The 53,895-nt window shown below is 60.9% G+C and carries 53 protein-coding genes and 2 pseudogenes (1 of these 55 only partly in view); 32 read left to right on the top strand and 23 right to left on the bottom strand.

Going from position 1 to position 53,895, the window contains the following annotated elements; all coding sequences use genetic code 11:
- Window positions 1-235 precede the first annotated feature (235 nt).
- Window positions 236-1,657, bottom strand: a complete 1,422-nt coding sequence (locus A9D60_RS10100; RefSeq protein WP_065267461.1) for a phospholipase effector Tle1 domain-containing protein — start codon at window positions 1,655-1,657, stop codon at window positions 236-238.
- A gap of 696 nt (window positions 1,658-2,353) precedes the next feature.
- Here A9D60_RS10100 and A9D60_RS10095 point away from each other — a divergent pair.
- From A9D60_RS10095 to A9D60_RS10070, 6 genes are all read left to right on the top strand, one after another.
- Complete coding sequence (locus tag A9D60_RS10095; protein WP_065267460.1) at window positions 2,354-3,415, top strand: DMT family transporter; 1,062 nt, start codon at window positions 2,354-2,356, stop codon at window positions 3,413-3,415.
- Window positions 3,416-4,178: 763 nt separating this feature from the next.
- The gene (locus A9D60_RS10090; RefSeq protein ID WP_175392934.1) at window positions 4,179-5,462 is read left to right on the top strand and encodes a trypsin-like peptidase domain-containing protein; all 1,284 of its coding nucleotides are present in this window, start codon (window positions 4,179-4,181) and stop codon (window positions 5,460-5,462) included.
- 212 nt (window positions 5,463-5,674) lie between these two features.
- Window positions 5,675-6,997, top strand: coding sequence for a KamA family radical SAM protein (locus tag A9D60_RS10085; RefSeq protein ID WP_254656665.1), 1,323 nt, complete (start codon window positions 5,675-5,677; stop codon window positions 6,995-6,997).
- Window positions 6,991-8,001 carry a D-alanine--D-alanine ligase family protein gene (locus A9D60_RS10080; RefSeq protein ID WP_065267458.1) on the top strand — a complete coding sequence of 337 codons (1,011 nt, stop codon included), beginning with the start codon at window positions 6,991-6,993 and terminating at the stop codon, window positions 7,999-8,001. Before A9D60_RS10085 ends, A9D60_RS10080 begins: the two co-directional genes overlap by 7 nt.
- Window positions 7,998-9,005 (top strand): D-alanine--D-alanine ligase family protein, encoded by a 1,008-nt coding sequence (locus A9D60_RS10075; protein WP_065267457.1) that lies wholly within the window; start codon window positions 7,998-8,000, stop codon window positions 9,003-9,005. The genes A9D60_RS10080 and A9D60_RS10075 overlap by 4 nt, the downstream gene beginning before the upstream one ends.
- Window positions 8,980-11,232 (top strand): GNAT family N-acetyltransferase, encoded by a 2,253-nt coding sequence (locus A9D60_RS10070; RefSeq protein ID WP_065267456.1) that lies wholly within the window; start codon window positions 8,980-8,982, stop codon window positions 11,230-11,232. The genes A9D60_RS10075 and A9D60_RS10070 overlap by 26 nt, the downstream gene beginning before the upstream one ends.
- 33 nt (window positions 11,233-11,265) lie before the next feature.
- Here A9D60_RS10070 and A9D60_RS26560 read toward each other — a convergent pair whose 3' ends face one another.
- The 5 genes from A9D60_RS26560 to A9D60_RS10045 all read right to left on the bottom strand — a co-directional run bounded on the left by A9D60_RS26560 (window position 11,266) and on the right by A9D60_RS10045 (window position 15,292).
- Window positions 11,266-11,406 (bottom strand): hypothetical protein, encoded by a 141-nt coding sequence (locus tag A9D60_RS26560; protein WP_158509287.1) that lies wholly within the window; start codon window positions 11,404-11,406, stop codon window positions 11,266-11,268.
- A gap of 197 nt (window positions 11,407-11,603) precedes the next feature.
- On the bottom strand, window positions 11,604-12,071 hold the full coding sequence (locus tag A9D60_RS10060; RefSeq protein WP_083194148.1) for a CBS domain-containing protein: 468 nt from the start codon (window positions 12,069-12,071) through the stop codon (window positions 11,604-11,606).
- A gap of 64 nt (window positions 12,072-12,135) precedes the next feature.
- Complete coding sequence (locus A9D60_RS10055; RefSeq protein WP_065267453.1) at window positions 12,136-12,384, bottom strand: hypothetical protein; 249 nt, start codon at window positions 12,382-12,384, stop codon at window positions 12,136-12,138.
- A gap of 174 nt (window positions 12,385-12,558) precedes the next feature.
- Window positions 12,559-14,346: an SLC13 family permease gene (locus A9D60_RS10050; RefSeq protein WP_065267452.1), complete on the bottom strand. Its 1,788-nt coding sequence runs from the start codon at window positions 14,344-14,346 to the stop codon at window positions 12,559-12,561.
- A gap of 13 nt (window positions 14,347-14,359) precedes the next feature.
- On the bottom strand, window positions 14,360-15,292 hold the full coding sequence (locus tag A9D60_RS10045; RefSeq protein ID WP_254656664.1) for a calcium/sodium antiporter: 933 nt from the start codon (window positions 15,290-15,292) through the stop codon (window positions 14,360-14,362).
- 675 nt (window positions 15,293-15,967) lie between these two features.
- Between A9D60_RS10045 and A9D60_RS10040 the strand changes: the two genes are divergently transcribed.
- A complete protein-coding gene (locus A9D60_RS10040; protein ID WP_141117885.1) occupies window positions 15,968-16,246 on the top strand; it encodes a hypothetical protein in 279 nt (92 codons plus the stop codon).
- Between the two features lie 87 nt (window positions 16,247-16,333).
- On the opposite strand, the gene lon is transcribed toward A9D60_RS10040, so the two are convergent.
- The 6 genes from lon to A9D60_RS10010 all read right to left on the bottom strand — a co-directional run bounded on the left by lon (window position 16,334) and on the right by A9D60_RS10010 (window position 21,814).
- The gene (gene lon / locus A9D60_RS10035; protein WP_065267450.1) at window positions 16,334-18,727 is read right to left on the bottom strand and encodes an endopeptidase La; all 2,394 of its coding nucleotides are present in this window, start codon (window positions 18,725-18,727) and stop codon (window positions 16,334-16,336) included.
- Window positions 18,724-19,143, bottom strand: coding sequence for an Hsp20/alpha crystallin family protein (locus tag A9D60_RS10030; protein WP_065267449.1), 420 nt, complete (start codon window positions 19,141-19,143; stop codon window positions 18,724-18,726). The genes lon and A9D60_RS10030 overlap by 4 nt, the downstream gene beginning before the upstream one ends.
- Window positions 19,144-19,224: 81 nt before the next feature.
- Window positions 19,225-19,581, bottom strand: coding sequence for an SPW repeat protein (locus tag A9D60_RS10025; RefSeq protein WP_065267448.1), 357 nt, complete (start codon window positions 19,579-19,581; stop codon window positions 19,225-19,227).
- 102 nt (window positions 19,582-19,683) lie between these two features.
- Window positions 19,684-20,028 (bottom strand): hypothetical protein, encoded by a 345-nt coding sequence (locus tag A9D60_RS10020; protein ID WP_141117884.1) that lies wholly within the window; start codon window positions 20,026-20,028, stop codon window positions 19,684-19,686.
- Between the two features lie 180 nt (window positions 20,029-20,208).
- Complete coding sequence (locus tag A9D60_RS10015) at window positions 20,209-21,045, bottom strand: Crp/Fnr family transcriptional regulator (RefSeq protein WP_065267446.1); 837 nt, start codon at window positions 21,043-21,045, stop codon at window positions 20,209-20,211.
- Window positions 21,046-21,307: 262 nt separating this feature from the next.
- The gene (locus tag A9D60_RS10010; protein ID WP_065267445.1) at window positions 21,308-21,814 is read right to left on the bottom strand and encodes an Hsp20/alpha crystallin family protein; all 507 of its coding nucleotides are present in this window, start codon (window positions 21,812-21,814) and stop codon (window positions 21,308-21,310) included.
- Between the two features lie 236 nt (window positions 21,815-22,050).
- Here A9D60_RS10010 and A9D60_RS10005 point away from each other — a divergent pair, with 236 nt between their 5' ends.
- The 3 genes from A9D60_RS10005 to A9D60_RS09995 all read left to right on the top strand — a co-directional run bounded on the left by A9D60_RS10005 (window position 22,051) and on the right by A9D60_RS09995 (window position 23,772).
- Entirely contained in the window at window positions 22,051-22,983 is a 933-nt protein-coding gene (locus A9D60_RS10005; RefSeq protein ID WP_065267444.1) for a DnaJ C-terminal domain-containing protein, read from the top strand.
- 4 nt (window positions 22,984-22,987) lie between these two features.
- Window positions 22,988-23,287, top strand: coding sequence for a chaperone modulator CbpM (locus tag A9D60_RS10000; RefSeq protein ID WP_065267443.1), 300 nt, complete (start codon window positions 22,988-22,990; stop codon window positions 23,285-23,287).
- A gap of 86 nt (window positions 23,288-23,373) precedes the next feature.
- A complete protein-coding gene (locus A9D60_RS09995; protein WP_065267442.1) occupies window positions 23,374-23,772 on the top strand; it encodes a CBS domain-containing protein in 399 nt (132 codons plus the stop codon).
- 20 nt (window positions 23,773-23,792) lie between these two features.
- Here A9D60_RS09995 and A9D60_RS09990 read toward each other — a convergent pair whose 3' ends face one another.
- The 3 genes from A9D60_RS09990 to A9D60_RS09980 all read right to left on the bottom strand — a co-directional run bounded on the left by A9D60_RS09990 (window position 23,793) and on the right by A9D60_RS09980 (window position 27,930).
- The gene (locus A9D60_RS09990; RefSeq protein WP_065267441.1) at window positions 23,793-25,166 is read right to left on the bottom strand and encodes a magnesium transporter; all 1,374 of its coding nucleotides are present in this window, start codon (window positions 25,164-25,166) and stop codon (window positions 23,793-23,795) included.
- Window positions 25,167-25,281: 115 nt separating this feature from the next.
- On the bottom strand, window positions 25,282-26,913 hold the full coding sequence (gene groL, locus A9D60_RS09985; protein ID WP_065267440.1) for a chaperonin GroEL: 1,632 nt from the start codon (window positions 26,911-26,913) through the stop codon (window positions 25,282-25,284).
- A gap of 132 nt (window positions 26,914-27,045) precedes the next feature.
- Window positions 27,046-27,930 carry a LysR family transcriptional regulator gene (locus A9D60_RS09980; protein WP_065267439.1) on the bottom strand — a complete coding sequence of 295 codons (885 nt, stop codon included), beginning with the start codon at window positions 27,928-27,930 and terminating at the stop codon, window positions 27,046-27,048.
- Between the two features lie 159 nt (window positions 27,931-28,089).
- On the opposite strand from A9D60_RS09980, the gene A9D60_RS09975 reads away from it, so the two are divergent.
- The 3 genes from A9D60_RS09975 (at window position 28,090) to A9D60_RS09965 (ending at window position 29,872) form a co-directional block, all read left to right on the top strand.
- Window positions 28,090-28,740, top strand: coding sequence for a BON domain-containing protein (locus A9D60_RS09975; RefSeq protein WP_058288124.1), 651 nt, complete (start codon window positions 28,090-28,092; stop codon window positions 28,738-28,740).
- Window positions 28,741-28,795: 55 nt separating this feature from the next.
- Window positions 28,796-29,125: an SPW repeat domain-containing protein gene (locus A9D60_RS09970; RefSeq protein WP_175392931.1), complete on the top strand. Its 330-nt coding sequence runs from the start codon at window positions 28,796-28,798 to the stop codon at window positions 29,123-29,125.
- A gap of 297 nt (window positions 29,126-29,422) precedes the next feature.
- Window positions 29,423-29,872, top strand: a complete 450-nt coding sequence (locus A9D60_RS09965) for a host attachment protein (RefSeq protein ID WP_065267437.1) — start codon at window positions 29,423-29,425, stop codon at window positions 29,870-29,872.
- 188 nt (window positions 29,873-30,060) lie between these two features.
- Here the strand turns inward: A9D60_RS09965 and A9D60_RS09960 are convergent, their stop codons facing one another.
- On the bottom strand, window positions 30,061-31,623 hold the full coding sequence (locus tag A9D60_RS09960) for a PAS domain-containing sensor histidine kinase (RefSeq protein WP_083194144.1): 1,563 nt from the start codon (window positions 31,621-31,623) through the stop codon (window positions 30,061-30,063).
- A gap of 167 nt (window positions 31,624-31,790) precedes the next feature.
- Here A9D60_RS09960 and A9D60_RS09955 point away from each other — a divergent pair, with 167 nt between their 5' ends.
- The 3 genes from A9D60_RS09955 (at window position 31,791) to A9D60_RS09945 (ending at window position 33,248) form a co-directional block, all read left to right on the top strand.
- The gene (locus A9D60_RS09955) at window positions 31,791-32,168 is read left to right on the top strand and encodes an SPW repeat protein (RefSeq protein WP_065267435.1); all 378 of its coding nucleotides are present in this window, start codon (window positions 31,791-31,793) and stop codon (window positions 32,166-32,168) included.
- 79 nt (window positions 32,169-32,247) lie between these two features.
- Window positions 32,248-32,769 (top strand): universal stress protein, encoded by a 522-nt coding sequence (locus A9D60_RS09950; RefSeq protein ID WP_065267434.1) that lies wholly within the window; start codon window positions 32,248-32,250, stop codon window positions 32,767-32,769.
- 26 nt (window positions 32,770-32,795) lie between these two features.
- Window positions 32,796-33,248 carry a DUF3775 domain-containing protein gene (locus A9D60_RS09945; protein ID WP_058288118.1) on the top strand — a complete coding sequence of 151 codons (453 nt, stop codon included), beginning with the start codon at window positions 32,796-32,798 and terminating at the stop codon, window positions 33,246-33,248.
- 35 nt (window positions 33,249-33,283) lie between these two features.
- On the opposite strand, the gene A9D60_RS09940 is transcribed toward A9D60_RS09945, so the two are convergent.
- Window positions 33,284-33,616, bottom strand: coding sequence for a hypothetical protein (locus A9D60_RS09940; protein ID WP_065267433.1), 333 nt, complete (start codon window positions 33,614-33,616; stop codon window positions 33,284-33,286).
- 234 nt (window positions 33,617-33,850) lie between these two features.
- On the opposite strand from A9D60_RS09940, the gene A9D60_RS09935 reads away from it, so the two are divergent.
- A complete protein-coding gene (locus A9D60_RS09935; RefSeq protein ID WP_141117883.1) occupies window positions 33,851-34,234 on the top strand; it encodes a hypothetical protein in 384 nt (127 codons plus the stop codon).
- Window positions 34,235-34,357: 123 nt separating this feature from the next.
- Entirely contained in the window at window positions 34,358-34,597 is a 240-nt protein-coding gene (locus A9D60_RS09930) for a hypothetical protein (protein ID WP_065267431.1), read from the top strand.
- A gap of 206 nt (window positions 34,598-34,803) precedes the next feature.
- Here the strand turns inward: A9D60_RS09930 and A9D60_RS09925 are convergent, their stop codons facing one another.
- Window positions 34,804-35,124, bottom strand: coding sequence for a type II toxin-antitoxin system MqsA family antitoxin (locus A9D60_RS09925; protein WP_065267430.1), 321 nt, complete (start codon window positions 35,122-35,124; stop codon window positions 34,804-34,806).
- A gap of 298 nt (window positions 35,125-35,422) precedes the next feature.
- Between A9D60_RS09925 and A9D60_RS09920 the strand changes: the two genes are divergently transcribed.
- Window positions 35,423-36,145, top strand: coding sequence for a response regulator transcription factor (locus tag A9D60_RS09920; protein ID WP_065267469.1), 723 nt, complete (start codon window positions 35,423-35,425; stop codon window positions 36,143-36,145).
- A gap of 163 nt (window positions 36,146-36,308) precedes the next feature.
- Here A9D60_RS09920 and A9D60_RS09915 read toward each other — a convergent pair whose 3' ends face one another.
- On the bottom strand, window positions 36,309-36,566 hold the full coding sequence (locus A9D60_RS09915) for a helix-turn-helix domain-containing protein (protein ID WP_065267429.1): 258 nt from the start codon (window positions 36,564-36,566) through the stop codon (window positions 36,309-36,311).
- Window positions 36,567-36,824: 258 nt separating this feature from the next.
- Here A9D60_RS09915 and A9D60_RS09910 point away from each other — a divergent pair, with 258 nt between their 5' ends.
- The 6 genes and pseudogenes from A9D60_RS09910 to A9D60_RS09885 all read left to right on the top strand — a co-directional run.
- Complete coding sequence (locus tag A9D60_RS09910) at window positions 36,825-37,070, top strand: hypothetical protein (RefSeq protein ID WP_065267428.1); 246 nt, start codon at window positions 36,825-36,827, stop codon at window positions 37,068-37,070.
- 156 nt (window positions 37,071-37,226) lie between these two features.
- Entirely contained in the window at window positions 37,227-38,141 is a 915-nt protein-coding gene (locus A9D60_RS09905; protein ID WP_065267427.1) for a hypothetical protein, read from the top strand.
- Window positions 38,142-38,227: 86 nt separating this feature from the next.
- Entirely contained in the window at window positions 38,228-39,739 is a 1,512-nt protein-coding gene (locus A9D60_RS09900; protein ID WP_065267426.1) for an AAA family ATPase, read from the top strand.
- A gap of 359 nt (window positions 39,740-40,098) precedes the next feature.
- Window positions 40,099-41,628: an IS21 family transposase gene (istA, locus tag A9D60_RS09895; protein ID WP_065267425.1), complete on the top strand. Its 1,530-nt coding sequence runs from the start codon at window positions 40,099-40,101 to the stop codon at window positions 41,626-41,628.
- A gap of 12 nt (window positions 41,629-41,640) precedes the next feature.
- A complete protein-coding gene (gene istB, locus A9D60_RS09890; protein WP_065267424.1) occupies window positions 41,641-42,411 on the top strand; it encodes an IS21-like element helper ATPase IstB in 771 nt (256 codons plus the stop codon).
- Between the two features lie 108 nt (window positions 42,412-42,519).
- A pseudogene (locus A9D60_RS09885) lies at window positions 42,520-42,660 on the top strand (ATP-binding protein); the annotation flags it as partial.
- Between the two features lie 61 nt (window positions 42,661-42,721).
- Here A9D60_RS09885 and A9D60_RS25465 read toward each other — a convergent pair.
- The 4 genes and pseudogenes from A9D60_RS25465 to A9D60_RS09865 form a co-directional block, all read right to left on the bottom strand.
- Window positions 42,722-43,012: pseudogene (locus tag A9D60_RS25465) on the bottom strand (DUF4172 domain-containing protein); the annotation flags it as partial.
- A 120-nt stretch (window positions 43,013-43,132) separates the two neighbouring features.
- On the bottom strand, window positions 43,133-43,372 hold the full coding sequence (locus A9D60_RS09875; protein ID WP_065267422.1) for a hypothetical protein: 240 nt from the start codon (window positions 43,370-43,372) through the stop codon (window positions 43,133-43,135).
- 160 nt (window positions 43,373-43,532) lie between these two features.
- On the bottom strand, window positions 43,533-44,165 hold the full coding sequence (locus A9D60_RS09870) for a hypothetical protein (RefSeq protein WP_065267421.1): 633 nt from the start codon (window positions 44,163-44,165) through the stop codon (window positions 43,533-43,535).
- 10 nt (window positions 44,166-44,175) lie between these two features.
- On the bottom strand, window positions 44,176-44,895 hold the full coding sequence (locus tag A9D60_RS09865; RefSeq protein WP_065267420.1) for a nucleotide-binding protein: 720 nt from the start codon (window positions 44,893-44,895) through the stop codon (window positions 44,176-44,178).
- Between the two features lie 522 nt (window positions 44,896-45,417).
- On the opposite strand from A9D60_RS09865, the gene mobC reads away from it, so the two are divergent.
- The 7 genes from mobC to A9D60_RS09830 all read left to right on the top strand — a co-directional run.
- A complete protein-coding gene (gene mobC / locus A9D60_RS09860) occupies window positions 45,418-46,035 on the top strand; it encodes a plasmid mobilization relaxosome protein MobC (RefSeq protein WP_254656662.1) in 618 nt (205 codons plus the stop codon).
- Window positions 46,022-48,370, top strand: a complete 2,349-nt coding sequence (locus tag A9D60_RS09855; RefSeq protein WP_065267418.1) for a relaxase/mobilization nuclease domain-containing protein — start codon at window positions 46,022-46,024, stop codon at window positions 48,368-48,370. Before mobC ends, A9D60_RS09855 begins: the two co-directional genes overlap by 14 nt.
- Window positions 48,363-50,213, top strand: coding sequence for a type IV secretory system conjugative DNA transfer family protein (locus A9D60_RS09850; RefSeq protein WP_065267417.1), 1,851 nt, complete (start codon window positions 48,363-48,365; stop codon window positions 50,211-50,213). Before A9D60_RS09855 ends, A9D60_RS09850 begins: the two co-directional genes overlap by 8 nt.
- Before the next feature lie 364 nt (window positions 50,214-50,577).
- A complete protein-coding gene (locus A9D60_RS09845; RefSeq protein ID WP_065267416.1) occupies window positions 50,578-51,741 on the top strand; it encodes a helix-turn-helix domain-containing protein in 1,164 nt (387 codons plus the stop codon).
- A 146-nt stretch (window positions 51,742-51,887) separates the two neighbouring features.
- Window positions 51,888-52,073: a hypothetical protein gene (locus tag A9D60_RS09840; protein ID WP_254656661.1), complete on the top strand. Its 186-nt coding sequence runs from the start codon at window positions 51,888-51,890 to the stop codon at window positions 52,071-52,073.
- A 99-nt stretch (window positions 52,074-52,172) separates the two neighbouring features.
- Window positions 52,173-52,667: a hypothetical protein gene (locus tag A9D60_RS09835; protein WP_065267414.1), complete on the top strand. Its 495-nt coding sequence runs from the start codon at window positions 52,173-52,175 to the stop codon at window positions 52,665-52,667.
- 243 nt (window positions 52,668-52,910) lie between these two features.
- A protein-coding gene (locus A9D60_RS09830) for an ATP-dependent DNA helicase (RefSeq protein ID WP_065267413.1) crosses the window boundary here: on the top strand, window positions 52,911-53,895 show its start. The gene runs 1,739 nt beyond the window's last position; the window shows 985 of its 2,724 coding nt (coding positions 1-985); it begins with the start codon at window positions 52,911-52,913; its stop codon lies beyond the right edge, outside the window.

Raw genomic sequence — 53,895 nt, 5'->3', positions numbered from 1 at the left:
CTCTTCGCTGAGATGTTCGTCCAACTCGGTGCTCAGCGCACGTTCCGCAAGCGCCTTGGTCAGTTCGGAAAGAATGCCCTCCTTGCCGAAAAGGTCGCCGGGCGAACGCCCTTCCATCAGCCGGTCCAACAGGTCTTTGTCTATGCTCATACGTGGGTCTCCTCAAAAGTGAGCTACCACGCCGGGGCACAAAATTCAGGATAGTCCCGTACTAACGGTTTGACCTCAACCTTTTCTACTCTTCGAAATAGCACTTCAAATCACGCCGCCCTTTCAATTGCACCGGCCGATAAGGCTTGACCTCGCCGCACTGGGCTACAGCCCTGGCTCGCATGCGCTCTTCAACCGAGGGGTGAAGCGGGAAATCGTCGCCAACCTCTCGGATGCCCTTCTTCCAGCCAATGCAAAACGGTCCAATTGCCACCATCGCGTCTTCGCGGTGCTGCAGGCCCAAAGGGTCAGGTGCGCGATTGAGGAAATTTTCGTTGATCCGGATCGACTTAACACATTCCCTTAACTCATCTACCATCCAGTCTAGAGCTATGTCGCTGAGGCGGGACTCGGCCTCGGGATAGCTTCCTCCGATGTCGCTGTGGCAGCCTGGAAACCAGACTTGCTTGAGCCACTTCGGCTCGCGGTCTTTGGTTTCGATCGCTGCCGCCCTGGATGCCCACCCAACTCTAGGAAAGTCACCACGGTCTTCGTCGATTGCCATTGCGTGGCGAGCGTGCTGGACGTCGGGATCCAGCCACTTGTCGTAGTTGCGCTTGTTCCAGGCGGCAAAATGTCCCGTCTTGAGAATTTGCGGCCAATCCGTTGGGCGCCAGAGCTTCAATTCGCGATCGGGATCGTCCGAGAAAAATTTAAAGTTGTCGAGCAGCAATGAGCCGAGCTGCCAGACAATAGCGACGAGGAGAACGCCAAGTGAGATAACCAAGAGCCATGACCACCCAAGCGCTAAGCTGGTGGCAAATGCAGCGCCGACCGCAAAAGCGCCCCCCCACACCAGCGTGCGGACGACGGCGGTCCGCAGTGACGCCACCGTGTCGAAGACCCCGATGAAAGTCGGCTGGACGTTACCTTGATTGTCTTTGCCCTCGAGGGGAAAGCTCGAATACTTCTTGCGAAATCGTCGGCCGAGCTCCTCGCGGTTCACAAAATACGGATTCTGTGTCCGCGGTTTCCCGGCGCCGTGGTTGTAAACGAACTTAACTGCATCCTTGGCGATCTTGCGTAAGCCGGGACCGTGACGCGGAACCGGCGAACCGTCGGGCATCTGCGTTGGGACACCGCACAGGTTCATGACGTTTGCAAGTGCTCTAACCGTGTAGGCCCCCCGTGAGAACCCAAACAGAAGCACTCGGTCGCCGGGCTCGTAATGGGCAATGATCTGCTCGTAGCAATCGATAATGTTGTGATCGATACCGGTGCCGACCGCGCTTTCCAGGATCGGTTTGATACGGCCGAAGAGTCCGCCGCTTTCGCCCGTTCCCAGACCAGGGTCATAGAACGCGACTTGATCCTTTGGGTTAATGGGGGAATCCGGGCCAGGGCGCATGGCCCGATACATCTTGTAGACATTTGAAAGCCGCTGGTCAGGTCTGGCACCACCCATCTGGCCAGTTCCATCCGAGAAGATGCAGATATTCTTACCCATTTGTCGCCCTATCGATGTGTTCCAATTGCAGGCTGTAGTCCCTAAAGCTTGGCAATCTTCCCTGATGGAGGGGAGTGCAGTGATTGCGTTTCATCTGAGTCGGGAAAAATTAGAACATAGTGGAAACACATGTGTCCACCTGATATTGTGGTATGTGGGTGAGGCGTGCCCAATATGTTCGATTATGTGCAGCAAATGGAAGTGTTGCTGACTGCGGTTGATCCCAAGCGGATTAATTCGTCTGCCAGCATGCTGCGTTTTTATCGAGTTAGTGCTTTCCGGTCATTCAGGCATTGAGAAAATTGCGCCAGGCCTCGAACGGCAGGTCTGGTGAATACTGCATGGCAGCGCGGCGCCCCTCGTGATTGGCAGCTTTGGGCCGTCCTCGCCTTGATCAAGGATAACCGTGGGCCGTCCACAACGCTTAGCCGGAACCTAATCGGCTGGATGCTGCGCTGCCTCCGATGACCGTGAAGAGCCCAAGAACGAAGCCTCTCCACGGCATTGGCGCGGGTGGCTTCGTCCAAGGGCCGTGAGGCCACTGTTCACGCCAGGCGGATGCAACACCTCCCTCCGGTTTCCGGTTCACATTACAAGACACAACCAACGCGTTCGCTGGTACTGGCAGTCAGATATTGTCGACATTCAGGTCGCTGCAGTGCAAGACAAACCTATTGGAATTGGCAAACTGCCCTAATGTCAGCCTCACCCGAAATTGGCGCACCACCGCTGCCCCGCACTGCCCAAGGGATTGCCTGTGTGCTTTCCGGGATGGTCCTGTTTGTCGGGCAGGACGTTCTGATGAAGGACATGTTAAGCCATTACCCGGTTTGGATGCTGATATTTGTCCGGTCCATCGTAGCCTTGATCACTCTACTGCCGCTCGTCCTTTGGCTAGGCGCACCGCATCGCATCTTCACCCCTCTCTGGCCGTGGTATCTGGCGCGGGCCATGCTTTTCGCCTCCGGATTCGCGATGTTCTATTCAGCATTTCCCTTCATGGGACTGGCCGAGGTCACTACGCTGTTTTTCTCGGCACCTTTAATGACAGCGGCACTTGCGGCCCTTTTTCTACACGAAAAAATCGGGCTTCACCGTGCAGCAGCACTGCTTGTTGGCTTCACAGGTGTAGTCATTGCAATGAACCCGGCAGGCGACAGTTTTGGCTGGATTGCCATCCTTCCGCTCCTTTGCGCTCTCACTTATGCCATCAGTCAGACGATTGTGCGCAAGATCGGTGAGCAAGATACCTCGCTGACCATCGGTCTTTACACAATCTCATTTTCAGGTGTTCTGATCGTACCGATGGGATACGCGGTGTCGCAGATGATCGTGATCACACCTGAATTAAGCCACCTCCGCATGGGCTGGCCGGTGCCTCAGGCGGAGGGCGTTGCCATGCTCGCTTTGCTGGGGAGTATCGGAACAGTGGCCTACACGCTGGTTTCCCGCGCCTATCAAATCGCTAACGCCAGCGTGATTGCACCTTTTGACTACAGTTATCTGCCTCTGGCTGCGGCCCTCGGATATCTGCTGTGGGGAGAGGTGCCGCCCTACACGACTTTCGCCGGAATGGTTCTGATCGTAGCGAGCGGACTGTATACCGCATACCGGGAACTGCGCGTCAACCGCACCGAGGCCGACAATCCCCCCATCGCTCAGACCGTCTTTACGCCAGGTGCTCCCGCGGTGGTACTGGAGGATGCGCTGGATGCGGAGGCGGTGGAACTTGATGAATCTGAAGAGCAGCTGAACTGATCGACGGGCCGCTGGGGCTCAGGATTACATATCCCAGAAGCGAGTGCGTGCCCACGAGCTGATTGGCAATGGATTCGATGCCTGGTTGCAGTACGTCGATGCCGAATTTGCGAACAGAGCTTATTGTGATGCTTAACCCAGTTTCTTTCAACAAGCGAACATGGTTAAGCAGACAACTAGGAGCAGCCCGATGCCTCTCCGGCGTTCGGCCTTTTGCCGCTCCGGCTGTGTTCTATAACGTTTCACAGCTTAGCGCAGCACGTGACCGGCACTCTGCTGTCGCCCCAAAACCCGCTACATTTGGCAGCTTGTTCTTTTCAGCCTACCAGCCACATTCCGTATTTTGGTCCAAAGAGGGTTCAAGAAGGCAGGTGCCGCCAGGTCCTACGCCTCGAGTAAAGTATTTGCCGGACTGGTTAGGACCTGCAACCCTGCGAAACAAAATCCGCGGCAGCATCTTTTCTTTCCCGGCATCGATGCCATTTAGTAGCATGTCTACTCTGTGTTGCCGCTCTACGGGACTGCGGCAGATGCAGCCGGACCGCTGGACAGACGGAAAGTCTCACGCCGCAGCGTACAACCCACCCCGCGTGATCAGTCTATGCCTATCGAACTTTTCCGAAATGCAGCTCTGCAGATTGCAGCCGCCTGCCTGCTAGCCTGCCCCATTGCCGTCCAGGCGCAATCCGACCCACAGCCTTCCAAATTGGATTCCACCGGTTCCTTTGCGACGATCGTTGAAGAACTGCTGCCTGCCACCGTTATGATTAGGACCTATGGGGGCTATGCCGCAGCCGGCAAGAACACCTCCGGCCACGCTCCGGCACAGGACGACACGACGTCTCCGGAGCCAGGCGGCACCACGGCAAGCGGGTTCATTATCAGTGCGGACGGTCAGATTGTAACTAATGCCCATGTCGTGAATGGTGCAGGTTCCATAACTGTCAGCCTGCTAAACGGCCGTTCCTATGAGGGCAGCCTGATCGGTCTGGATGAGCACACCGATATTGCGCTGCTGGCAATATCAGCAGATGAGCCGCTGCCCTCTCTTGGCTGGGGCGATCCCGGCAGCCTTAAAACCGGACACCGGGTGGTGGTTCTGGGTAACCCCTTCGGCCTTGGCCTGTCTGCGACCGAAGGCATTATCGCCGGGCTGGGCCGCGATCTGCTAACCAGCCCTTATGACCGGTTCATCCAGATCGACGCCTCGGTGGTCAGCGGCGACTCCGGTGGCCCGCTAATTGATACTGGCGGTTATGTGGTGGGCGTCAACACTGCCATGATGTCCTGGTGCGAGGGCTGCACGGGAATGGGATTCGCGGTGCCGGCCGACCTCGCGATGGAGGTCGCCGCCCAGTTGCTGGAAAACGGCCGCGTGCCGCGCGGTTATATTGGCGCCCAGAGCCAGCCGCTTACCCCAGGGCTGGCAGCGCTCACAGATGCGCAGGGGCAGGCAGGCGAGATCATCACCAGGGTTGAGCCCGCCTCTCCGGCCATGGCCGCCGGGCTGCAGCCTGGAGATATCGTGCTGGCGGTGAACGGCACCCCCGTTAACGCCTCCCAACAACTGGTGGAGCTGATTGCCGGACTGCCGGAAGGCAGCGTCGCAGAGCTATCGCTGTGGCGCAACGGCACGCCGTCACAACAGGCGATCAGGATCGCCTCTGCCCCGGCAGGGATGAACATGCAGGAACCGCAGAGCGAGGTGGAACTTTCTCTTTTTGGTCTCGTGCTGGCCGTGGTTCCAGCGGATGACGAAACACGGCGCGAACTGGCGATCCCCGCTGATGAGAAGGGCTGGCTGCTGGTGTGGACCGGTGGCGCGGAACGGCCCGGCAGCCTCGCCCCCGGCGATGTGATCACCCATCTGGACGGAATACCTCTGCCCGATCTGGCTGCTTTCCGCACTGCCGAAGCCAAGCTGGCCTCTAGCCGCAAGGATGCCGTCCTGGCCCGGGTTTGGCGCAACGGATCCGCCCTGTTTGTTCCGGTCTGGAGCAATCCAGTACAGCATTCAGCCAAGTCTGGCGCCTTCACGGAAGAGTGAAAATGCAGCCCTTTCAGCCGCCTCACTTGCGGGATTTCCACACCCGGTCCGCAGACGGCAGCCCTTGGCGGAAAGCCGCCAAAACTCTGTATAAGCGCCTGCAAAACTGCTTGATTTTCGTCTGAAACGGCCACAGGTTTTTCTTGTCCCAGAGCTGCGACAGCAACGACGATTGGCGCGCGACGGCACTCTGGGCGCAAGGAAACCCATGGATGGACCATCCCCTTGCTGCAGGTCCCGGCGTTCAGGAAAGCCAGGACCCTCCAGAGACCGCCGCGGACCACGCCGATCTGCAGTTGCCAGACCACGCTAAGGCCCGCATTTCTCCACCCCTCCTTAAAAACCGCCGGGCACGGCCGCCGAAATTTCCGGCCGGGGAAAGGACAAAAGCTTTCCGCAAGATCTTCTTCCCGAAGGCCGCCGCGGAAGATTGGAACGACTGGCGCTGGCAGATGCGCAACCGCATCCGCAGCCAAGAGGTGCTCAGCCGGATATTTGACCTGAGCGATGAGGAACAGGAGGCACTGGCCCGGCATCAGGGCGGGCTGCCGGTCGGCATCACCCCCTATTACGCCAGTCTGATGGGGCTGGATGATCCGGATGAGCCGCTGCGGCGCACCCATATTCCCGTCAGACATGAATACCTGCAACTCCCGGGAGAGGCAGGTGACCCGCTGGGCGAGGACCACGACACCCCGGTGCCGGGACTGGTCCACCGTTACCCGGACCGGGTGCTGTTTCTGGCCACCGGCACCTGCTCGACCTACTGCCGCTATTGCACACGGTCACGGATGGTGGGCCAGGCGGGCGGTGAATACCAGTTTTCGGTCTCCCAGTGGGACCGGGCGCTGGACTACATCGCTGCGCACCCCCAGGTCCGAGATGTACTGTTGTCCGGCGGCGACCCGCTGACCATCGCTGATGACAAGCTTGATTACCTTCTGGGACGCCTGCGCGCGATCCCGCATGTGGAATTCATCCGGCTTGGCACTAAAATGCCGATCGTCTTGCCGATGCGGGTCACCCGCGAGCTTGTGCGGATGCTAAAACGGCACCACCCGCTGTGGACGTCGATCCATGTCACCCACCCCAACGAGCTGACACCAGAGGCCACAGAGGCCTGCAAGCGGCTGGCGGACGCGGGCATCCCGCTCGGCTCGCAAACCGTACTGCTGAAAGGGATCAATGACAGCGTCGATATCCTCAAGCCGATGTACCAGGCGCTGCTGATGCGGCGGGTCAGGCCCTATTACCTCTACCAGTGCGACCCGATCACCGGCTCTGCCCATTTCCGCACGCCGGTAGCCAAGGGGCTGGAGATCATCGAGGGCCTGCGCGGCCATACCACCGGCTATGCGGTGCCGCAGTTCGTCATCGACGCCCCCGGCGGCGGCGGCAAGATCCCGCTGCTGCCGGATTATGTTGCGGGGCGCGACGGCGGCGACCTGATCCTGCGCAACTTCGAAAACACTCTTTACCGTTACCCCGATCCGGGCGGCAGCCTGGGCTCATCAAAGGGACACCGGCCATGCTAATCGGCCTGACATACGATTTGCGCGACGACCACCGGGGCAGCGGCCTCAGCGTTGAGGCGATGGCCGAGTTCGACAGCCCGGAAACTATTGCCGCCATCGAAACCGCCCTGCGCGCAGCAGGACATCAGACCCAGCGGATCGGCCATGTCCGTATACTGGCGCAGCGGCTGGCGGCAGGCGACCGCTGGGATCTGGTCTTCAATATCGCAGAGGGGCTGCAAGGCCGCGCCCGTGAAGCGCAGGTCCCTGCCCTGCTGGAAGCCTTCGATATTCCCTATACCTTTTCCGACCCGCTGACCCAGGCGCTGGGGCTGGATAAGGCGATGGCCAAGCGGGTTGTGCGCGATGCGGGCATCCCGACAGCCCCCTTTGCGGTGCTGGAGACTCCGGAGGATGACGCCGGTCTGGACCTGCCGTTTCCGGTCTTCCTGAAACCGCTGGTCGAAGGCACCGGCAAAGGCTGCGAACATGCCTCCAAAGCGGCCAATGCGGACCAAGCCGCCGCCGCTGCCCGCTCCCTGCGCCAGCGCTTTTGCCAGCCGGTCCTGGCTGAGAGTTTCCTGCCCGGGCGCGAATTCACCGCCGGCATTCTCGGCAACGGGGCGAAGGCACGGGTGATTGCGGTGATGGAAATCCTGCTGCTCGACTCGGCAGAGGCGGAAATCTACAGCTTCCAGAACAAGGAGCATTGGGAAACCCGCGTCCGCTACCGCCTAGCCGAAGACCTCGAGGCACGCGCCGCTGGCGCCTCCGCGCTGGCCGCCTACCATGCGCTCGGCTGCCGCGACGCGGCACGGATCGATTTGCGCTCCGACGCTGGCAGCACGCCGCATTTTCTGGAGGTGAACACCCTGCCGGGCCTGCACCCCAGCCACTCCGACCTGCCGATCCTGTCGGCCAAGGCGGGGCTTGATTACCAGGGGCTGATCGGCGGCATTCTGGATGCCGCCATCCGCCGCTGCCGCCTGGCGGACAGAACCGAGGCGCTCAGCGCAGCGCTATGAAACCGCTTTCCATCATCGTTCTGCACGGGGCGAGCGGAGACGATCCCGACGAACGTGACACCCGCGATACAGCGGAGGCAATCCGCGCCGCGCTGAGCCGGCAAGGCTTTGACGCCCGGCTCGCGCATGTCTCGGGCCTCCCTGCTACGCTGCCCTGGGCGGTAAAAGACCGCCCAGGGCTGGTTTTCAACATGGTGGAAGCAATTGACCGCGACATGCAGCGCGCGGCTGAGGTGCTGCCGCTGCTGGAAGAAGTGGGTATTCCCTATACCGGCTGCTCCGCGGCAGCGCAGTTGGCTGCCCTCAGCAAGACCGCGCAAAAGAGCCTCATGTCCCGGCACGGCTTGCCGACACCGACCTGGCCGCAATCCGGCCCTGCCCTCGCGAAGCTTGGCCGGGTGATTGTCAAATCCGTCACGGAACATGCCTCGCTGGGAATCGATGCTCAATCAGTTGTGTCCGGCGCTCACGCAACTGAGGAGATTGTCAGCCGCGAAGCCCGTTTTGGCGGCAGGTTCTTTGCAGAGGAATACATCCCCGGGCGCGAATTCAACCTTTCGCTGCTGGAGTGCCGTGAAGGCGTAAAAATGCTGCCCGCCGCCGAAATCCTGTTTCAGGATTTCACCTCCGATGCCCCCCGCATCGTCGATTACGCCGCCAAATGGGATGAAACCGCACACAGTTACCATCACACACCCCGGCGGTTCACCTTTCCGGACAGCGACAATGCTTTGCTGGACCAGCTTGCGGATCTCGCCCGGCGCACCTGGCAGGTCTTTGGTCTCTCCGGCTATGCGCGTGTGGATTTCCGAGTAGATGAGGACGGCCGCCCCTGGATCCTGGAAGTGAATACCAACCCCTGCCTGGCGCCGGATGCCGGTTTCGCCGCCGCCGCTGAACAGGCCGGGATGGGCTATGACGCCCTGATCGCGCATCTCGCAGCGCTCCCCCTCGCCGCAGCTGAAAAGGACCCGCGCCATGTTCCGCATCCGCAAGATTGCTGATGCCCACGCCCCCGCCAGCCAAGCCGCAATCGGCAAGGCTCTGGCGATCTTGCGCGCCCAGTTTCCGGGCAAACGGTCCGCCGATATCGACGCGCTGCCGGAGCACCTGAACAATCCGTTTGCCAAACGGTTCATCCCGTCGCTCTTTGTCGCGGAAAACGGGCGCGGCGACGTGCGCGGTACTGCCCTGCTGCTGTTCGACCCGGAACTCGATTTCGCATTCCTGGACATTCTGGCGGCAACCCCGGTAGAGACCGCAGGCTCCGGCACCGGCGGGGCACTCTATCAGCGGATCCGGCAGGAGGCAGCCGCGCTGGGGGCTGCGGGGCTTTACTTCGAATGCCTGCCCGATAATCCTGAAAGCGTCCACGACAGCGCAGCCCTGGCCCAAAACGCGGCCCGGCTCAAATTCTACGAACGCTACGGTGCCCGTCCCATCACCGGCACCAGCTATGAGCTGCCGCTCTCGCCAGAGGACACCGATATGCCGCATCTGGTGTTTGATGGCTTGGGCCAGTTTGACCTGCCGCAAGCGGAACGACTCAAGGAGATTTTCCGCGCCATCCTGGAACGGAAATACGCGGACCTCTGCCCGCCGGAATACGTCCGGAAAGTAGTGGCCTCTGTCACCTCGGGGGGCTACGGGTTGCGGCCGCCGCGCTATGCCGCCCGCGCGGTCAGCATGCCGCCGCCGACCGGGCTGCAGATTTCGATGGTTATCAACGATCGCCACGACATCCACCATATCCATACCCGCGGCTACGTCGAAAGCCCGGTGCGAATTACCGCCGTCACCGCAGCGCTGGACGCCACCGGTCTGTTCGCCCGCCTGCCGCCGCGGCATTTCCCGGACCGCTGGATCAAGGCGGCGCATGACCCGAAACTGGTGGACTACCTTCGCAGCGCCTGCGCCGAGGCGCCGGAAAAAGGCGCGGTTTACCCCTATGTCTTTCCGGTCCGCAATACGGCCCGCCGTCCGCGCGAACGCACCGTGCTGGCTGGATACTGGTGCATCGACACATTCACCCCGATCAACCGAAATGCCTGGCCTGCCGCCCGCCGCGCTGTCGATTGCACACTCACCGCTGCAGAGGATGTGCTGAACGGCGCCCCTGCCGCCTATGCACTGGTCCGCCCGCCCGGCCACCACGCCGAATACAAGACCTTCGGCGGTTTCTGTTACCTCTCCAACGCCGCTATTGCCGCCAACTTCCTGTCCCGGCACGGGCGGGTCGCGATGCTCGACATTGACTACCACCACGGCAACGGCCAGCAGGATATCTTCTACACCCGCGCCGACGTGCTGACGGTCTCCATCCACGGCGACCCCAGCTTTGCCTACCCTTATTTCACCGGCTTTCGCGATGAAACAGGGCAAGGCAGCGGCGCCGGGTACAACCTCAACCTGCCTCTGGCCGAACAGGCAACGCCTGGAGACTTCCACACCGCGTTGCAAAAGGCTCTGGCGCGGATTGCGGAACATGATCCGGGTTTTCTGGTCCTTTGCCTTGGATTTGACACTGGCCGCGGCGACCCGACCGGCACCTGGAAGCTGAGACCGCAAGACTTCCGCCAGACTGGCGCCTGCATCGGGCGGCAGCCGTTTCCCATTCTTGTGGTTCAGGAAGGCGGCTACCTGGTGCGCACCCTGGGCGACAATGCTGCTGCCTTTTTCAGCGGATTGGCGGAGGGGATTGCGCAGCGCCCGAAACCGGCGGCATCGCCCCGCCCCGCCCCGTCCCCTAAACGCCGCTGGCGCAAAACTCTGCGGGCCGGAGACGTCGCCCGGATCACGCAGCTGGTTGCGGAAACCGGCAAATTCTCCACGGAGGAAATCGAAATCGCTGGCGAGCTGGCGCAGGAGCGGCTCAGCGCCGGATCCGCCTCCGGCTACCACTTCCTGCTGGCCGAATCCGGCACCAGGCTGCAGGGCTACGCTTGCTTCGGCCCGGTTCCGGGCAGCGATCAGAGCTGGGATCTCTACTGGATCGCAGTAGACCCGTCCCATCAGGGCACGGGCCTGGGGCGGCTGCTGATGCAACGGTCCGAGGCCGCAATCCGCCAGGCTAAGGGCCGCAAGGTCTACATCGACACCTCAAGCAGCCCGCCCTATGCGGCGACGCGCCGGTTCTATGAACGGATGGGTTACGTGCTTTGCGCCGAGTTTCCAGATTTCTACCGCGACGGCGACGGCAAATCGGTCTACGAGAAAACCCTGGACCACTGACAGGACGCTGCGCGAGGAGCCTCTTCCAGCGGTTCAGCCGCGGTACCGGCCGCCGCCATAGCGTCCAGGCGTATCGCCGTTTTCCACTTCGTTGGCATCGCAATCCGGCGGCAGGCACCGCCGCTCTGCCGCTTCCTGCTGGAGCGTTTCCGCCGGTTCCCAGCCATCCTCCATCAGGGTTTCCGGACGCGGCGGTGGCGTATCCCCTTGGCGCAACTCAGTACGCGAACCGGTTCGCGGAATCAGGCGCAGAAGCTTCCCCGCCAGAGCATGTGCCGCCTGTCTGGCGGCTGCCAATGTGGTATGGCCTGCCAAAACCATAAGCGTAGTCCTCAGATGCGCCAGCCAGGCGGGCGCGGTTTCGATCCGCTTTAGTTCTGCCGGTGCGGGCGCGGTCTGACCCGCCAGGATGCCCCAGCAACATAGTCCCGAAGTTCAGCTGCCTCCTGTTCCGCGGTCAGCAGCCGGTAGCGGGTGACGTCCAGAATGCTGATCACCGCAACAGGTTCCCCATCCTCAGTAACTGGAATATGGCGCACATGGTGCTTTGACATCAGCCATTCCAGCCGCTGCACGGACTGGCGGGCATCGCAGGAAATGACGGGGTGCGTCATCACGCTCCGCACCCGCAAATGACCGGGCAGCTTCTGGTGGGCCTCAAGATAACGCACGATATCACTGCTGGTCAGAATGCCGGCCATCGACCGCTTGTCCGAGGACACCAGCAGCGCTGAGATAACCTCCTGCGCAAGCAGAGCGATGGCCACATCCATGGGTGAGACTGGAGCAATCCACTGGATATCCGTTTCCAGTTCATCAAGCAGTCTGCGAATTGTCATGGTGATACCCCTTTCCGAAAGGGTTCAGCCGGAACAGGCTGCAGGAACGCCGCCGCACCAGCTGCTACAACTCTGTCACCGGGTCTTCCAGAACTCCGGCAGCGACCGCATCCGCCATTTCCTCGTCATCCACGAAACCGTCCGCATCTGCATCAATTTCCGCAAACAGTTCGCTGGTCACGCCGGAATAGACAGCCTGCAGTTCTTCCAAGGACGCCTTGCCGTCGCCATCTGTATCAATTCCGGCACTCATTGCATTGGCCGAAACTGCCGCCAGGGCCGCGAGAAGAGCGCCTAAAGCTACTCTGCTCATGTGTTTCTCCATCAGAAACCCGGCAACCCGTCATGAGCTGCCTATCGTTGACATGGGAGCGGCAAGCGGTAAAGGCAAGGGACCAAAGTAAACTTTTAAAAAAGCAAATTCAGTTACTTATCCAACCCCGCGCAAACCCGTCCCCTTTCCACATCCCCTAGCTGTCCACCAGACTCAAGCCAGCGGCCACAACAGCGGGATCAAGAGCACGGTAACCGCGCCTGTGACTATGTTCATTGGCACGCCGATACGCAGGAAATCCGCGAACTTGTAGCCGCCTGCTCCATAGACCAGAGTGTTTGTCTGATAACCGATCGGGGTGGCGAAACTGGCGGATGCCGCAAACATCACCGCCACGACAAATGGACGCGGATCCACTCCCAGGGCTGCCGCAAGCCCCGCTGCCAGCGGCGTCATGATCACCGCAATCGCGCTGTTGGTCAGAACTTCGGTCAGCACCGAAGTTACGGCATAGACAATGGCCAACGCCACCCATGGCCCTGCCAAGGCCATCCACGGTTTCAGCGCTCCAACAATCAGCTCGACGGTGCCGCTGCGGTCCAATGCGCGGCCGACAACAAGCATTGAAACAATAAGGATCAGCAGACGACCGTCCACCGCCGAAAACGCCTCGTCCGGCTCGATGCAGCGTGTCAGCATCACCAGTGCCGCTCCAATCAGCGCCAACGCTAGGATCGGCGCCGCATTAAACCCAGCCAGCACCACAACTCCCAGCAGGATCGCCACTGCCAGCGGCGCCTTGCGGTGCCGGAAGGCACGGGCCTTCCGCTGCTCCAGCCTCACTAGGCTTTGCTCCAGAGCTAGCCGCTGAATGTCAGCAAGCGTTCCCTCCACCAGCAACGTGTCCCCTACCCGCAACACGGTGTTTTCCAGACGCCCCCCGGCAGAGGCGCCTTTTCGGTGCAGCGCCAAGGGATAGACCCCAAACCGCCGCCGCCAGCGCAGCCGCCCCAAGGTGCGACCCACGGCCTTTGACCCCGGCCCCACCAGCAGTTCAGCAGTTTGTGACAATCGGGTGCGGCCGCTCTCTATGTCCGGAATCCCGGCTCCCCGCGCGGTTCCTTCGCTGAAGGCCATCAGTGCGCTGTCACGGGCTTTCAGCACCACAATATCTCCGGCCTCCAGCCGTACCGCCGCCAGATCGCGGCGCAGTGACGCATCGCCGCGAACCACGTCTATCACTCGCGTACCGCCCCGTGTCAGCTCCAGCGCCGTAAGCGGTGGCGCGCCAATCAGCGGCGAGCCCGCTGGGATGAAGACATCCACCAGCCAGCTCTTCGCCTCCCGCTCAGCCGTCTGGGCAGTAACCGTTACCCTCTCCGGAAGCAGATGCCGCCCCGCCAGAGTCAGGAACCCGCCCCCCGCCAATGTAACCGCAAGCCCCAGCGGCGCAATCTCGAACAGCCCAAACGGAACCATCCCCAGGCCACGGGCGACCCCGTCCACCAAGAGGTTGGTGGAGGTGCCGATCATAGTGACCGTGCCGCCCAGAATCACAGAATAAGACAAGGGGATCAGCAGCTTGGACGGGACCGTGCCGGCCTGCCGGGCGAGGCCGATAGCAACCGGGATCAGCACCATTACCACCGGCGTGTTGTTCAGTACCGCCGAAGCCGCAGCCGCCGTGGCAAAGAAAGCTGCCACCGCTAGGACAGCATGGCGTTTTGCCATCCGCGCCATGAATCTGGTCAGCCCTTCCAGCACCCCGGTCCGCACCAGCGCGGCACTCAGAATGAACATGACGCCAATTGTTGCCGGTGCCGGATTTGCCAGTGCCGCTAGCACATCCTCCGTGCTTACCAGTCCCAACGCCAGCGCGGCGCAGGCCCCGGTGAAGGCCACCAGATCCGCAGGCCACCGCTCGCTGGCAAAGGCAGCAAAGACCATTACCGTCAATGCCAGCGCCAGCGCCGGAGCAAAGTTGCCCGGATCTATGAACACCGCTCAGCTCCCCTCATGCCTGCGCCCTCCAGACATAAACCGCAAACCCTGCGAGCAGGCACAGCCCGGCAATGCGGCCCAGATACTGCCCGCGCATCAAAATCAGCATCAGGAGGACAGATACCGCTGCCATTACCGGCAGGTCGAAAACCAGGAACCGCAGGTCTACCGGTATCGGCACGGTAACAGCAGTCAGTCCCAGGATGCCAAGCGCATTGAAAATATTCGACCCGACAATATTGCCCAAGGCAATTTCCGGCCTCCGCCGATATGCCGCCACCAGTGTTGCTGCCAGCTCCGGCAACGAAGTGCCCACAGCAACCACAGTAAGGCCGATATAGGCCTCTGGTACCTCAAGGCCCCGCACCACTGCCACCGCGCCGTCGACCAGCAGCCGGGCACCGGGCAGCAGCAGCGCCAACCCTGCGGCAGCAGCCAGCAGCGGCCGCCACAGTCCATTCGCGGTTTCCGGCTTCGCATCCTCGAGCGCTGCGCCTGCACGCGCGCTCTGGTACGCCAATGCCAGATAGGCCGCCAATGCAGCACACAGGACCGCCCCCGCAGCGCGGTCCACTTGTCCTTGCCAGAAAGGCACAAACAGCACCTGAGCAGCCACAGCCATGACAACTGCATCCCACTTGGGTACAGCATGTGCCAGCGGGATCGGCCGAACCAAAGCTGCAAGCCCCAGGATCAGCAGAATGTTGCTGATATTGGAACCCACTACATTGCCAATGGCAATGTCCGGTATGCCGCGCTGAGCGGCATCCAGAGATACCAGAAGTTCCGGCATGGAAGTGCCAAACCCAACTACGGTAAGCCCAATTAGAAACATCGGCAGGCCTAGTTTTTCTGCAACGCCTGCCGCTCCACGCACCAGCAATTCGCCGCCAAGAAACAGCGCTGCCAAACCCGCGGCCAGGCTAGCAATATCCATCCAGCTCATAGTCTTGAACTCCGCAAGACAGGCCCCTGCCCAGACTCGGGTGTGACCGAATGCGGAATTCCGGCGCTGGCATCCGCAGACCTGTTTCCACATTCATTGTCCTGAACCTTCGCATCCCGAATCCGGGCTCATTGACCCGGCGCTGCCATGGCAGAGCACAAGCCCACGCCGGTTTACCTTCCGCAGATGGGATGCGGCAGCCGGTCCTGCAAGAGAACCCGCTAAAGGGCAGCGTCGCGTTCTCGAAAATCCGGCCAACAGAAGAACCTCTGTTTAACCCCGCAAATTTGGGTCGCAAATTCTTTTAGATCTTTGGCCCTTTGCGCCGGTCCCCCGCCTTGGTTGCCTGAAGCTGATTTCCGCCCAGCCAGCCAGTCTGGATTACAAGCAAACCTGTCGCGCAAACCCTTTTGTTCCTAAAGCGGGCACCAGCAGCAACTAGCCGATGGCGCCCAGGCCATTGCCCGCCGTCAATGAATCTTCGGCTGCGATCCGCCACCGTCACGTTGCGGGAAATTGGTCCCGCAGAGACAAGGTGAACATCATGACCGATCCAAGATCCACACCGAAGAAGCCCAAGCCGGCGCCGGCAAAGCCGGCGTCTGCCTCCGGAAAGCCTGCCCAGTCCGCATCGGACTCCGGAAAGAAATAACCTGCAGTCCTGGGTGTCAAAAAATGAGTACAGTAACCAGTGCAGGGATGTTGGCCGCAATGTCCCTGGTTTTGGCCAGCGGCGCAAACGCGCTTACGATCACCAACACCAGGAGCGACTCAGTAACTGTCACCTTCAGTTCCGGCAGCGATAGTTTTGAGATCGCACTGGACCCGGGTGAATCCGCAACTGAAGCTTGCGGCGAAGGCTGCCTGCTAAAGCTTGCAGACGGAACCGGGCAAACGTTCCATCCCGATGATCATGTTTTGATCGAAGAAGACGGGTTCGCAACCGCTGAATGACAACGACTGATGAAGTTCTAGGGCTTAAAAAAATCCGGGCGCCTAATCTGTCGGCGCCCGGACCTTTGTTCGGAACTAATTTGCCGCCTATCCAGCCGCTGCACCCTTTCGGTCCGCAGCGCGCTGCAGCGCTTTACGCAACGCCTCACTGGCAGTGTCGAGCCAGATGAAATCCAGCTGCTTGCGGGTACTTTCGGGAATGTCATCCAGGTCGCGCCGGTTGCGAGCCGGCAGCATCACCCGGGTAATCCCCGCTGCAGCCGCGGCCAGTACTTTTTCCTTGATCCCGCCCACAGGCAGCACAACCCCGCGTAGCGATATCTCTCCGGTCATCGCAGTATCGTTGCGCACAGTACGGTCCAGAAACAGGGAAGCCAGCGCGGTGTAAATCGCCACCCCGGCGCTGGGACCGTCCTTTGGCGTGGCGCCGGCGGGCACGTGGACGTGAATGTCAACGCCGTCAAAGCTCTTGGCCTCCAGACCCAGACTCCCGGCCTGGGACTTCAAAAGCGACAACGCGGTCTGGGCGCTTTCCCGCATCACCTCACCCAATTGGCCAGTGAGGATCAGCCGCCCCTTGCCCGGCGCTCGGCTGGCCTCGATAAACAGGATGTCGCCTCCGGCAGGCGTCCAGGCTAGCCCGGTGGCAACACCTGGCGTACTGATGCGCAGCGCGGTCTCATTTTCAAACAGCGGCGCACCCAGCGCGGCCTCCACCTGATCCACCCCAAGCTTGTTTTTCGCGGGCTTGCCTTCAGCATAGCGCACAGCTGCAGCCCGCAGGACGGCGCCGATCTGACGTTCCAGCTGGCGCACCCCGGCTTCCCTGGTATAGCTGCGGATTATCAGCCGCAGCGCCGGCGGTGTGAACCGGAGGCGCTCGTACATCAAACCGTTGGCCCTCAGTTGCCGCGGCACCAGATAGCGCTTGGCGATCTCCAGCTTTTCTTCTTCGGTGTAACCCGGCAGGCTGATTACCTCCATCCTGTCCAGGAGCGGCCGCGGAATGCCTTCCAGCATGTTGGCCGTGATCAGGAACACCACTCGAGACAGGTCGAAATCCACCCCAAGGTAATTGTCGCGGAATGTGCTGTTCTGTTCCGGGTCCAGCACTTCCAGAAGCGCTGCCGAGGGATCGCCCTGGATACCGTGGCCCAGCTTGTCGATTTCATCCAGCATCAGCACGCAATCTCGGCTGCCGGCCCGCCGCACCGCCTGAATAATACTGCCGGGCAGCGCCCCGATATAGGTGCGCCGGTGGCCGCGGATCTCGGCCTCGTCATGCACTCCGCCCAGGCTGACCCGGCCAAAGGTCCGCCCCAGGGCGCGCGCAATCGACTGGCCCAGGGAGGTTTTTCCAACCCCTGGCGGCCCGGAAAAGCACAGGATCGGCGCCCGGCTTTCCGGTGACAACTTGCGCACAGCCAGGAACTCGATGATCCGCGCTTTGACTTTTTCCAGCCCATAGTGGTCGGCGTTCAGGATGCCCCGCGCCTGGATCAGGCTAACCGGCCGGCCGCTTGGCGCCTGCCAGGGCAATTCCACCATCCAGTCGAGCCAGTTTCGCAGAACCGCCCCTTCCCCGGCGGCATCGGAAAGGCGGGCATAGCGGGTCAGCTCCTTGCGTGCCATTGCCTCGGCTTCCGGCGGCATACCGGCCCGAGTGATTGCCTCGCCCAATTGAGCAATCTCCTCCGCATTGCTGCCGTCCTCGCCCAGCTCATGCTGGATTGCCGCCAACTGCTCGCGCAGGATTGCCTCGCGGTGGCGTTCGTCAAAAGCGGCACGCGTCTGTTCGCTGATCTCTCGGGTGATGCGCAGCACTTCCAGCCGCCGCGCCAGGATCTTCGACACCTTGTCCAACCGGGCAGCAATATCGACGGTTTCAAGGATCTCTTGCCGATCCTCAATTGGGATGTCGGAATAGGCCGCTGCCAGATCCGCCAACGCCCCCGGCTCGGTGGCTGCTTGGGCCGCGTCCTCCAACCCAGCGGGGCTCTGCGGCAACAGCGACAGCAGCTCTGCCGCTTGGCTTCTGAGATGCAAAAACCGGGCCTCGACCTGCGGCAGATGGCTGGTCACATCTGGCAGGTTCAGCACCCGGCCCACCGGAAACGGCGGCCCCTTCAGCATCTCGACCAGCCTAAACCGGGCCACTCCCTGGCAGATTATGTGATGCGCGCCGTCGGGCGAAGTCATCAGCCGAAGGATATTCGCAGTGCAGCCAATGCGAAATAGATCCTCCGCCCTGGGATCGCTGACCGCCGGGTTGCGCTGCAGCAGCAGCCCTACAGGCCGCGACTGGCGGATCGCCTGCTGGATTGCCGCAATGGATTTGGCTCGCCCGGTAGAGACAGGGAAAACTGTGCCGGGAAAGGCGACCACGTCGCGCACCGGCAGCAGAATCAACCCGTCTTCCGGCAACGGAACGTTCTGCATGTCCTGCAGCTGGGCCATATCAGAAGCGCTGGCTTGGTTCATGCCGTCTCTCCCTCTCCGCTCTTGCACAGCCGGATCAGCAAATGCCCCCGCACCGTCTGCCGCTTGACGGCATAGGTGCCCGGCGGGATCGGAATGCGCCGTTCGAACCGGCCAAAGGGCAGCTCTAGCCGGATCACTGTGGCATGGCACAGCTCCGGCGGCGGCTCCCGCCGCCCCCGGATGATCAGTTCGTTGTTTCTGATGCGCACCTCAACGTCATCGGCCTTGGCGCCTGGCAACACCACATAGACAAGCAGCTCGTCGTCGGTTTCCAAGAGATCCACCGGCGGTTCCCAGCAGGGCTGCCCGTCCTGCAAGGATGTGAGCAGAAACAGCTGGCGGCAGAACTTCTCTGTCGCCGCAAGCTGCGCCATCGCTTCGGAAAGCAACATGTTCTCAGGAGGCTGACGGTCCATGCTTCACCAAAGTTTATCCTAGTTTCCCTTACCCGGAGTTTCTGCCGCAGGCCTCAGAGCACCCGCCTGCCAAGCGCTGGGTCAGGTTTTCCTCCGCCAGGGGTCCTGCGCGATGCACCAACCGGCCAGCACCATGATAGCCCCACCGCTTAGAACCGCCGTCCATGCAACCGGCTCATTGTCAGTAAATCCAAGTGTCCAAGGCGAGAGGACCAGCCAAAGACCAATTGCCACGCAGCCCCATTCCTCCCAGCTGTTTCCTGTGTACTGGGCTGCGGCCGCCAGGACTGCGGCTGCCGATCCGGCTGCGATGAAGCTCCAGCTGACCGGGATGGCCAAACCGCCGTCGGCTAGCCCTGAATTATGAAGCCACGGCGTGACGGCGAGCCAGCAACCCAAGGCGGTGATGATCCAATTCTGCCAATGCTTGCGTATCATCGGCACGTCCTTTCCCCAAACGGCAGAAAACTGCCTTACCTCCAGTCTGCCGCATCGGCACAGGATTTCATTGACAGCAGTCAACCCGCCGGACCGCAGACCCTACGCTGCCTGACTGCCAGCCGGGTGCTCCGGAGCCTTTCCATCGCGGCGCCCTGCCGGCTGATGCCCCCACGGCGCAGGCTGAAACCGCGGAGTTTCCGGCAATCCCTGCCAGTACCGGGCCATTCGCCCGGCTTCTTCGTGGTAATCATCCATCATCTTCTGAACATGGCGCCATTGCACCATCTGGATCTCGTCAAGACTGATGCAGCCCAGTATGCAGTGCTGCGTTTTGAAGTTTTCGTCGAGACGGGCCATGGTGAAACTGCAGGCCTCCCCCCAGACTTCGGCACAGACCTGCATTGCCTGCGCTACCGGCAAAGGGACCGTTCGATCCGCAGCCATGGCTGGTCGCTCATTCTGAAATTGCTGACTGGACACTTTCATGACACCCTCCGTGGTTTTGCTCCGCAATAGTATGAACAAGGCCACCCAAACCACATCCCTGCCGGCGGGGCATTGACAGCGGTCATAGGCCGACCGGTTCCTGCCCTGCCCGGTCGAGCTCCAGCAGGTTTTGGCTGATCAAGCGCCGCTACTGGAAGCTTCGCTGGCGGCAGACGGCGAGTGCTTCACAAGTTCGGAATTATGCGGAAGCGATCCACCTAATTCTGCCTTCCCCTCCCCTGCACCATGCTCGCTCCGCGCAATCTGCTGCAACACACCCATATTGCTGATCGCAGCCTGTTTCGGGGTCAGCATAACGATGGCTTGGCGCTGCTCCAGTTGGCTCAGCGCCCGGCACAGGGTCTCCACCGTCATATCCAGCAATGAGGCCAAATCCCGGCGCCGCAGGTCGATAACTACAACCTCACTTTGGCCGCAGCCGCCCTGTTCAGCACCTGCCTCCTTAGCTTGGCGCAGCAGCCAGCTGGCCACCCTGCATAATGTGCCGCCGCTGCGCAGCAGAACTGCCCAGTCCCACTGTGCATTCAACTGGCGGGTGGCAGCGGTAAGCAGCGCCTGGCTCAGCTTGGGTTCCTTCTGCATCAGCGCCTCCAGCGCAGGCAGCGCTATCCAGCAAATTTTGACATCGTTCGCGGCATCCCAGGCGACGCCCGGCCGCTCCGGAAACACCGGACCAACCCATTCACCTGGATGCAGCAGCTGCAGCACATGCGCCGCGCCGGCTTCCGTAATGCTTACGACTTTCACCGCGCCTTCCACGATGATGCCGCCGTACCCGGCCTTTTCGCCCTGCGGCACAATCGTTTCCCCCGCCCGGAACCCGGCCAGACGGGCCCGGCTTGAAAATGAAGCAGAGACCTGCTCCCCCGCTGCTGCGCAAATACCCAGGTGGCTGACCGGGCACGCCCGGCAGCGCCCTGCAGAAGCAGTGGCTGTGAATTTCCCGTAATGCATTCCGGCTCTCCCCCCAGACAGGATGAACCAGGCAGACACGGCGCGACTCACCGGCGCAGCGCTGCCAGCGGAGTGCCAGTCTGCGCCTGCCAGCCGCTTTGAGGAAGAGACTGTTTTGTAAAGAATTGTGCGCAACGCGTTCCCGGAACAACGGAACATTCACCGCAATTTTCTGATCCGCGGCGGGCAGCAGCCCGCCTTTCCCCCTTACGGCCTGCTATCCCCAATGCCCGCCGCGGACCATTGCCGTGCTCAGGCTGGTTCAGCCGGCACTGACTTCAATTGTCCGTTCTGCGGCAAGCGCTGTTTCCGATTTGGGAAGCGTCACCAGCAGTATCCCATTGGCATAGCGCGCCTCAATACGGCCTTCATCCACATTGTCCGGCACCCTCAGTAGCCGCTGGAATTTCCCCCAGCGCCGTTCGCTCAGGTGATACCCTTTGCCGGCCTCATCCTTTTGCTCAGTCTTTTCGCCCTGAATAGTCAGGGTTCCATTGGCCAGTTTGATGTCGATATCTTCCAATGCAACACCAGGCAGCTCTGCCGAAACCTGGTAGCCATCTTCTGCTTCAGTCACGTCAATGGCAGGGAACGGCTGCATCACGCGGCCCACAGGTTCCCCGTCAGAAAAGCCGCGTTGTAGCATATTCATCGGCTCAAGGGCCGCAAACATCCGGTCAATCTCGTCCCGCAGGCTGCTGAAGCCCATCCAACTTGCTGGTAAGGAGGCGTCTGACCTGCCGGCTGGAAGTTTCGATGTCTTGGACATACCCAAAGCTCCTCTGTCCGATTGATCCTTCAGCCGGTTGTCCTGGCCGGATTTCCCGGCTGAAGGAGGTTCCGCGTCAGCCGGAAAGTTCCGGCTGCATCTAGCCGTCATGGGGACAAGCTGCGTACCGCACATATGTCGCAGATTCCCGGCTGTACGGCATTGATGGCCGTCAATCGCCCCCCGGCGCCGGTGTGGCACAGTTGCGGAAGGACCGGAGCAGCGGAGGCGCTGGCATGGAGTTCAAGGATTATTACCAGGCGTTGGAGTTGGAGAAGGACGCCGGCAGCGAAGAGATCAAGCGAGCCTACCGCAGACTGGCGCGCCAGTTTCATCCCGACATCAACGCCTCTCCCGAGGCCGAGACGCGGTTCCGGGAGATTACCGAAGCTTACGAGGTGCTGAAGGATCCAGAGCGGCGCGCCGCCTATGACCGGCTCTGGAACCAGCAGCAACAATCCTCCGGCGGGGCCTTCACACCGCCGCCAGGCTGGCAGCAGGGGTTCCGCTTTACCAGCGGCGGCACTGATCGGGGCGAAGTTTTCAGCGACTTCTTCGAAACCCTGTTCCGTCGGCCCTCGCCCTTTGCCAAGGCAAGGCACGAACGCAGCACCAGCCAGCATGCCCGCATCCGGATCGATATCCCGGACGCCTACACTGGCGGCAGCCGGGTGCTGACGCTGCAGACCCCTGTAGCAGTCGAAGATGGGACCGTACAGCTGAAGTCCCGCGATATCCCGGTCTATATCCCCAAGGGGATTGTGGAAGGCCAGCACATCCGTCTGCCCGGCCAAGGTCCGCAGTCTCCCGGCGGTGGTCCGCCCGGCGACCTTCTGCTGGAAGTGTTCTTTGCACCCCACCCGGTTTACCGGGCCGACGGCAAGGATCTGTACCTCGATCTGCCGCTAGCGCCTTGGGAGGCGGTTCTCGGCGGCAAAATCCGTATGCCCGCGCCAGTTGGCAGCCTCGCGGTGAAAGTGCCGCCCAACGCCCGCAATGGCCAGATCCTTCGCCTTAGGGGCAAGGGGCTGCCAGGATCGCCCTCCGGCGACATCTACGCCACTCTCAAGATAGTAAACCCGAAGGTCACGACCGATGCCGCTCGCAGACTGTTTGAGCAAATGGCCCGGGAAATCCCGTTCAACCCGCGCGCCAGCATAGGGGGATAAGCGCATGAAAACCACCGCACCGGAAAGCCAGATTCTCGACAGTCTTACCCTGCAGCAATTATGCCGTTTTTGCCGCGCCGAAGAGAGCTGGGTCGTGGAACTGGTGCAGCAAGGCGTCCTGGAACCCGAAGGCACCGGAGCGGCGAACTGGCGCTTCCACGGCCTATCCATAACCCGCGCCAAGAAGGCGCGGCGGCTCAGCTGCGATCTGGGTATCAATGCCGCCGGCGTGGCACTGGTGCTGGACCTTCTGGAGCAGCGGGAACATCTCCTGCGGCAGCTCGGCCGGTACGAAAACCTCTGACTGGCGGTTCGCGGGCTGTTGACGGCGGTCAATGCCGTTTCGGCCCGGAAGGTTATCCTCCCAACGTTCAGTACAGGAGTGCAGCTATGATAGTCAGGCAGGCCATGTCACGTGCAACTGCGACCGCTGGGACGAATACTCCCATCCGCAGTATCGCGCGTATCATGCAGCAGCAGAACACGGGTGCGGTTGTCATCGGCAGCAGGGACTGCCTGCTAGGCATTCTCACTGACCGGGATATAGTGATCCGGGTGCTGGCAGCCGGCGGCGACCCCGCCACGGTGACCGCCGGTGAAGTTATGACCCGCAACCCAGTCTATTGCAGTGCCGATGAACCTTTGGATGATGCGGTATTTCTGATGGGGATCGGGCGGTTCCGGCAAATGCCGGTGCTGGACGGAAAGGGGCGGCTTTGCGGAATGCTCCGCCTAGGAGGCGAGCCACAACGGGCGGCGCAGGGCCAAGGGAGTGAATCCGCGGCATGATTTGCCGGGAGACACAGGTGTCATACCAGGAACGGCATCATCGCGCTAGCAAAGCTGAGGACCAGGAAAAACCCGGCCATGTCGGTGATCGTGGTCAGCAACGGCCCGCTGGCGGCAGCAGGGTCCTGGCCGGCACGTTTCAGCACCAAGGGAACGATACCGCCGATTGACACAGCCACAAAAGTGTTCAGAGCCAGCGCCCCGCCGATCACAAGCCCCAAAAACGGATTGCCCTTCCAGCCCCAGGCCACAAGCCCGATCAGGATACCAAGAACAATCCCGTTGATCACACCAACTGCCGCTTCTTTCTTCCAAATACGCCAGACATCAGCGGGACGTGCCAAACCCAGAGAAAGCTCGCGCATGCTGACTGCAACAGCCTGATTGCCGGAGCAGCCGCTCATGTCCGAAACCATTGGCAGAAAGACAGCAATAGCAATCACCGCCGCCAGGGTCTCCTCGTAGGCTGCAATAACGCTCGCAGCGATGACGTTGAGAACGATATTTGCCGACAGCCATTGCAGTCGCCGGCGAGCGCGCAGTTTCAACGGCATCGTCCGCAGTTCGTCTCCAAACACCCCTTGCCGCCGCAGGTTCTCCGTCTCAGCCCGCGAAAGCAGCGCCTCATCCACGGCAGAGCGCGAGACCACACCAGCCAGCACACCGCCCTCCTCCACAATCGGAAGCCCCAGAAACGGATGTTCATTGAAAATATCCTGAAGCTCCTCCAGCGGCGTGTTGGCCGGAACAGTCAGCGGCGCTGTCATGATCTCCGTCAGGCTGGCCCCCCGGCGGGTAGTCAGCAGCCGTCGCAGCGAAACCACTCCTACAGGAACGCCGCTGGAATTGACCACATAGGGGTGCTGACCACGATACCGTTCGAAATCCTCGGAATCCGAAACGAAACGCCGCAAGACATCGCCGACCTTGTCAGATTCCTGAAACGTGAAGGCCTCTGCTGCCATAAGACCGCCGGCGACGTGGCCTTCGTAACTTGAAAGACGCCTGACGTCAGCTGCATCAGCCGGCGTCAAACGAGCCAGAATAGCCTCCGCCTCCGTATCATCAAGACCGCCGATCACATCGGCCCTGATGTTCGAACCCAGTTCATCAATGATCCCGGCGGCGGTCCCGGATTCCAACCCCACCACGAGGCTGGCAGCCAGCTCGTTCGGGGCTTCCTCGACGATTTCCGCAGCCCGCGCAGCAGGAAGCAGCGACAGCGCAAGGCTCCGGTCCTCTGGCGGAAGGTTGGTCAGCTCTCGCAGCGCATCACTAAGTGCAAGCGGCTCCAGCACCTCTGCCAGCGCCGCACCGTCCCGCTCCGCCAGTGCCCGGTTGAGCCGATCTTCGGCCTCGTTCACGTTGCCGGGGTCTGTCCTGGTATCGGCCATGTTTTTCTCATTCTGTCTGAGCGGCAGCGGAAACAAACCATCGAAAGGCAGTGCCGCCCGGCTGCAACTTCACCACAAGGCTTCAGTCTGCTGCACCGGAAGCCGCAAGGCCGCGTTAGAAATCCATACCGTCCAAGCCACCCGGATAAGCGGAGTGCGCTGCCGCCTTGGGATGGTCCACCACCACCGCTTCGGTGGTCATCATGAGACCGGCAACCGACACTGCGTTTTGCAAGGCGATCCGCACCACCTTGGCAGGATCCACGATCCCCGCCTCGAACATGTCGGCCAAACAGTCATTCTGCGCATCGTAGCCCCAGGCGGTGTCGTTCTTCTCCAGCAGCTTGCCTGCGATCAGCGCTTCGTCCTTGCCCGCATTACGGATAATCCGGCGCACCGGCTCTGCCGCCGCTTTGCGGATGATGGCAATGCCAGCCCGCATATCGCCGTTTGCGGCTTCCAGCCCATCCAGCGCCCGCGCCGCATAGAGCAGCGCTGCGCCGCCGCCCGGCACAATCCCTTCCTCGGTCGCCGCGCGGGTGGCATGCAGCGCATCCTCGATCCGGTCCTTGCGCTCCTTAACCTCCGCTTCGCTGGCACCGCCGACCTGGACAATCGCGACACCGCCGCTCAGCTTCGCCAGCCGCTCCTCCAGCTTTTCTCGGTCATAGTCAGACTTTGTTTCTTCGATCTGCTGCCGGATCGCTTTGCAGCGCGCCTCTATTTCCGGTTTGGCACCGCCGCCGCCGACTAGTGTGGTGTCATCCTTGCTGACCATAACCCGCGCCGCCTGCCCCAGCATGTCCAGCGTGACATTCTCTAGCTTCATACCCAAATCGGCGGAAATGACTGTGGCTCCGGTCAGCACTGCAATGTCCTGCAGCATCTCCTTGCGGCGGTCGCCAAAACCGGGCGCCTTCACCGCAGCGCATTGCAGGCTGCCGCGCAGCTTGTTGACAACCAGAGCCGCCAGTGCCTCCCCATCCACATCCTCGGCAATCACCAGTACCGGCTTTCCGTGTTTGATCACCGCCTCCAGCACCGGAATAAACGGCGCTAGATTTGAGATTTTCTTGTCAAACAGAAGGATGAACGGCGCTTCCAACTCCACGCTGAGGCTGTCCGCCTCGGTGATGAAATAAGGGGAAAGGTAACCGCGATCAAATTGCATTCCCTCCACCGTTTCCAACCGGGTTTCGCGCGACTTGGCCTCCTCGATGGTGATCACCCCGGTTCTCCCTACCCGCTCCATCGCTTCGGTCAGAATTTGCCCGGCCTCGGTGTCGCCATTGGAAGCAATGGTTGCAACCTGTGTGATTTGCGCGCTGGTGTTCACCGGGCGCGACAGACCCGTCAACGCTTCCACCAAGGCTTCGGCGCCGCGGTCAATTCCGCGCTTCACGTCCATCGGGTTCATCCCTGCTGCAACCGCCTTGCAGCCTTCGCGCAGGATGGAGCGGGCCAGGACAGTGGCAGTGGACGTGCCGTCGCCTGCCAGCTTGGCAGTGCGCTCCGCCACTTCGCGGATCAGCCGGATACCAGTGTTTTCCACCAGGTCCGGCAACTCAATGGACTTGGCAACGGACACGCCGTCTTTGGTCGAGCGCGGCGCTCCAAAGCTTTTTTCGATCAGCACGTTACGGCCGCGAGGACCCAGCGTCGCGTTCACCGCATCGGCAAGAACATTTACACCGCCCAGCATACGGTGCCGGGCGTTCTCGGAAAAAATGATGTCTTTCGCACTCATGGGACTGATCCAGCCAAAAGTTGTCTCGTCCCGCGAAAATGTGCCATGCGCCTGATCTGTAAAAGCGCTTCAGTGATGATTTTTTCTCACCGATGTTATCGAGTATTCGAATACATCATATTTTTCAGTGCCCTACACGCCACCTACCGCCTCATCCCGCTCCACGGTTCCGCCACCGAGGGCATACTGCCGCAAAAATTGCACCGCCTGCCCCGCATACTCACCGCGTTGACCTTCACTGATCACGGCATAGGCCGAATAGCCAAACCGCGGCGCCCCTTCGATCCGGCGCAGCCAGCCCGCCCTCAGATCCGCCGCAACCAGCCGTTTAGGAAAGTAGGCGGAGGCCGGCACGTTCCGCAGGTGCTGCAAGGCCAGCGTTCCGATATCCAGCTGCAACCCCGGCGTGCGAATGTCCGGCAAGACCAGCAGGTGATCGGCGCGAAATTCCGGCCCCCAGTCGACCAGCACATACTCGGTGCCGAACGGATCCGTGCTGGTGTCCGGGTCGCTGCTGACCAGCACAAATTCATCCTCGAACAGCTGCTCCACCGCCAGCCCCGCCGCCGCTTGAGGACGGTAGGCGACCATCAGGTCCAGTCCGCCTTGGCCGAACAGTTGGACAAGAGCGTCAGACGCCATGGCTGATGCCCGCACTGCCACTTCTGGGAGCGCCCGCCGCAGACCCGGCAAGGCTCCAGTCAGGAACCCGTCCCACAGGCTGGGGGGCGCCCCGACCGCCAGCACCGTCTCCATCCCAGCAGGCAGCGCCGCATCCAGTTTGGCCTGCATCCAAGTCCGCGCCAATGTCTGCGCATGGCGCTGAAAATGCCGCCCGGCCTCTGTCAGCGCTGCCCCAGTCTTGCTGCGGTCAAACAGGCTCCGCCCCAGCTGCTGTTCCAGCGCACGGATGCGCAGGCTGACGGTCGACTGAGCCACATGCACCCGCTTGGCGGCCTCCAGAAAGCTGCCGGTTTCGGCCACAGCCAGAAAGGTCCGTGCCAGTTCGATATCCATGGCTCATCTCCAATGCGGGCGATACAGTCTAACAGAAGCTTCCCGTGTCCCGAAGCGCGGAGACACAAGTCTTGCCCGCCATCAATGAAACTTCCGGCAAATGGCTCATACTGGTGTCACCGCGGCGAAAGGCGCTGCGGTGCGTTCGGGAATCCAGCCATGAAAGACACCACACTCAGACGGGAAATCATCGAGGAACTGGACCTCGTCCCCAGCATCGACGCGGCCTCAATCGGCGTCTCCGTGGAGGATGGGATCGCGACCCTCACCGGCCATGTTCCAACCGGCGCGCAGAAACAGGCAATCGGCAAGACCGTCAAACGCGTCAGCGGCGTGCGCGCTGTCGTGATGGAAATTGAAGTGCGGCCCATCGGTGAGCATCTGGACGCTGACGATGAAATCGCCAGGCGTGCGGTTGAGGCACTGCGCTGGGGCGACTCGGTCCCCAAGGACACGGTCAAGGTCGAGGTCGAGCACGGCGTTCTGACCCTCACCGGACAGGCCGGCTGGAGCTTTGAGAAAGCCGCGGCCGAACGGGCGGTTCAGAAGGTTTCAGGTGTAAAGCAAATCATCAACCAAATCGGGATCACCTCCGCAGTCAGCCACACAAACGTTCGGATGAGCATTGAAACCGCCCTGCGGCGCGACGCCGCCAGGGAGGCCAAGGGCATTCAGATCAATATCGACGACCGCGCGGTCACATTGACCGGGCGAGTGCGCACCGAGGCCGAACGGGATGCCGCCCGACGAGCTGCCTGGGCGGTGCCTGGCGTCAGCAGCGTAGTCGACGGTCTCAGCGTGGAACCGTGATCTACCCAACTCAGAGAAGGTTCGCACAATGAACCGCGCCCATTGGCAAGACTGCGTGAGTTTCACTGCTGGCCTTTGGCTTTTACTGGCACCGCTTGCCTTCCGCATCGACTGGCCTGTCGGCCTTGACCTTACGCATATCGCCATGAACTCCCTGGCATCCGGTCTAGCGGCAGCGGCACTGGCCATGCTGGAAATGTTTGTCTTTCTCAGATGGCTGGAACTGGCCATCACGCTGCTTGGGCTTTGGGTAATCTGGGCGCCTTGGATGCTCGGGTTCTATCTGGTTCCCGCCGCACTGGCCCAATCACTGGTCTGCGGCTCTGTGCTGGCGCTGATGGGAGGCTTATCACTGCTGCAACCTACTTGGGACGACATGCCCTGACCCTTTTCGCCATCGGGCAGCGGGCCATGGGAGACAATAGCCCTATCAGTCTTGTCAGCAGTCAATGCGCGCTTCGCAAAACCGTTCAAGATAGTTCTGGAGAGGCGAATAGCGAGGATGCCATGCCCGCACCGGACACGATACGTAAAGCAGCTTGCCAACCCCAAGGCTCCCTTCAGAAGCCTACCGCATCCTGTTCCACGCTTTTTTTTGCCGCCTGCCCGCATCGGATCAGAGAGTTTGCAGCATGGCACGACAGCCCCAGCACCGCTGAATGCGCTGGTTCCGGAGAACCTCATGAACTCGGACCGCAACTGGTATGTCATCATCAATTCGCACCGTGCGCGGATCCTGCAGGGGTTGCCTAAACCCCATAGCCCCGCAGGGCTGGAGATTGTGCTGCAGGCTCCAGAACGGCACGTCCGCGGCATCATCGCAGGCAAACCCGGGCACGCCTTTGCCCACAACGGCAGCGGGCGCCGTCCGGCCACGCAATCGCACCACTCGCCGCAGCGGGCCGACCAGTGCGAATTCTTGCGCGATGTGTCCGATTTCCTGAACTCGGCGCTACGTGATCAAAACTTCGACAAGCTTGTATTGTTTGCTTCGCCCAGCATTCTGGGTGTATGGCACGATGAAGTGCCAGTCAGTCTGCAGGCAAAAGTGACACTGGAAATTGCAAAGAACCTGGTCCGCCTGCCCTACCATTCACTGGCTGATGCAATTCGCGAAGCACTCTCCTCCTGAAACACTGCACCTCTCTTCATGGCCGTTGATGGCCGTCAATGCACTTTGCGGTGCAAACTGCCAGACTGCTGCCGCCGCCGCCCGCTACACGGGCTGCGCGGCAGAGCGAATGCCCTTGCAACCCTGTTCCTAGCGAGGCCGCGGGCATTCCGGCAGGCCGGATCCGCCCCGGCGTTCCGGCCTGCGTCTTACCCCTCGGCCTTTCCTGCTGCCAATAGGGCCCGGCGGACCGCCCGCGCCAGCACCTGCAACGAATAAGGCTTAGCGATCAGCTCGGAGCGAACCATAAACCGCCGCCGCCGTGGCACCATGCGCGAAGCATAGCCCGAGGTCAGCAGAACCCCGACCCCCGGAAACCTGCGGCGCAGTAGCAGTGCCAGGTCATAGCCCGAAAGCCTGCCCGGCATCACAACATCGGAAAACACCAAGTCTACCGGCTCCCCCTGTTTCAGCAGCGCTAGTGCTGCCTCGCCGTCGGGGGCCTCCAGAACGGCATAACCTAACACCTCCAGCCGCTGCAGGACCGCTTCCCGCACCAGCGGGTCGTCTTCTACGACCAGGATCAACTGACCTTCTCCAAAGGGCAGATCCGCATCCTCCCCGTCGTCCGGATCCTGCGCCACCTCAAGGGTGCGCGGCAGGTACAGGCTGACCGTGGTCCCTTCCCCTGGTAGGCTGTCCAGCAGCAGGAAACCACCCGCTCGGGCCACTGTCATCCCGACGCTCGTCAGCCCCAGCCCGCTGCCCGCACCGGTTGGTTTGGTGGTGAAAAACGGCTCCATCGCCAGTTCTGCAACTTCGGACGGCATTCCGCTGCCGGTGTCAGCAACGGAGATACGCACAAAATCACCAGGCATCGCACCGGCTATTCCGGCAGCCTCCGCAGCCGTCAGTTGAACATTCTTCGTGGCAATCGTGACCTCACCTCTGCCCTCAACCGCATCACGCGCATTTACTACCAAGTTTAAAATAGCACCGTCCAACTCGCCTGGGTCGGCTTTTACCGGCCAGACATCCGCGCCGGGATGGAACTGCAGCCGGGTATCCTCACTCAAAACTCTTTCCACAACCTGCCAAGTGTCGGTGATATGCCGGTTCACTTTAATAACAGCAGGTTCAGACCTCCGTCCGCCCGCCAGTGCCAGAAGCCGCTTATTGAAGCTGGCTCCCATCTCCGCCGCTTCGCTCGCCCGCCGCAGCAATTCGCGCGAGTCCTCATTCCGGATACGGAACGCCGCCAGCTCCAGATTGGCGAGGATCACCGTCAGCAGGTTGTTGAAGTCATGAGCGATGACACCAGCCAGCCGCCCGATGGTTTCCAGGCGCTGCCGCTTGGATTGCTCCGTCTCATAGTCACCGTCCGCCTCCGCCGCCTCGCAATACAGGCTGAGCCCCGCCACGGCTCCGTCCAGGTCTGCTACCGGCTCTATCCGCCACCGCAGCACTACCGTCCGTCGACCGCCCGCCGCAAAACTATCCATTCCTGCGCTGCCACTGCCCGTCTCCAGCGCCCGGCGCAGGGCCGAACACCAGGCCGCGGGGCTGTCTGGACGCAGTTGCTGATGCCGCACCCCAGCAAGGTCGCGGACGCCAAACCCGTGCAATCGCGCCCAGGCTTTCGACCACGCGGTATAACGAAGATCCGCGTCGAGAAACGCTAGTGCCGCCGGTGCAGCTGTAATGAACTGCGCCACTCCGCCGCTGCGGGATGCAGCCTTCTGTCCGGTAGATGGCTGTCTCTGCTTGGCCATCAACTGCGCTCCGTTCTGTGCCTCCGGATATTACCACAGCAATCCGCCTCGAGGGAGCAGCACAGTCGCGAGGGGTCAGATTGACGGCAGTCAATGCAGAAACACACCAAAGTGGCAAAATCACTAGGGCGGCAGAAGGCCGCGGTTCAAGACAAGAGGATGAACCAATGAAACGGCAATTGAGTAAACAGCACTGGCAAGACTGGATCACGCTGATTGTCGGGATCTGGCTGATACTGTCCCCACGGCTGCTCGGCTTGCCAGACGGTGGTGCGGAAGCGACAGCTGGTATTCCAGCTGCAACCTGGAATTTTATGATCATTGGCGCCGTTGTCGCGGTCCTTGCAGCCTTTGAGCTGTTCGCCTTCCGCGAATGGGAAGAATGGATTGGCGCAGCGCTCGGCGCCTGGCTGGTGATCTCACCATGGGTGCTCGGGTTCCAAGCTTCCTTCCCCGCAACGGCGAATACCGTGGTCAGCGGTCTGATAGTCGCCGCTCTCAGTGGCTGGACCGCCATCGAAGTTTACCGCGGCGGCCACGCTTAACACATCCCAGCACCAGCCTGCCGGACAAAATGTCGGCGGGCTGGCTTCTGCGTGCCTGCCGATATTGAAGGGGCCCGCTATGGCTCAGAAAATCCTTGTGGCAACAGACGGCTCCAAAGCTGCGAAGCGGGCAGTTCAATTTGCTGCAGGCCTGGCTGCGGGTCTGGAGGCAGAGCTGATCATCCTGCATGTCCTGCTGCACAGCCGACGCGCAGAAGAATTTATGAATCTGGCAGAGGCCGAGCACATCGTGGACCACGTAGCGGGAGAATTGGCGCTCACCAATGTGCCTGAAAACATCAGCCAGCTAATTAGTGAAACCAGCCGTGCCGGCACCAGCGCGCAGGCCGTGACCGCAATCGGACGGCTGATCCAGCGATGGGCCGAGAAATCCGCCCGCGCCGCAGGGGCCAGCAACATTCGCACCCTGACCCTGCCCGGTGATTACGCCGAAGAAATCCTGAACGTCGCCGAACTGGAAGGGTGCGACATAGTCGTGGTCGGGCAGAAAGGGCTGGGGCCGGCGCGGCGATTTCTGCACGACAGCGTCGCAGATAAGGTGCTGCGCCGTGCGCAATGCACAGTAATCCTAGCCCGCTAAAACTAGACAACGCAGAAAGATCTGCCATGGCAAGTTTAGACCACAGTACCGTGCAACCTGAAGTCGCACCTCTGGACTTAGAGGTGCCACTGGACACAGTGTGTTACATCATCGCCCTCGCCAGAGACTATGACGGCAAATCGGACTGCACCGACCCCTCTGCCAGCGGCATGGACGAGGACGACATGGCGCTTGGCATTCTTGAGGACCGCCCCTCCGATCCTGTGGAGGAGGAACTGATCTCTATCATATCCGACCTCAGCCTGGATGCGCAGATGGACCTGGTTGCACTGATGTGGCTGGGGCGTGACGGCACCAGCATTGACGACTGGCCGGAATTGCGTGCCATGGCAGAAGATCATCAGAATGGCAGTACCGCCGGATACCTCTGTGGCACTCCCATGCTATGCGACCACTTGGCGGCAGGCCTTGATCTGATTGGCCTCAACTGCGGTACATTCGACGCGCGGTACGGATAGCACCCGGCACCCCGCCACCGCCCTGCGGTTCGCTCTCACCGAAAACGAGTAAACAGCTTGGCTCGCATCAACCGCGCAAACGCGCGCAGCTTGGTCTTTTCCTGTACCAGTTGCCGCCGCCCCAGCAAATGCTGAACACACCTCTGCTCCACCGAGTAATAGCTTGCTATTTCGGCACAGCTCAGACCCAAGTCAGCCAGCGCCCCGACAGATTTTTCCGGCTCTGACCCAAGCTTTTCGCAATCGCAAAGCAGTCCCCCGGCGGTCGCCCCAGTTCCCATTGTCTCGAAAGTCCAAGGAGTGCTCTCTGGCGCGATCTCGTGGTCATCACCAGCAGCCTGCAGCGGCAGTTTATCTGGGTGGGGCATTGGACCGGCACTCTTCACAGACAACTCCCGTAGCAGATACAGGACGCATAACCGCACAACATTGACGGGCGTCAACGGCGGCAGCTTCCCGCCTAGAAATATCCCCGTTTCCGCTTATAGCCTCGGCTCAGCCGCGCCGCCATTGACGGCTATCAATGGCCGGTCGCGGGGCGCTTTCTAACCTGAAACCGCTGGCGCGTATCTGTAGCGCGCCTTTTGGTTTTGGAGGTGAGAATGAGAGTATTCACATATGCAGTCCCAGGTTTGGCCGCTGCCGTTGCAGCCGCCTTTGCCCTGCTGGCAACGCCGGTCGAACCGCTAGGCAATGTTGTTTCCAACAACGACAGAAAACTCAGCTACCAGGAGCTGACCCAAGCCTACCCAGATGTCAGCAGAACCCTTTTTGCCTCAATGGACTGCAGCCGGGACGGTTTCCTGGACGGGGCGGAATATGCCGCCGCCGCCTCAGAGGGCTGCCTGGAAACACGCAAGCTGGCTGCGTCTGTGCTGCAGCATTGCCTGGCTCCGGCGCGGTGCGCTCTGGACCGCCACGCCGGTCAAGTGAGCACTATTAAGAGCGGGCCCAGCTTATGGACGGAAGACAGCCGTGAGGCGTAAACCCGCCGGTCCGGGTTGGCCCGCAAACAGCGTTGACGCCCGTCAATGAAACCCGTTTGACCGTGACTATCCTGCTGTTGCCGGTCCGTAACAAGTACGCACCGTTTTGCAGTGGAGATTACCATGAAAGTTTACGCACTTACAGCTGCTGCTATGGCCATGGCGGCAAGTGCTGCCCTGGCAGCGATGTCGGACGTCGATGCCGACGAAGACGGCATGGCGAGCTACGAGGAACTGACAGCGGTCTACCCCGATGTCACTGAAGACCAGTTCACCGCAATGGACGCCAATGAGGACGGCAGCCTCGATCAGGAGGAAATGGACGCCGCGACTGAAGCGGGAACTTTGGCTGCGCTGGACTGAATCTGCGGCTGAAGCCATCGCAACAGGGCGGCCCTGCTGGGCGGTTACCACCCGCCAGCAGGGCCGTTTCGCGTCTGACACCAGAAGACTGGTTACCCCGATTGGCAGCAGATCCCCCATTTCACCACGCCGCTCAAAAAGCCGACCCTAGGAAAGCACCAGGGCCAGCAAGATGAGCAGTCCAAGGACCACCGGTTTTGCCGATGTCATACGCGTTCCGGATTCAGCATGGCAAAATCGATCACTGGCACGATCAGGCGCGAGACCAAGCCGGCTGTACTTTCTCCGTTCTGACACATCCGCTGCAATTCGGCCGCTGTTTCCGAACCGATAAACTCCTCACCGCAGGCCGGGCAAACTAGGGCCGGAATGTTCTCCACGACCATCAGTTCCGCTTCTCGCCAGACCGCGGTCTTGACGTGCTGCCGCTCTAGCTGGTTTTGACCGCAGCGGCCGCACAGCGGCAGCTGTCCAGTTCCTTCAAGGCGGTGCTGAAGTTCATCAACATTGGCGATGTTCGTTTTCATGACTCGTACTGTCCCATTTTGGCGCACCGAAGGCCGGTTGGACCCTGGCCAGGTGCAAAAACTTCTTTGAGCCGCTGCCCCATGTGAAACCCCTAGCCCTAGGGCCATGGAATCGGCAGGGACGGCAGCGGGGATTTGCATGGTGCGCCGTGCCGCAAAACCTGCAATGACAGCCGTCAATGAGGACCGCACCTGCGGGTCGCAGAGGGTTCTGGCAGCTAACAGTTGAACCGCCCCGCGTGGCTTCCCCCGCAAGTGGGAAATGGCTACAATGGGCCAGAACTGGACATATGCTCTCATGGCTCAGATTTCTGTCCTTGCCGTTGAAGACGAACCCGATGTGAGGGAAACGCTGCGCATTGGGCTGGAGGGACAGGGCTGGACCGTGGTTGAGGCCTGGGACCGGGAATCCCTGTTCACGGCCATCAGGGACCACCATATAGACATTGTCACCCTGGACCTGAAACTGGGCCAGGAGGACGGGCTGGAATTGGCCCGGGAACTTCGCCAGCAACGCAACCTTCCAATCCTGATAATTTCCGGCAGGACCGAACCATTTGATCGGGTTCAGGGCCTGGAAAACGGCGCCGACGATTACGTGGTCAAACCTTTCCTCGTCCGGGAGGTTATCCTGAGGATTGCAGCCGTCCTTGAACGGTATCGGACGCCATCAGTGGCCGGTAGCCGGATCACACTGGGTCGCAATGTGCTGGATATGAAGCGTGGAATAATCCTCCGTCCGAATGGACAGACTATTGATCTGACAAACATGGAACAACAACTGCTGGAACTTTTTCTACGCTATCCTGGCCGGGTACTGAGCCGCGATGACATCTCAATGGCTTTGCACGGCCGCAACTGGGCACCATTGGACCGCACCATCGACGGCCATGTCGCACGGCTTCGGCGAAAGATCGAGGAGCCTGGAGAAGCCCCGGTTCTGATCCGCTCAGTTCGCGGGATAGGCTATGTCTGGAATGGAAGCCCCCTTCCGCAACAACATGACAACCCGGCACAATAGATACACGGAAGGTTGGAAGGCTCTGCAGTTTGGGACGTTATTTCTGGTCGCCAGGAAAACACTAACTATGGATTTTCGCAAACTAGCGCAGCCTGTTGTAAACCTTGCAACCGGTCAGTTGGAGTGTCCCACTATCCAGCACATCTCCACAGCGAATAGGCCTTCACAAGCGCTGGTCCAACAACACATTCGGCTCAACGACGGCCAAGATTTCCCGAGTTTCAACACCGATGGCGCGCGCGATGACAATAAGCTCTACAACGTCAATGCGACGCTGACCGCTTTCGACCCTAGCGACCATAGACTGGTGACAGTTTAGCTTTTTCGCAAGTTCCGCCTGCGACAGGCCAGCCGCCTTTCTTGCTTCGACCAAGACTTGGCAGAGCACCTCCTGACCTTTGCTGTGAATCGTGTTGCTCATTGCCGCTTCGCCTTGCTCAGCGGCACAATGATCTATAAATCAGATTATCTAAAATTTAGATATCTCACGGAACTGGAGCGAACGTGATCAACTACCCCACTGGTTTTGAACCGAAATTTTTGTTGGAAAGCGAACTGCATCTCAGCACGGCACGAGAGGAATCGCTTTGAAACGACAAACTCAGGAATTCGATCAACGTTCGCACCCGGCGCTACTTGTCCGACCCGTTCTTGCGTCCGATCTGTGAACTGAAGTGCAATGGAGCAACCGATTTTCGTCAGCGCCGATGATTTGCCAATGCAGCGCATGGGCATGCTGCTGCATTTTCTGATCGAATCTGAGAGCCCGGACGAGGCACTTCGGTTCCAGCAGCTAATGCATGAGCACCGGGACCTTTTCACTACCGATGATCCCGGTGTCCCCGAAGCGCTGAATCGAGCGGCGCGGCAAGTCGACGCCGTGGTGGAGATGGCAGTGACAGCCCCGGATTTTGCGCCGGTCTGATCCGCCCAATCCCTTCCTGACATAACCTGATCTGGCCACCGCAGCGGATCTCTCCGCCTGCGCCCGGCCGCGTCATACCCAATTCCAGATTTTCCCGGCAGGTGCCCCATATCCGGCGCCTGCCCCCTCTCCCGCTTTGCGCAAATGGAGTTCTCAATGTCCCATACATCAACCGCGACGCCCGCCGCCTTCCCGCTCACCATTCACCCCCACTGGCGCGCGGCCGCCGAAGCCAGAGGCTTCGGCATCCTGCAGCGGGTCAAGGACCGTTATCACCTTCTCCTGTCCTGCAAGGCCTGCGGGGCAACGCACATGAGCAAAATTTTTGTGGTGATGAACAGCCAGCCGCAGTGCCCGCGCTGCATTGAAGCGCGCTGGCAGGCCGATGCCGAAGCCGCCGGGCTGCAGTGGGCAGGCCGCGACCCGCAAAGCCGCCATCACGGCTTCTACATCGCGGACTGCCGACACCGTTTGCGCCGCCAGTTTGAGCTGATCAAAAGAGCTGCCGCCGGGACCTGCGACGTACGCTGCGAACTCTGCCAGCAGCAGAAGGAGCAAGAAGAAGCCGAAGCCCAGGGCTGGGAGCTGATCGGACCGGACCCGGACGGCGGCCCGAACTATCGCCTATACCGGCATCCAGAATGCGGCCATGAACAAAGGGTGGCCCGTGCCAACATGCAAACTGGCCGGTTCGGGTGCGGCTTATGCGGAGAGGACTGGCCCGCAGCACCGAGCCATCTCTACGCCATGCAGTTCAAGCTTCTAAACGGGACCTGCTTGGTCAAACTAGGTTTTTCACGGAACCCGGATTCCCGCCTGCGCCACCAGTTGCTGAAGCACCGTGACCTGGACGCGAAGATCCTGAAGACCGTTCCGATGGCAACCGGGCAGCTAGCCTTGCAGACCGAGAAGCGGCTGCACGCGAAGCTGCAGGCGGGTTTTCCCGATCTGGTCGCGCCGCCAGACCTCTACGCCGGTGAATTGAGGGTCAAAAGTGAGGTCTATTTCGCCGATGCGGCCCAGGTGATCTTCGCGATGCTCGACGCCATCGAGCCAGAAGAAGACAGCTAAGCGCCCCCTCCCCTTCAAGTTCCAACGTTTCCCGCCCGGTTTCACCGGGCGCCCGATCCCTTTTGCCCGTTCACAGGAGGCTTGCCATGAGCCAGCTCGATCTCTCCAAACTCCCGCGCCCCGATTGGTGGCAGTTCGCCGAAGACTGCGCCCGCCGCTATCATCTCTATTACAGAGAGCTACAGCTGGCGCGCCGCAAGACACTCAAAGAAGACGCGCCAGACGACAGTGCTGGCGCCGAGGAGCCCCTTGTGCCCCCTGCACCGGATCACCCCCATTCTTTGCTGCAGCATCTGAGCGAGCACCCGGACGCGCGGCATCTGCCGCCGGATCTTTGGGAAGCGCTGGAGCAGGAAGGCGCCGACCCATATGCCTGTGACGACACAGGCCAATGGCTGCCGGCCACAGACCTGCCGGCAGACAAGCTGCTTCTGCTGCTGCGGATCGCCGCGGCCTTCGGCTCCCCGGCTGCAGTGGACGCGCAGCTTGCCCGTGGCGCCGTGCTGATCCTTCGCAATGTTCCTGCTTCCGGTTTTTCAAGCGTGGAAAACCTCCTTAACCACGCCCTGCTGCCGCCGGGCTGGCAGGCCTATGACGCCCGGCGCCAGGTGCAGCTGCCTCAGCGCGTGACGCTTGCTGTTCCCAGCGCCCGCGAAGGCGAGATTGAGCAGCGGCACTTTGATGAACTGCAGGATCTCATCATCAAAGGCCTGGCGCACAGCCAGCCTTTGTGGATCTGCTTGCCGGATGAGATGGCGCTGCCGGCGCCGCTGGTGACGGAGCACTGTCATCAGTTGGCATTGCCGCAAGTGGACGCAGATCTTCTGATCGCCCTGCTGCGTCAGACGCACAGCCGGACGGGCCGCATTGATGAAGCCGCCGCCCGCGCCGCCCTGCCCCCGAACGGCCAGTTGCAAGAGCTCTCCACCGCCGCACTCTCATTTGCCCTGCGTGCGCCCACAGCGAAGAAGATGGCTCAGCGCCTGTCCCAGGCGCTAACCGCCGCTGCCGCTTCACCGCCCGAAGCCCACGCGCCGAGGGAAGAGATCACAGGCATTGGCCGGTCCTATGACACCGCCCGGCAACTGGTCGCAGACCTGCGGCTCTGGGCCGAAGGCGAAGTGGCATGGAATGAGATTCCGCACTCCTTGCTGCTTTTTGGCCTGCCGGGCACCGGCAAGAGCCACCTCGCCCGCGCGATGGGCCGGAGCGCCGGGGTCAATTACGTCCAAACAAGCTGCGCTGAATGGCAGGCCACCGGTCACTTGGGCAACCTGCTGCTCGCGATGCGAAGAAGCTTCGATGAAGCCCGGAAGAATGCGCCCTGTATCCTTTTTTTGGATGAGATTGACGCGATCGGTTCCCGCGACAGCGTCGGCGACAACAGTGCCAGCTACAGGCGCCAGGTGGTCGCCGGGTTCCTTGAGCAGATGGACCGCGTCAGCCTGGAGGAAGGGATCATTGTGGTTGGTGCCTGCAACCACCCGGAGCACCTCGACCCCGCGGTGCTGAGAGCCGGGCGGTTTGACATCAAGTGCGCGCACCGGGGTAGCGCGGACAAGGATTCCAATCTGACGCGGACAACCATTCCGATTTAGCGCGGACAAGATTCCGGGGCTCGCGGACAAGATCGCGGAGCCCTTTGGCGGGGTGCTGAGCAATCACGTGGCGGGTAGCCTTTCGCTCTTTTGAGAGCGGGAGGGACCCAATGGCGAGATTGCCGATGAGGAAGATCAGAGAAGCCTTGAGGCTGCGCGCAAGCGGCCTGACGACCCGGGAGGTGCTGCGCGCACCGGGGTAGCGCGGACAAGGATTCCAATCTGACGCGGACAACCATTCCGATTTAGCGCGGACAAGATTCCGGGGCTCGCGGACAAGATCGCGGAGCCCTTTGGCGGGGTGCTGAGCAATCACGTGGCGGGTAGCCTTTCGCTCTTTTGAGAGCGGGAGGGACCCAATGGCGAGATTGCCGATGAGGAAGATCAGAGAAGCCTTGAGGCTGCGCGCAAGCGGCCTGACGACCCGGGAGGTGGGCGACAGCATCGGCGTCGGCCGTACGTCGGTCAGCGAGTATGTCGGCCGGGCGGCGCGGGCGGGTTTGTCCTGGCCGCTGCCGGATGATCTGACGGATGCTGCGCTGGAAGCGTTGTTGTTCCCGGCCCCACCGCCAGATGCAGCTACGACCTACCCGAAGCCGGACTGGGCGCATGTGCATAGCGAGTTGCGCAGGCCCGGAGTGACCCTGTCGCTGCTCTGGGAGGAATACCGGGAGGCGCATCCCAAGGGCTATGGCTACAGCCGTTTTTGCGAGCTTTACCGCCGCTGGGAGGGCAGGCTGGCCCCGGTGATGCGCCAACATCATGTGGCGGGCGAAGCGCTTTACGTGGACTACGCCGGGCAAACCTTCGAGATAGTGGACCCCGAGACTGGTGAGGTGCGCCAGGCCGAGTTCTTTGTCGCAGCACTTGGCGCTTCGAACCTGACCTATGCCGAAGCTACCTGGACGCAAGGCCTGTCCGACTGGATCGGCAGTCACACGCGAACCTTCGCATTCTTGGGCGGCGTGCCCGCGACGGTGGTCTCGGACAATCTCAAATCCGGGGTGACCAAGGCCTGCTTCCACGATCCGCAAATCAATCGCAGCTACGCGAACATGGCGGCACATTACGACACGGCCATCATCCCGGCCCGCCCGCGCAAGCCTCGCGACAAGGCCACAGTCGAGGTGGCCGTGCAGCTCGCGCAGAGGTGGATCCATGCGCGGCTGCGGAACCGGCGCTTTTCCTCGTTGGCCGAGTTGAACGCGGCGATCAGGGAACTGCTGGAGCGCTTCAACAACCGGCGCACCCGTCATCTCGGGGCCAGCCGCCGGGAGCTGTTCGAACAGATCGAACGCCACGCCCTCCAGCCGCTTCCGCTGGAGCCATACGAGTTCGCGGAATGGCGCTGCCGCAAGGTGGGGCTCGACTACCATGTCGAGATAGACCGGCATTATTACTCCGTGCCCCACACCCTGCTGAAGGCCGAGGTCTGGGTGCGTATCACCAGTCGGACCATCGAGATATTCCATAAAGATCAGCGCGTTGCCTCGCATGCTCGGACATCAGGCAACCGCAAGCACACCACGGTGATGGATCACATGCCGTCCAATCACCGGGCCTATGCGGACTGGACACCAGAACGCCTGTGCCGGTGGGCCGCCAAGGTTGGCCCCAACACCGCAGCCCTTGTCGAGGTTATCATGCGCGAGCGCAAACACCCCGTGCAGGGGTTCCGCGCCTGCCTCGGCATCTTGAGATTATCCAAGGGATACGCGGCAACCGAGTTTGAAGCGGCAGTAGATTACGCGCTCACCATCGGCGCCCATTCCTACAACTCCCTGCAATCCATCCTGAAGAACAAGAGATATCGCCGGGCTCCGGATCGGCCCGCAGAGGAACCGGCGATCACCCACCCCAACATTCGCGGCGCCGACTATTTCCACTGAGAAAGGATACACATGCTCGATCACCCAACCCACGACCTGCTGCGCCAGCTCAAGCTGGACGGTATGGCCGACGCTTTCACCGAACTGCAATCGCAGGACAGCGCAGCCGACATGGGCCATGCCGAATGGCTCGGCCTCCTGATCGACCGTGAGGTGGCGAACCGCACGACCAAGCGGTTCCAGTCCCGGCTACGCGCCGCCAAGCTTCGTCACGGTGGCGCTTGCATCGAAGATGTCGATTTCCGCGCCGCGCGCCGCCTGGACAAGGCTTTGTTCCAACAGCTCGCCGCTGGCCGATGGATCAAGGAAAAGCGCAACCTGCTGATCACCGGCCCCTGTGGGGTCGGCAAAACCTGGTTGGCCTGCGCCTTGGGACAAAGAGCCTGCCGCGACAATGCCACCGTGATCTACAAACGCCTGCCGAGGCTTTTTTCGGAACTGCAACTGGCCCATGACGACGGCCGCTTCCCCCGCATGTTCCGACAGCTTGTCAAAGCGGACTTGCTCATTCTCGACGACTGGGGGCCGGAACGCATGACCGCGCCGCAGCGTCGGGATCTGATGGAAATCATCGAAGATCGATACGGTTCCGGCGCAACGCTGGTCACAAGCCAGCTGCCGGTCGATGCGTGGCACGACATCATCGACGAACCGACTTTCGCAGACGCCATCCTCGATCGGCTGATCCACAACGCGCACAGATTGCCTCTCGAAGGTCCGTCGATGCGCAAGACCCGCGATGCCCCCGCGGCCAAAACCATTGACGAACAAACCGACACCTGAGATGTCAGATCAAACGCTCAGCATCCCGCGCGAACTTTGTCCGCGCACCCCGGAATGACTGTCCGCGTGCCGTTGGAATGGCTGTCCGCGAAGCCCGGAATGCGCAACATCGACGAACCGACTTTCGCAGACGCCATCCTCGATCGGCTGATCCACAACGCGCACAGATTGCCTCTCGAAGGTCCGTCGATGCGCAAGACCCGCGATGCCCCCGCGGCCAAAACCATTGACGAACAAACCGACACCTGAGATGTCAGATCAAACGCTCAGCATCCCGCGCGAACTTTGTCCGCGCACCCCGGAATGACTGTCCGCGTGCCGTTGGAATGGCTGTCCGCGAAGCCCGGAATGCGCATAGATGGCGGCGCAGCGAAGACTGGACACTGAGCCGATCGAGGATTTCACCCTCGATGGCGCTCGTCTGCATCGCTTCCTCGCTGAGCAGTTCGATGCGGAGTTGCTCGCGCTCCGGCTGGCTGACATGATGGACCGCGCCGAGGATTTCTCCGGACGACAGCAGAAACGTCTGCTCGAACGGCTCCAGAGCGGAGGCGTCATACCGGAAATCCGGCCAATCGGGCAGCGTCCAGTTCCAAGCCATGAGTTATAGACATCCTTTCTATAACTCATATCTAGATCACTTCTGAGGCATAGAAGTCAACTCTATCGCTCAAAGGACCTGTGGGATGGCATGACCCACAAACCGACGCGAGGCCTTGAGCTAGGCCTTTTCAAGGTGCGTCAGATCTTGCTGACGCGGTCTGGGGATCTTCGGATCGACAGGGTTCTGTTCCGGCGCTTGAATGAATGGCTCATAGCGAACGTCCGCCATGGCGCCATCGAACCAGGCAGGCTGTACGTCACCATTGTTCCATTGGTAAAGGTAGCCAACCAGATTTTCAGATGTCTTGCAGAGGATGCGCATGATCGGTTCGCCAGTCAGGCGGGGCTTCGTATTCATAATGCGTTCCTCCTAAATGGACCTCGCAACTCGTCACTACTGAGGTCTGAAATTCCTGTTGGCTGGTGTTAGGACTAGGTTTCTGCAACTGCAAGATGAACCGTTCCGGGTGGGCGACAATCCACCGGCGAAATGAAAGTTATCTTTTCAGATAGGTATCTTACGGTTCATGCGGCGATGCAGCACGAACAGCAATTTCGTCCAAGATTTTGTCGATTTCGCCCCATATGCGTGGTTCCACCTGACCGCGGATCAGGGCCCATTTACTCAACACGTCGAGGGGGTCGTGGTCCCGGAGGAGGACATTCAGGCTGTCCGCATCGACTGCCAGAGATGTCCGGGCCTGCCACTGCGTGTTGCGAGTGCGCCGCTCCTCCGCGACTGGGGCGAAGACCGGCGAAAGTTGCCAGCCTTTGACTGCACGGCGCAGGGCGGCACGCACCACATGTGCTGGCTCAACACCACAAGTCTCCAGCGCTGCTTCCTGCCGTTCGAGTGCGTTGACCCTGATGTCGATCTTCCTGGTCGGGTTCAAAGCGCGCGCCGATAGGGGAGCTCTCAGGTTGGTATGCGGGTCAGAGCTTTCCGCAGTGACTTGGTGCGGTGCCACGGTACCTTCCGGCACAAGCTCTGACTCGTGCCGATCAGCGTCAACGTCAGCGGCTGGGGTGACTGTCTTTGTTGCTGCGACCTGTGCCTCATCTTCCTTCCCGGGAATCTCGCGGTCACCTTGTTGCAGGGTGGCGGCGTAGGCTGGGTCGGGCCTGGTAATGGTCGGGATCTTCTTGCGCAATCGACTGTCCTCACGCCGCAAGAATGTTGTTGAGGATGTCCGTCGCCTCCTCAAGAGCCTCGACGACATGACGTACATGTGGACGCATCAGAGGGTTTGGATCAGATTGCTTTTCCAGCGCCAAGGCGTGGAGAAGTCCCTTCTGATCCATCTCCTTGTAAGTGTTCCGCCGCATCATGACGGTCTCAATCACCGGAAAACGGGTGAGCGCTTCTTCAATCAGGGCGGCGTCAGCACGGGTCGTTTTCGGGTCAACCATGTTGAGGACGACGTGGTGGCGCGGAAGGCTGGAGGGGTCGTCAACGCGGGATTTCAGCTTCTCATACCAATCGGCAGTCTGTGCGCCGACATCAAAGTCAGACGTTGACAGCATGACGGGCGTCACAATGTGGTCCGCAAGCACCGCGATGCCGTCTGACCATTCGGCACCGACCCCTGCGGTATCGATGAAGATGAAGTCTGCCGTGCCTGCCATGTAGACCTGATCGATCTGATCCTCGACACCCGCCACGCTTTCGACGGTGGCCGAGCAGAGAAGCGGCGAACTCAGCCCACCGGCTTCCGCCCGAGCATGCCAGGCCCCGAGTACCCTCGTGCTGTCCGTGTCGATCAACATCACTCTGCGTCCGGCGGCGATCGCGGCACTGATCAAGGCGCGCGAAAGCGTCGTTTTTCCACTGCCCCCTTTCCGGGCCATCGCTGCGACCACCACAAGATTTTCGTTCGGCATTCTGATCCTCAACAAAAATAGTGAATCGCAACGATAATGCAAAAATGTCGTTAAACGGATGAGGCGGAGGGGTCAAGCAGAAGTCGGGATGCGACCCGCGTTTGGCATGCAGCGGGCGGCGTTGTGCGATGAACGTGCGACGTCTTCCGTGGCGCCGTCAGCATTCGTCGCGGGGCACCACACACCCTCCAAATGTCGGGATGCGGTTGGCGATGTGCTGCGGACGGAACGCAGGTGACAGATAGCGCGCTCCAGACGACGGGAGGCAGTCTTGCATATTTCGTTCCGCGGGTGACGCGAGACGGTCAGCACGCAGCAAAACCCGTCTTGCGGGATGCAAGAGACGGGGCGCAAAAGACGCGATACGCGATGCGGAGACCGCATCGCGTGGTGCAATGAGCGCGACGCGCGATCCATTTGACAAAGGACGGGAAATCGCCCCTGCAGGGCGAGTTTCTACATTGAGTACAAGCCCTTATGGCCGACTCCACTTGCGTTGGGAGTCGGCGGGCTTGTACGAAGTTGGCAAGAAATAGGAACGTTAACTTCAAAATGCCCCGCCGTCGCAGACTGTCAGAGATTGAGCGATCGACCATCGCCCAGGAGCGCCGGAACGGCGTCTCCGCAGCGTCATTGGCCGCGCGCTACGATGTCAGCCTGAAGACGATCTACAACGTGGTGAACCACCGGGATGAGCGTCAGACAGCGAACGGCAGCCGATCGCGGGTTGTGGGAATCCGGGTCTCGGACGACGACCTGCGCCGGTTCGACGCGGCGCTGTCGCGGCGCGGGATTGCGCACCGCTCGGATGCCATGCGCCGCCTGATGCTGGCGGCCGAAGGTGTCTTCCTGCCCGACGACGAGATGTGTGACGAGTTGCGCAACCTCGGCGCCGCACTCAACCGGGTCGGCAACAACGTGAACCAGATCGCGCGACGTCTGAACGAGGCCAAGGTGCGGGGCGAGAGACTGTCCTACCCGGCCTCAAGTCACCGTGACGTCCGCGCCCTTGCGGGTCTGGTCTTCGATCTGGCCGACCAGGTCCAGGAGATGTCGCGTGCGCGGCGCAGCCTGCTGGACCTTGAGATCAGCTCTGCCCTGGCGGGCCTCGCCGAGAGGGATGAGAATGGCGCGGAGTGACCGGGTCCGTGGCATCGACCCGGCGCTCTTTGACCGCGGCTGGAGCCGGGTTTCGGGATCCTGGCAGGGGCTTTCCAGGCGCGCGCAGATGGTTCGGGCCGCGCGCGGCTATTCGCCCGCGATCTTCAAGGCTATCTCGAAAGGGGGCTGTCACACCGGGGCGCAGCTACGGGCGCAGCTCACATATCTCACGACGAAGTCGACCCATATCCTCGACAGCCGCGGCACCCATGACGGGAAGAAGCAACTCTCGGAAGCCGAGATCAACCGAGTGGCGCGGCGGTTCGAGAACCAGTGGAACGAGCGCTACAGCCCCAAGCTTGGCCATACGTCGCATCTGCTGATGGCATTCCCGGTTGGGACCAGTGGTGAAGAGGTGCGCGATATCACCCAGGCCGTCTGCGAGAAGTTCTTTCAAGGTGAGGGCTCGCAATTCGACTATATTGCTGCAATACACCAAGATCGCGCGCATCCACATGCGCATATCGTTCTGAACCGCCGCAGCAAGGATGGCGAAATGTTCTTTCTCGGGAAGGATCATCACTTCAACTACGACGCCTTTCGCGAGGCGATGGTCGAAGCGGCCAGAGGACACGGGATCCGGCTCGAGGCAACGCGTCGTCTGGATCGCGGCGTCACGACCTACCGCGCCGAGATCGATGAAATCTACAAGGCTCGCGACGAAGGTCGTCCCCCAGTCGAGCGCCAGAGAACCGGTGCTGACCTGGCGGCCGCTCTGGAAACCGTCCGGCACAACACTTTGATCTATCGCGGGCTCGCGGCGGAGGCGTCCCGTTCGAATTTCGAAGACGTGTCCGAGGCGCTCGAGAGGGCCAGCACCATCCTTGCCAGCGGCGGTCAGATTCAATCTGACGGAGCCATCTACATGTCCCAAGACGAAGCAGCGTTCGACACGCTGATCACCGAGTTTTCTCAGAACATTCGCCAGATCGAGGCGGCGATCGACAGGGCGCCGGCGGCCGAGAGGCCGGTGATCGAGCGCAAGCTGACCGACGTTCTGGCCTCGGTCGCGCATTTGAACCCGCTCGGGGATCGCTCCGCCGCCCTGGTCGATGCCCCATCCCGGGACGGCATCTATGCAAGGCCGAACTTAAGTGAAGAACACCTCGCGCGTCTTGACGATGGAGAGGTGGCACCAAAGCTGGCCGAGGCGTTGCAAGGCACGGGCATCGATGCCGAGGCTGTGGCCGCGCGCCTGCGGGAGGGGGCAGGCAATGCCGCATTGGAGCGCCAGTGGCTGGCACAGGATCTGCAGGGGATTGCCAAAGCAAGCGACCTCGATCTGGAGAAATCTGCGGACCGGGAAGAAGCGCTCGACCGGCTGGAAGCCGTGCATGTTCGGCTGGGCGATGTTTTGACCGATGTACGCGTCCTGCGCGCGCCAACCGAGGTCGACGAGGTGGATGACGCTGAGGCAGCGCTTGGTGAGCGGTTGACGACACCTGGGAGTGATCTCGCGCAAGACGGGTCCGACATCTTTGCCCCATCGGAGCGGCAGGCGTTCAGAGCGCTGGTGGCGCAGTTCCGCCGGACGGATTTCGATCATCCGTTCTCTGACGACCCGTCTGTAAGGCGGGCGGGCGCCGTGGAGGTTGAAGAGGCCCGCGCCGCGTTCGACGCCTACTCGCAGAGATCCCCGCAGCATGCCGAACTGGCGTCGATGGCCTGGGACCAGATGACCGACAGCCGAAAGCCGCCGCAATACGCGGTATCGGAACAGGACCGCACGCTTCATGCTGGCGACATGGACCTCGCCTTGCGTGATCCTTCGGATCATCTCGGTCCAATCACCGAAGAGTTCCGCACCCTCGCCCGCTATCGCACGGAGATGCCGGATGATGAATTCGGGCAGGCCGTCCAGGATGAAATCAACTACCTTCGTTCGCTCGGCGCGTCACGTGCCTATATCAGCGAGCGCAGTTTCGAGATCGAGGACCAGGCGCGACAGGACTACGCCGAGCGTCGCTACCTGGAAGAGGCCGCCCCAACCGTCATGGCCTTCGTGCGGAACGCCGACGCCGGAGATCCGATATCCGAGGCAGAGCGACATGACATCGTCCGGCAAGTGAACGAACGTCTAAGCCCCGACGCAATCGACGCGCTGAGGGCGGGAAATGCGGACGTCCTGGACAAGTTTACCAAGGATCCGCTGCGCCAACTGGAACTCGCCAAGACCTATCTCCAGAGCAGCGAGGTCACTGCGCATGGCCCGGCGATGGAGCGCGTTCTCGATGCATTGGCCGAAGAGCAGATCGAGGCGCAGCGCTCGCGCCACGCCGCGACCCATGGCGAGAAGGGGATCACCCATGGATAAAGGCAAGATTGCCCTCGGTGTGTTGAGCCTCGTGCTGGTCGGCCTCGCCATGGGCTATGTCGTGGCGAGCGGCTATGTCATGTTCCGCTATGGGCTTTCACTCACGCGTTTCGACGTCACCCTGCTTGCCCGCGAATATCGGGGTCTGTCTCAGTCTGCACCGAAAGACTTCCTCTGGGTGAACCTCATCCTTGGCGGCTTCGGACTGGCATCGCTGATGCTGAGCGTCACGCTTCTGGGGGATGCATTGACCCGCTTCGGGACGACGCATTGGCAGACCCGCAGCGAGATGAAGAGGAACGGTTTCTTTGTGATCCCGAACCTGCTGACCTACAAGGGCTCGGCCGTGGTGCTCGACGTGAAGGGCGAGAACTTCCGCGAGACCTCGCGCTTCCGCGCCAGCATGGGGGACAAGGTTTTCCGCTTCGCGCCGACCGACTGGGACCGACCGACGCATCGCTACAACCCGCTGGCGCGCATTGCTGCCATGACCAACCCCGACCGGCAGCAGATGGAGCTGAAACTCACCGCCAAGCTCTTCCTGCAGACCGACAATGAAAAGCTGAGCGGGCTTTTAGCCGGGGGTATCGACCTCTTCGTAGCGGCCGGTCTTCTGGCCTTCGAGCGCGGCGTTCCGACCATCGGCGAGATTTACCGCATCACAGCCTCGGGGGGCGACAAGCAGAAGGAATACCTGAAGCGTTCGCAGGAGGTGAAGAACAAGTCGGCCAAACTGATCTTCGAGCGTATGGCATCGACCAACAACGACACCCTCACTTCCTACCTCTCCCTCCTGATGACATCGGGTCTCGACACTTGGGACAACCGCGCGATCGACGCGGCCACCGCGACCTCTGACTTCTCATTCCGGGATATCCGCCGCCGCCCACATGCGATCTATCTTGTGGTCGAATCCGAGATGATCCGCCCGCTTGCCCCGCTGATCCGCCTCTTCTTTTCGGACCTGATTGCCTCGCTGCAGGCGCGGGAACCCGGCGATGACGAGCCGTGGCCGGTCATGATCTTGCTCGACGAGTTCGACCGGCTCGGCAAATTGCCGATCGTCGCCGAGAGCATCAAAACTCTGCGCTCCTTCGGCGGCAACCTCGCCATTGTCACCCAGACCATTCCGGCGCTGGACGAGATCTATGGTGAGAACACCCGCCGGTCGCTTCAGGGCGGCGCCGGAGTGAAGCTCTACCTCACCCCATCCGAGCAGAAGACAATCGAGGAGTTGAGCCAGGCCGTCGGCAAGACCACCAAGCGTGTGGTGACCCGCTCCCGCGCTGTTGGACGCAATCCATTCGAGGGGCGCAGCGTTTCGGAGAGGACAGAAGATACCCCGCTTCTGACAGAGGATGAGGCCCGGCGCATGGACCTCGACGAGGTCATCCTTGTGATCGACGCGCAGATGCCCATCCGCGCAAAAAGGGTGAAATATTTCGAGGACCCGGTGTTGAAGGTTCTGCACGCCGGTCAATCGGGAAGCTTCCCATATCCGGACGAGGACGGCCTTCGGCGGGACCGACAGATGTCCGAGACTCGCGAGACGGTCGAGAAGCTGAAGCAAGAGCTGCAGGAAGTGCGGGCGGCCGCAGGCGCAAATGGTTCTGGGGTAGCGACCTCACCGGCAACGGCGGAGATGCCCGTATCGAATACGCAGAGTTCCACGCCTTCGCGGCCAAATCGCGCGCGGGGTCGAGCAGCTCGCGCGGGAGCTAGTGGAGGTGGGCCAGTGCAGTTGTCATTTGATCCGGTGGGGCTGGGGCTCAAGGAGCCGGATAGAGCAGAACTGGCAGCTGCGGTCCAGACGACACGGGCCATCATTGCAGAATATGCGTGATGCGAGGACCTTGTTCTTGCGGTTCAGGGGATCGGACGGAACACGCATTCGACAATGTTGTTATCGCTTTCGACATGGCCATCGGTGTGAAAGCGACCGAAGCCGCCGCCGTATTTTGTGAGGAAGGCATGCGGCCCGCCAAGATACAATCTAAGCGATTGCTGACGTACATTGCTTGATTTGGTTGCGCCGACTTAAGTATTCATCTCGGCAAAAATGGCACTCATTTTGTCATATCAAAACAAATGTAGTCGAAAAGGAGGACATTCTCAGCCAACTCTCCCCGATTTGTGACAGAAAATGCCAAATTTACATAGGATAAAATGGCACCTACCTTGATGTCATGGACACAAGGGAGGCACCGATGGCGTTCAAGGCAGAACTTCTCAAGAAGAAGCTGAAAGCAGAGGGGAAATCGCGCGACGAACTCGCCGCAGCGATCAAGAAGCATAAGCGCACAGTAAGTCGCTGGCTAGCGGGAACCAATCCGCCTAAGCCCAAGGATCTGGAGGCGATTGCCCGCGTTTTGAACTGCAAGCCTCAGGATTTCGATCCGTTCTTTGCCGACGTGGACTTGGGAGAAGTGTCCATCCAGGCCCATGTTTCTGCTGCGTCCCACAATGCCTACGAACTCATGCGTTGGCGTTATGGGGTCAGCCAGAAGCAGATCATGGAACTGGCACCCGTTCTCTTTTCGATTGTGGCCGGACATGCACTGAAAGTGCCGGTGCAGGACGACGAAGTAGCTCGCCTTGCCTTTGAAAACGGCCTCTCCGATCCGCGTCTGCAAGGGGGGCACCTTGAGGACCAAGCCAGCAAGCTCAAAAAATGCTTCGGAATCGAGACGTCACACCCTGGCACCGAAACGTCGCGGAATCTGTTCAGCGAGGCAATCGTTCGGCTGTCGGCGCAGATTTCAGACCACGTCGACACAAAGTGGTTCGTGGGGGCAGCGGTCGAAGAGGCCCCGAATGCGGCCGGATTTATATCGGACATTGAGCTCGTAGAGGCTCTCTCTGGGGGGCAACCGCAGCTGGCTGAGGCCATCGCGAAAGGACGCATTCGGCTGTCCTCGGTTTTGCATCAGGCCAAGGAAGCCAAGGGCGGTGGCCTCTCGATTGAAGAGCTTGCTAAGGCCATTCGGGAAGCGCATGAGCAGGGCATGGAGGAACAGCGGAAGGCAGGTCTCAAGAAGCTGAAGGCCTGGCGCGCGTTCTATGCCGAACGCCATCCGGAACTGGCCGCGGAGTATGATGACCTCGTGGCGAAGCATTGCCATGAAGAAGGTTGGTACCCTGAGCGGTATACGGATGATGACCGTGTTCAAAGCTGGGTGAACCCGTTCCAGGAAGATTTGCATCTCAACGAAGATACGCTTTCTGAGTATCAGAGCCGCAAAGCTGCGGCCTCTGAAGGCGGCAAAATTGCCTTGGTTTTCCCGTTCGAAGATCCGATCTATCGCCGCTTTGAAGAACTCCAGCGTCACCGCTCCAAGCTCAAAAAGCAGTTCGAGGAGGAGTGGGCATGATGGCTATGTGTGCAGACGCCTCTTTCGTCCTCAGCAACCATGCGGCAACGCGTATGGCCCAACGGAGTATTCGGCACGACAGTCTCGAACTTGTCCTTCTGCATGGGACACGGGTCAAGGCGCGGCATGATTGCGAGGAGTACATCTTGTCAGGACGGACCGTCCGGCACCTGACAGCCGCTGGCCTCGATGAGGAGATGATTGCAGCTGCGACCAAGGTGAGGGCGATTGTCGACGCCGCAGGTAATGTCGTGACCTGTTATCACCAGCGCAAAGGCCGATCACGACCGTTCCGCAGCAATTCCTGCCTTCGGAACACCAAGTACATGTGATTTTTCAAGGGACCGCAGAATGCGCGTCGTGTGAGTGGTACGCCCACGAACGATACCGCTGCGCGCTTAACTCAAGACCATGCAAGCGAAGGATGCAACATGTCCGCTATTATCTATCAATCCACAAAATTCTACCATGCGCGCGAACAGTATTATGCCGTAGCAGGAGAGCACACGTTGCTCCGCCTGACCATTGGCAGCATCGGCGGCCACCAACGCGGGGCCATCAAGACGGCCACCGCTAGCGATTTTGGCGCCCCGCCGATCTACCGGGACCGCGAAGCGTTGATCAACGCCCTGCAGGTGCGGACCCAGAAAATTGCCGGGGGCGAGGTGGACCTTTGCATCGACAGCGATGGCAAAGGCCGCAGGTTCGCCGAGATCTGCCTGTCCGGCACGCGGGATCAGTTGTTCGACGCCCTTACTCTACTGGCCGATGAGATGGCCCGATATCTGGGGCAGCCGGCAGAGGTCGACCACACCGCCGGCTGCAGCGATCTTCGCGATCTATATGACGACCTGTGCATTGCCGAGGGCGCGCCGATTTATTTGTCGGATGGCGTATATTTGGGATCTGACGGGCGGCTGCTCTAATGATGCAGGTAATGCAGTTCTCATCCCAGCAGCCCGCATGCCGCGCGGCAAGTCCCGCTCTTCGACGATCGAGAGGTTGCCCTCGCAGCGAGGCTTGTCTAGCCTCCAATTTAGCTGGTGGAATGTCATGCTTACCCCCCATTTCGGCCCGATTTCAAAGGCATACGATTCCAGGGTGATCTAGCGCAGAAGCCTGGAGACTATTTCCGCAAGAGATGCCGTTTGCCAGTAAAGGGGGACACCATGGATATGACGGGAAATCCAGAGCGCTTTGGCGTGTTGCTGCCTCTCTGGCCGGACCTGCATACGCTGGCGACCGAAGCAGAGCAGAATGCCGACAAGCTCCCTGATTTTTCGACCATCCGCCTACGCAGCTTTTCGGAGGCAATGGTTTGCCACCTTTTTCGGCACCATGGTTTGCAATTGAACGATGAAGAGAAGCAGTTCGACCGCCTGCAACTGCTTCAGCATAATAATCTTCTGGATCGGCGGATTCTGGGGCTTTTGCACACCGTCCGGAAACTCGGAAACATCGCCGCACACGGAAAGCGTCCTGTATCGGTGGCTGAAGCCCACGATCTGCTCGATGACGCCCTCTCGCTGACCGCTTGGTTCTGCCTTGAAATGCGCCCGGATATTGACTGGCAAGCGCGGGGACGTGCCGCGTCCATAACGCCTTCAGCATGTCATGAGACCTCGCAGGACATGTGCCCAGCCGACGCGAGGGAGAACATTGTCCAAAACCGCTACGCTGGCCTAGAGACCCTGGTCAGGCCACCGCAGACGCGGATCTCGTTGTGGGACATGTTCGAAGAGGAGCTCACGGCCGACCAGCAGAGGGGCATTTCGGCGCTCGATGGATTCCTCGCAGACGACACCCAGCGGGTATTTTTGCTGAAAGGCTATGCGGGAACGGGGAAAACCTTCCTTGCGGGTGGTCTGACCGAGTTCTTGCTTGCCCAAGGGCGGATGTTCGCGCTTGCGGCCCCGACAGGGCGGGCAGCCAAAGTCATCACAAAGAAAACTGGGCRGTCAGCGCGAACGATCCACAGCCTGATCTACGACTATAGCGAGATGACCGAGCAGACCGAAGATGACGGCGATGGGTCGGCCACCTTCAAGATGATTGCCAAGGTCCGGAACAATGATGACCCGGTCGATGCCGTTGCCATCATCGACGAGGCGTCGCTCGTATCGAACGTGTACTCCGAAAGTGAATTCTTCCGGT

This window comes from Leisingera sp. JC1, from assembly GCF_001679925.1.
Taxonomy (GTDB): Bacteria; Pseudomonadota; Alphaproteobacteria; order Rhodobacterales; family Rhodobacteraceae; genus Leisingera.
The sequence above is the reverse complement of the archived record's forward strand: the minus strand, read 5'-3'. Positions and strand labels throughout refer to the sequence as shown.

Coding starts and splice junctions, on each gene's coding strand:
- A9D60_RS10100 (WP_065267461.1), bottom strand. CDS start 1,657: ATGGGTAAGAATATCTGCATCTTCTCGGATGGAACTGGCCAGATGGGT.
- A9D60_RS10095 (WP_065267460.1), top strand. CDS start 2,354: ATGTCAGCCTCACCCGAAATTGGCGCACCACCGCTGCCCCGCACTGCC.
- A9D60_RS10090 (WP_175392934.1), top strand. CDS start 4,179: ATGATTAGGACCTATGGGGGCTATGCCGCAGCCGGCAAGAACACCTCC.
- A9D60_RS10085 (WP_254656665.1), top strand. CDS start 5,675: ATGGACCATCCCCTTGCTGCAGGTCCCGGCGTTCAGGAAAGCCAGGAC.
- A9D60_RS10080 (WP_065267458.1), top strand. CDS start 6,991: ATGCTAATCGGCCTGACATACGATTTGCGCGACGACCACCGGGGCAGC.
- A9D60_RS10075 (WP_065267457.1), top strand. CDS start 7,998: ATGAAACCGCTTTCCATCATCGTTCTGCACGGGGCGAGCGGAGACGAT.
- A9D60_RS10070 (WP_065267456.1), top strand. CDS start 8,980: ATGTTCCGCATCCGCAAGATTGCTGATGCCCACGCCCCCGCCAGCCAA.
- A9D60_RS26560 (WP_158509287.1), bottom strand. CDS start 11,406: ATGGAGGATGGCTGGGAACCGGCGGAAACGCTCCAGCAGGAAGCGGCA.
- A9D60_RS10060 (WP_083194148.1), bottom strand. CDS start 12,071: ATGACAATTCGCAGACTGCTTGATGAACTGGAAACGGATATCCAGTGG.
- A9D60_RS10055 (WP_065267453.1), bottom strand. CDS start 12,384: ATGAGCAGAGTAGCTTTAGGCGCTCTTCTCGCGGCCCTGGCGGCAGTT.
- A9D60_RS10045 (WP_254656664.1), bottom strand. CDS start 15,292: ATGAGCTGGATGGATATTGCTAGCCTGGCCGCGGGTTTGGCAGCGCTG.
- A9D60_RS10040 (WP_141117885.1), top strand. CDS start 15,968: ATGAGTACAGTAACCAGTGCAGGGATGTTGGCCGCAATGTCCCTGGTT.
- lon (WP_065267450.1), bottom strand. CDS start 18,727: ATGAACCAAGCCAGCGCTTCTGATATGGCCCAGCTGCAGGACATGCAG.
- A9D60_RS10030 (WP_065267449.1), bottom strand. CDS start 19,143: ATGGACCGTCAGCCTCCTGAGAACATGTTGCTTTCCGAAGCGATGGCG.
- A9D60_RS10025 (WP_065267448.1), bottom strand. CDS start 19,581: ATGATACGCAAGCATTGGCAGAATTGGATCATCACCGCCTTGGGTTGC.
- A9D60_RS10020 (WP_141117884.1), bottom strand. CDS start 20,028: ATGGCTGCGGATCGAACGGTCCCTTTGCCGGTAGCGCAGGCAATGCAG.
- A9D60_RS10015 (WP_065267446.1), bottom strand. CDS start 21,045: ATGCATTACGGGAAATTCACAGCCACTGCTTCTGCAGGGCGCTGCCGG.
- A9D60_RS10010 (WP_065267445.1), bottom strand. CDS start 21,814: ATGTCCAAGACATCGAAACTTCCAGCCGGCAGGTCAGACGCCTCCTTA.
- A9D60_RS10005 (WP_065267444.1), top strand. CDS start 22,051: ATGGAGTTCAAGGATTATTACCAGGCGTTGGAGTTGGAGAAGGACGCC.
- A9D60_RS10000 (WP_065267443.1), top strand. CDS start 22,988: ATGAAAACCACCGCACCGGAAAGCCAGATTCTCGACAGTCTTACCCTG.
- A9D60_RS09995 (WP_065267442.1), top strand. CDS start 23,374: ATGATAGTCAGGCAGGCCATGTCACGTGCAACTGCGACCGCTGGGACG.
- A9D60_RS09990 (WP_065267441.1), bottom strand. CDS start 25,166: ATGGCCGATACCAGGACAGACCCCGGCAACGTGAACGAGGCCGAAGAT.
- groL (WP_065267440.1), bottom strand. CDS start 26,913: ATGAGTGCGAAAGACATCATTTTTTCCGAGAACGCCCGGCACCGTATG.
- A9D60_RS09980 (WP_065267439.1), bottom strand. CDS start 27,930: ATGGATATCGAACTGGCACGGACCTTTCTGGCTGTGGCCGAAACCGGC.
- A9D60_RS09975 (WP_058288124.1), top strand. CDS start 28,090: ATGAAAGACACCACACTCAGACGGGAAATCATCGAGGAACTGGACCTC.
- A9D60_RS09965 (WP_065267437.1), top strand. CDS start 29,423: ATGAACTCGGACCGCAACTGGTATGTCATCATCAATTCGCACCGTGCG.
- A9D60_RS09960 (WP_083194144.1), bottom strand. CDS start 31,623: ATGGCCAAGCAGAGACAGCCATCTACCGGACAGAAGGCTGCATCCCGC.
- A9D60_RS09955 (WP_065267435.1), top strand. CDS start 31,791: ATGAAACGGCAATTGAGTAAACAGCACTGGCAAGACTGGATCACGCTG.
- A9D60_RS09950 (WP_065267434.1), top strand. CDS start 32,248: ATGGCTCAGAAAATCCTTGTGGCAACAGACGGCTCCAAAGCTGCGAAG.
- A9D60_RS09945 (WP_058288118.1), top strand. CDS start 32,796: ATGGCAAGTTTAGACCACAGTACCGTGCAACCTGAAGTCGCACCTCTG.
- A9D60_RS09940 (WP_065267433.1), bottom strand. CDS start 33,616: ATGCCCCACCCAGATAAACTGCCGCTGCAGGCTGCTGGTGATGACCAC.
- A9D60_RS09935 (WP_141117883.1), top strand. CDS start 33,851: ATGAGAGTATTCACATATGCAGTCCCAGGTTTGGCCGCTGCCGTTGCA.
- A9D60_RS09930 (WP_065267431.1), top strand. CDS start 34,358: ATGAAAGTTTACGCACTTACAGCTGCTGCTATGGCCATGGCGGCAAGT.
- A9D60_RS09925 (WP_065267430.1), bottom strand. CDS start 35,124: ATGAAAACGAACATCGCCAATGTTGATGAACTTCAGCACCGCCTTGAA.
- A9D60_RS09920 (WP_065267469.1), top strand. CDS start 35,423: ATGGCTCAGATTTCTGTCCTTGCCGTTGAAGACGAACCCGATGTGAGG.
- A9D60_RS09915 (WP_065267429.1), bottom strand. CDS start 36,566: ATGAGCAACACGATTCACAGCAAAGGTCAGGAGGTGCTCTGCCAAGTC.
- A9D60_RS09910 (WP_065267428.1), top strand. CDS start 36,825: ATGGAGCAACCGATTTTCGTCAGCGCCGATGATTTGCCAATGCAGCGC.
- A9D60_RS09905 (WP_065267427.1), top strand. CDS start 37,227: ATGTCCCATACATCAACCGCGACGCCCGCCGCCTTCCCGCTCACCATT.
- A9D60_RS09900 (WP_065267426.1), top strand. CDS start 38,228: ATGAGCCAGCTCGATCTCTCCAAACTCCCGCGCCCCGATTGGTGGCAG.
- istA (WP_065267425.1), top strand. CDS start 40,099: ATGGCGAGATTGCCGATGAGGAAGATCAGAGAAGCCTTGAGGCTGCGC.
- istB (WP_065267424.1), top strand. CDS start 41,641: ATGCTCGATCACCCAACCCACGACCTGCTGCGCCAGCTCAAGCTGGAC.
- A9D60_RS09875 (WP_065267422.1), bottom strand. CDS start 43,372: ATGAATACGAAGCCCCGCCTGACTGGCGAACCGATCATGCGCATCCTC.
- A9D60_RS09865 (WP_065267420.1), bottom strand. CDS start 44,895: ATGCCGAACGAAAATCTTGTGGTGGTCGCAGCGATGGCCCGGAAAGGG.
- A9D60_RS09855 (WP_065267418.1), top strand. CDS start 46,022: ATGGCGCGGAGTGACCGGGTCCGTGGCATCGACCCGGCGCTCTTTGAC.
- A9D60_RS09850 (WP_065267417.1), top strand. CDS start 48,363: ATGGATAAAGGCAAGATTGCCCTCGGTGTGTTGAGCCTCGTGCTGGTC.
- A9D60_RS09845 (WP_065267416.1), top strand. CDS start 50,578: ATGGCGTTCAAGGCAGAACTTCTCAAGAAGAAGCTGAAAGCAGAGGGG.
- A9D60_RS09835 (WP_065267414.1), top strand. CDS start 52,173: ATGTCCGCTATTATCTATCAATCCACAAAATTCTACCATGCGCGCGAA.